This window comes from Notoacmeibacter sp. MSK16QG-6 (assembly GCF_024158145.1).
Classification (GTDB): Bacteria; Pseudomonadota; Alphaproteobacteria; order Rhizobiales; family Rhizobiaceae; genus Notoacmeibacter.
The window spans coordinates 173,015-214,548 of sequence record NZ_JAMYXM010000005.1; the positions used below are offsets into that span (position 1 = coordinate 173,015).

At 60.3% G+C, this 41,534-nt stretch carries 46 protein-coding genes; 34 read left to right on the plus strand and 12 right to left on the minus strand.

Annotated elements, in window-relative coordinates; genetic code table 11:
- Nucleotides 1-496 precede the first annotated feature (496 nt).
- The 11 genes from NIM86_RS14520 to NIM86_RS14570 all read left to right on the plus strand — a co-directional run bounded on the left by NIM86_RS14520 (nucleotide 497) and on the right by NIM86_RS14570 (nucleotide 12,328).
- On the plus strand, nucleotides 497-1,495 hold the full coding sequence (locus NIM86_RS14520; protein WP_253383196.1) for a substrate-binding domain-containing protein: 999 nt from the start codon (nucleotides 497-499) through the stop codon (nucleotides 1,493-1,495).
- 367 nt (nucleotides 1,496-1,862) lie between these two features.
- Nucleotides 1,863-3,104 carry a plasmid partitioning protein RepA gene (gene repA, locus NIM86_RS14525; RefSeq protein ID WP_253383267.1) on the plus strand — a complete coding sequence of 414 codons (1,242 nt, stop codon included), beginning with the start codon at nucleotides 1,863-1,865 and terminating at the stop codon, nucleotides 3,102-3,104.
- An 81-nt stretch (nucleotides 3,105-3,185) separates the two neighbouring features.
- On the plus strand, nucleotides 3,186-4,253 hold the full coding sequence (gene repB / locus NIM86_RS14530) for a plasmid partitioning protein RepB (protein WP_253383197.1): 1,068 nt from the start codon (nucleotides 3,186-3,188) through the stop codon (nucleotides 4,251-4,253).
- A gap of 274 nt (nucleotides 4,254-4,527) precedes the next feature.
- A complete protein-coding gene (gene repC / locus NIM86_RS14535) occupies nucleotides 4,528-5,835 on the plus strand; it encodes a plasmid replication protein RepC (RefSeq protein WP_253383198.1) in 1,308 nt (435 codons plus the stop codon).
- A gap of 114 nt (nucleotides 5,836-5,949) precedes the next feature.
- Nucleotides 5,950-6,381, plus strand: a complete 432-nt coding sequence (locus NIM86_RS14540; protein ID WP_253383199.1) for an antitoxin Xre/MbcA/ParS toxin-binding domain-containing protein — start codon at nucleotides 5,950-5,952, stop codon at nucleotides 6,379-6,381.
- Between the two features lie 36 nt (nucleotides 6,382-6,417).
- Nucleotides 6,418-6,879, plus strand: a complete 462-nt coding sequence (locus NIM86_RS14545; RefSeq protein WP_253383200.1) for an RES domain-containing protein — start codon at nucleotides 6,418-6,420, stop codon at nucleotides 6,877-6,879.
- Nucleotides 6,880-7,089: 210 nt separating this feature from the next.
- The gene (locus NIM86_RS14550) at nucleotides 7,090-7,782 is read left to right on the plus strand and encodes a response regulator transcription factor (RefSeq protein WP_253383201.1); all 693 of its coding nucleotides are present in this window, start codon (nucleotides 7,090-7,092) and stop codon (nucleotides 7,780-7,782) included.
- Between the two features lie 37 nt (nucleotides 7,783-7,819).
- A complete protein-coding gene (locus NIM86_RS14555) occupies nucleotides 7,820-8,989 on the plus strand; it encodes an FIST N-terminal domain-containing protein (protein ID WP_253383203.1) in 1,170 nt (389 codons plus the stop codon).
- Nucleotides 8,986-11,223, plus strand: coding sequence for an ATP-binding protein (locus NIM86_RS14560; protein WP_253383205.1), 2,238 nt, complete (start codon nucleotides 8,986-8,988; stop codon nucleotides 11,221-11,223). Before NIM86_RS14555 ends, NIM86_RS14560 begins: the two co-directional genes overlap by 4 nt.
- A gap of 92 nt (nucleotides 11,224-11,315) precedes the next feature.
- Nucleotides 11,316-11,963, plus strand: coding sequence for a hypothetical protein (locus NIM86_RS14565; protein WP_253383207.1), 648 nt, complete (start codon nucleotides 11,316-11,318; stop codon nucleotides 11,961-11,963).
- Between the two features lie 77 nt (nucleotides 11,964-12,040).
- Nucleotides 12,041-12,328, plus strand: coding sequence for a hypothetical protein (locus tag NIM86_RS14570; RefSeq protein ID WP_371872913.1), 288 nt, complete (start codon nucleotides 12,041-12,043; stop codon nucleotides 12,326-12,328).
- Between the two features lie 19 nt (nucleotides 12,329-12,347).
- Here the strand turns inward: NIM86_RS14570 and NIM86_RS14575 are convergent, their stop codons facing one another.
- Entirely contained in the window at nucleotides 12,348-13,157 is an 810-nt protein-coding gene (locus tag NIM86_RS14575) for a quinoprotein dehydrogenase-associated SoxYZ-like carrier (RefSeq protein ID WP_253383210.1), read from the minus strand.
- Nucleotides 13,158-13,310: 153 nt separating this feature from the next.
- Between NIM86_RS14575 and NIM86_RS14580 the strand changes: the two genes are divergently transcribed.
- On the plus strand, nucleotides 13,311-14,363 hold the full coding sequence (locus NIM86_RS14580; RefSeq protein WP_253383212.1) for a quinoprotein relay system zinc metallohydrolase 2: 1,053 nt from the start codon (nucleotides 13,311-13,313) through the stop codon (nucleotides 14,361-14,363).
- Between the two features lie 10 nt (nucleotides 14,364-14,373).
- Here NIM86_RS14580 and NIM86_RS14585 read toward each other — a convergent pair whose 3' ends face one another.
- The gene (locus tag NIM86_RS14585; RefSeq protein WP_253383214.1) at nucleotides 14,374-14,967 is read right to left on the minus strand and encodes a hypothetical protein; all 594 of its coding nucleotides are present in this window, start codon (nucleotides 14,965-14,967) and stop codon (nucleotides 14,374-14,376) included.
- A gap of 158 nt (nucleotides 14,968-15,125) precedes the next feature.
- Between NIM86_RS14585 and NIM86_RS14590 the strand changes: the two genes are divergently transcribed.
- From NIM86_RS14590 to NIM86_RS14620, 7 genes are all read left to right on the plus strand, one after another.
- A complete protein-coding gene (locus tag NIM86_RS14590) occupies nucleotides 15,126-16,238 on the plus strand; it encodes an S-(hydroxymethyl)glutathione dehydrogenase/class III alcohol dehydrogenase (protein WP_253383216.1) in 1,113 nt (370 codons plus the stop codon).
- Between the two features lie 8 nt (nucleotides 16,239-16,246).
- Complete coding sequence (fghA, locus tag NIM86_RS14595) at nucleotides 16,247-17,077, plus strand: S-formylglutathione hydrolase (protein ID WP_253383218.1); 831 nt, start codon at nucleotides 16,247-16,249, stop codon at nucleotides 17,075-17,077.
- Nucleotides 17,078-17,096: 19 nt separating this feature from the next.
- Nucleotides 17,097-17,492 carry a cytochrome c family protein gene (locus NIM86_RS14600; RefSeq protein WP_253383220.1) on the plus strand — a complete coding sequence of 132 codons (396 nt, stop codon included), beginning with the start codon at nucleotides 17,097-17,099 and terminating at the stop codon, nucleotides 17,490-17,492.
- A gap of 238 nt (nucleotides 17,493-17,730) precedes the next feature.
- The gene (gene xoxF5, locus NIM86_RS14605) at nucleotides 17,731-19,488 is read left to right on the plus strand and encodes a lanthanide-dependent methanol dehydrogenase XoxF5 (RefSeq protein WP_253383268.1); all 1,758 of its coding nucleotides are present in this window, start codon (nucleotides 17,731-17,733) and stop codon (nucleotides 19,486-19,488) included.
- 80 nt (nucleotides 19,489-19,568) lie between these two features.
- Nucleotides 19,569-20,120, plus strand: coding sequence for a c-type cytochrome, methanol metabolism-related (locus NIM86_RS14610; RefSeq protein WP_253383221.1), 552 nt, complete (start codon nucleotides 19,569-19,571; stop codon nucleotides 20,118-20,120).
- Entirely contained in the window at nucleotides 20,080-20,949 is an 870-nt protein-coding gene (locus NIM86_RS14615; protein WP_253383223.1) for a substrate-binding domain-containing protein, read from the plus strand. Before NIM86_RS14610 ends, NIM86_RS14615 begins: the two co-directional genes overlap by 41 nt.
- Nucleotides 20,946-21,485: a PQQ-dependent catabolism-associated CXXCW motif protein gene (locus tag NIM86_RS14620; RefSeq protein ID WP_253383225.1), complete on the plus strand. Its 540-nt coding sequence runs from the start codon at nucleotides 20,946-20,948 to the stop codon at nucleotides 21,483-21,485. Before NIM86_RS14615 ends, NIM86_RS14620 begins: the two co-directional genes overlap by 4 nt.
- Here NIM86_RS14620 and NIM86_RS14625 read toward each other — a convergent pair whose 3' ends face one another.
- The 4 genes from NIM86_RS14625 to NIM86_RS14640 are packed head-to-tail and all read right to left on the minus strand — an operon-like array spanning nucleotide 21,486 to nucleotide 24,306.
- Entirely contained in the window at nucleotides 21,486-22,304 is an 819-nt protein-coding gene (locus tag NIM86_RS14625) for a quinoprotein dehydrogenase-associated SoxYZ-like carrier (protein WP_253383227.1), read from the minus strand.
- 3 nt (nucleotides 22,305-22,307) lie between these two features.
- Nucleotides 22,308-23,282 carry a YncE family protein gene (locus NIM86_RS14630; protein ID WP_253383229.1) on the minus strand — a complete coding sequence of 325 codons (975 nt, stop codon included), beginning with the start codon at nucleotides 23,280-23,282 and terminating at the stop codon, nucleotides 22,308-22,310.
- Nucleotides 23,254-23,787, minus strand: coding sequence for an SRPBCC family protein (locus NIM86_RS14635; protein ID WP_253383231.1), 534 nt, complete (start codon nucleotides 23,785-23,787; stop codon nucleotides 23,254-23,256). Before NIM86_RS14635 ends, NIM86_RS14630 begins: the two co-directional genes overlap by 29 nt.
- Before the next feature lie 9 nt (nucleotides 23,788-23,796).
- On the minus strand, nucleotides 23,797-24,306 hold the full coding sequence (locus NIM86_RS14640) for a DUF3280 domain-containing protein (protein WP_253383233.1): 510 nt from the start codon (nucleotides 24,304-24,306) through the stop codon (nucleotides 23,797-23,799).
- 122 nt (nucleotides 24,307-24,428) lie between these two features.
- On the opposite strand from NIM86_RS14640, the gene NIM86_RS14645 reads away from it, so the two are divergent.
- The 10 genes from NIM86_RS14645 (at nucleotide 24,429) to gfa (ending at nucleotide 32,018) form a co-directional block, all read left to right on the plus strand.
- Nucleotides 24,429-25,625, plus strand: coding sequence for an ABC transporter substrate-binding protein (locus NIM86_RS14645; RefSeq protein ID WP_253383234.1), 1,197 nt, complete (start codon nucleotides 24,429-24,431; stop codon nucleotides 25,623-25,625).
- The gene (locus NIM86_RS14650) at nucleotides 25,622-26,605 is read left to right on the plus strand and encodes a YVTN family beta-propeller repeat protein (RefSeq protein WP_253383235.1); all 984 of its coding nucleotides are present in this window, start codon (nucleotides 25,622-25,624) and stop codon (nucleotides 26,603-26,605) included. The genes NIM86_RS14645 and NIM86_RS14650 overlap by 4 nt, the downstream gene beginning before the upstream one ends.
- 29 nt (nucleotides 26,606-26,634) lie before the next feature.
- Complete coding sequence (locus tag NIM86_RS14655; RefSeq protein WP_253383236.1) at nucleotides 26,635-27,075, plus strand: hypothetical protein; 441 nt, start codon at nucleotides 26,635-26,637, stop codon at nucleotides 27,073-27,075.
- Between the two features lie 26 nt (nucleotides 27,076-27,101).
- Nucleotides 27,102-27,359, plus strand: a complete 258-nt coding sequence (locus NIM86_RS14660; RefSeq protein WP_253383237.1) for a hypothetical protein — start codon at nucleotides 27,102-27,104, stop codon at nucleotides 27,357-27,359.
- Between the two features lie 87 nt (nucleotides 27,360-27,446).
- Nucleotides 27,447-28,427 carry an ABC transporter substrate-binding protein gene (locus NIM86_RS14665; RefSeq protein ID WP_253383238.1) on the plus strand — a complete coding sequence of 327 codons (981 nt, stop codon included), beginning with the start codon at nucleotides 27,447-27,449 and terminating at the stop codon, nucleotides 28,425-28,427.
- The gene (locus NIM86_RS14670) at nucleotides 28,420-29,181 is read left to right on the plus strand and encodes an ABC transporter permease (RefSeq protein WP_253383239.1); all 762 of its coding nucleotides are present in this window, start codon (nucleotides 28,420-28,422) and stop codon (nucleotides 29,179-29,181) included. The genes NIM86_RS14665 and NIM86_RS14670 overlap by 8 nt, the downstream gene beginning before the upstream one ends.
- Nucleotides 29,178-29,792 (plus strand): ATP-binding cassette domain-containing protein, encoded by a 615-nt coding sequence (locus NIM86_RS14675; RefSeq protein ID WP_253383240.1) that lies wholly within the window; start codon nucleotides 29,178-29,180, stop codon nucleotides 29,790-29,792. Before NIM86_RS14670 ends, NIM86_RS14675 begins: the two co-directional genes overlap by 4 nt.
- Before the next feature lie 13 nt (nucleotides 29,793-29,805).
- Complete coding sequence (locus NIM86_RS14680) at nucleotides 29,806-30,540, plus strand: ABC transporter ATP-binding protein (protein ID WP_253383242.1); 735 nt, start codon at nucleotides 29,806-29,808, stop codon at nucleotides 30,538-30,540.
- Nucleotides 30,537-31,331, plus strand: a complete 795-nt coding sequence (locus NIM86_RS14685) for an ABC transporter permease (protein ID WP_253383244.1) — start codon at nucleotides 30,537-30,539, stop codon at nucleotides 31,329-31,331. Before NIM86_RS14680 ends, NIM86_RS14685 begins: the two co-directional genes overlap by 4 nt.
- Nucleotides 31,332-31,448: 117 nt before the next feature.
- The gene (gene gfa, locus NIM86_RS14690) at nucleotides 31,449-32,018 is read left to right on the plus strand and encodes an S-(hydroxymethyl)glutathione synthase (RefSeq protein WP_253383246.1); all 570 of its coding nucleotides are present in this window, start codon (nucleotides 31,449-31,451) and stop codon (nucleotides 32,016-32,018) included.
- Between the two features lie 80 nt (nucleotides 32,019-32,098).
- Here gfa and NIM86_RS14695 read toward each other — a convergent pair whose 3' ends face one another.
- Nucleotides 32,099-32,815, minus strand: a complete 717-nt coding sequence (locus NIM86_RS14695; RefSeq protein ID WP_253383248.1) for a response regulator transcription factor — start codon at nucleotides 32,813-32,815, stop codon at nucleotides 32,099-32,101.
- A gap of 13 nt (nucleotides 32,816-32,828) precedes the next feature.
- Complete coding sequence (locus NIM86_RS14700) at nucleotides 32,829-34,436, minus strand: HAMP domain-containing sensor histidine kinase (protein ID WP_253383250.1); 1,608 nt, start codon at nucleotides 34,434-34,436, stop codon at nucleotides 32,829-32,831.
- A 495-nt stretch (nucleotides 34,437-34,931) separates the two neighbouring features.
- On the opposite strand from NIM86_RS14700, the gene pqqA reads away from it, so the two are divergent.
- From pqqA to pqqE, 5 genes are read left to right on the plus strand one after another with little or no spacing between them, the layout of a single operon-like run.
- The gene (gene pqqA, locus NIM86_RS14705; protein ID WP_114391389.1) at nucleotides 34,932-35,027 is read left to right on the plus strand and encodes a pyrroloquinoline quinone precursor peptide PqqA; all 96 of its coding nucleotides are present in this window, start codon (nucleotides 34,932-34,934) and stop codon (nucleotides 35,025-35,027) included.
- Nucleotides 35,028-35,048: 21 nt separating this feature from the next.
- The gene (pqqB, locus tag NIM86_RS14710) at nucleotides 35,049-35,957 is read left to right on the plus strand and encodes a pyrroloquinoline quinone biosynthesis protein PqqB (RefSeq protein ID WP_253383252.1); all 909 of its coding nucleotides are present in this window, start codon (nucleotides 35,049-35,051) and stop codon (nucleotides 35,955-35,957) included.
- Complete coding sequence (gene pqqC, locus NIM86_RS14715; RefSeq protein WP_253383254.1) at nucleotides 35,954-36,739, plus strand: pyrroloquinoline-quinone synthase PqqC; 786 nt, start codon at nucleotides 35,954-35,956, stop codon at nucleotides 36,737-36,739. The genes pqqB and pqqC overlap by 4 nt, the downstream gene beginning before the upstream one ends.
- The gene (pqqD, locus tag NIM86_RS14720; RefSeq protein ID WP_253383255.1) at nucleotides 36,736-37,053 is read left to right on the plus strand and encodes a pyrroloquinoline quinone biosynthesis peptide chaperone PqqD; all 318 of its coding nucleotides are present in this window, start codon (nucleotides 36,736-36,738) and stop codon (nucleotides 37,051-37,053) included. The genes pqqC and pqqD overlap by 4 nt, the downstream gene beginning before the upstream one ends.
- Nucleotides 37,050-38,177, plus strand: coding sequence for a pyrroloquinoline quinone biosynthesis protein PqqE (pqqE, locus tag NIM86_RS14725; protein WP_253383256.1), 1,128 nt, complete (start codon nucleotides 37,050-37,052; stop codon nucleotides 38,175-38,177). Before pqqD ends, pqqE begins: the two co-directional genes overlap by 4 nt.
- A gap of 79 nt (nucleotides 38,178-38,256) precedes the next feature.
- Here the strand turns inward: pqqE and NIM86_RS14730 are convergent, their stop codons facing one another.
- From NIM86_RS14730 to NIM86_RS14745, 4 genes are all read right to left on the minus strand, one after another.
- Nucleotides 38,257-39,015 carry a DUF1295 domain-containing protein gene (locus tag NIM86_RS14730; RefSeq protein WP_253383257.1) on the minus strand — a complete coding sequence of 253 codons (759 nt, stop codon included), beginning with the start codon at nucleotides 39,013-39,015 and terminating at the stop codon, nucleotides 38,257-38,259.
- A gap of 53 nt (nucleotides 39,016-39,068) precedes the next feature.
- Entirely contained in the window at nucleotides 39,069-40,208 is a 1,140-nt protein-coding gene (locus NIM86_RS14735; protein WP_253383258.1) for an acyl-CoA dehydrogenase family protein, read from the minus strand.
- 9 nt (nucleotides 40,209-40,217) lie between these two features.
- A complete protein-coding gene (locus NIM86_RS14740) occupies nucleotides 40,218-41,288 on the minus strand; it encodes a hypothetical protein (RefSeq protein ID WP_253383259.1) in 1,071 nt (356 codons plus the stop codon).
- A partial coding sequence (locus NIM86_RS14745; RefSeq protein WP_253383260.1) for a 4'-phosphopantetheinyl transferase superfamily protein occupies nucleotides 41,285-41,534 on the minus strand: 250 nt, incomplete at its 5' end. The genes NIM86_RS14745 and NIM86_RS14740, both read right to left, overlap by 4 nt.

Consider the following 41,534-nt stretch of genomic DNA (forward strand, 5'->3'; position numbering starts at 1 on the left):
AATTTCATCGGGTCACCTCCCATATTGCCCGGCCCGAGCCGGAGCGATTGCGTCGAACGGTTCCGATCACGCATTGGCCGGCTGACTTGCCGACCAGATCATCGATCTTTGGAAATGGCGCCCTCGCCTCCTGCGAGTGACGTCCTCCTCCCGTTCACAATCTGTCATATTGAGGTACGCACCTCAATTCAAGCTTTTTTTGACGTGCGCACCTCAATTTCTTGCAAATCTTTTTTTCTGCAGGCAGAAGACAGGCCATCGCGAATTGAGATCGCTGCCAATTTATGCGGGTGCCTAGAATAGAAATGGCCTTCAAAAACAACGTCATGCTTCTGCTGAAGCAATACAGTTCGAATTCGCGATGCCTGTCGAGCACGACGAAATTGCCGGATGCGGATTTCTGTGTATCAGACGCCCATGCCGGGCGATTGCGCCTCCCCTCCCCCGTTTTCACGCGCTAAGAGCGGACGTGGTGGAGCGGCCGACGACAAAAGATGTGGCAAAAGCGGCGGGCGTCAGCCTGGCGACCGTCGACCGCGTGCTGAACGAGCGGCCAAATGTCAGCCGCAAGACGATCGAAAAAGTAAATGAAGCTGTCGAGAAGCTGGGCTTCGTGCGCAATCTGGCTGCTGTCAATCTAGCCAAGAACCGCATCTATCGTTTTTGCTTCGCCCTCCCCTCGTCCGATACGCAATATATTCGCGAGCTGGAAAAACAGGTTGGCGATGCCGACCGATCCTTGAAAACCGAGCTTGTGGGCGCGCATGTGGTTCGACTGCCAATGGACGATCCCCATGCCGTCGCACGGTATCTCGGCGGCCTGGCCGCGGACGAAGTTGACGGCATCGCGATCATGGCGCCGGAATCGCCGCAGGTACGCGATGCCATGGGCCGGCTATCCGAGCGCGGCATCGAGGTCGTGCAGTTCCTTGCCGGGCAGGTCGATCTGTCACTCGATTTCATCGGTGTGGACAACTATGCGGCGGGAAGTGTGGCCGGTCGTCTGATCGGCCGGTTCCTGCGCGGTGTGGAGGGCAAGGTCGTCGTCATCGCCGATACAATGCGCTCGCTGGATACGATCCAGCGCCGCCTCGGACTAGACGACACCATCCGCAGAAGCTTTCCTAACCTGCAGGTTCTGCCATCGGTGGAGACCTATAGCGATCCCAGCCGCGCCAAGCGGGTGCTGGAGCATCTGTTCGGCCACCAGGACGATATCGTCGCCGTTTATGTTGGCAGCCTCGACGCCGAACTGGCGCTGACCGCCCTGCAATCGGTCGCCCATGGGCAGGATCTCGTCACCATCGTCCACGAGCGAACGCCATTTACAGAAGCGGCGTTGTCCGATGGCCGGATCGCGGCGCTTATTGCTCAGGACCCTGGCCACGCCGTCAGGAGCGCCATTCGCATTATGCGCGCACGTATAGAGAATCGCGATCCGATCGCCTCGCAGGAGCGGATTCGCATCGAGATCATTCTGAAAGAGAATATGTGACGGCGCCAATAAATGCTGTTTTCCGCGCTCGGCGGGCTGTTTCACAGTGGTAAAATTCCGTTAACCCTATTTCGCTTGACACGACTCGGTCGCGCATCGACACTCATTAACGGTTTTTATCGTGTTGTGGTCGTGTAGGCGTTAGTATCTCGATCAGGCGGAACTGGTTGGATGAAGCGGAATTGCTGCCGTTAGCCGTCAATCGATGTTGTCGCCATGATCGTCACAAATCGAATGTTGGCAAGAGGAGTTGGCAGCTGTCAACTGCTGGCCAGAGGCGACAACAGACGAGCCGTGAAGTGGCTTGGTCGGAGGGAAGACGCAGATGGCGCATATCGCGCAACCCGCCTTGGACGGCGCCGACGAAATGAGCGATGCCTCTCCCCTCCCCCCTGCCGACGAGCAGATCGCGGCGGACGCGGCGCTGTTGTCGGAACAGCTTTCCATGATGCGCCATCGGCTGTTTCCGCCAACCAGCCGCAAAACACTGCGCGCTTTCACCAGCGGCGAAGCGGCGCGATTGATCGGCGTTTCCGATTCTTATTTGCGGCAATTGTCGATCAATGGCGAAGGTCCGCAGCCGGAAACCGGACCCGGCGGCCGCCGTCTCTATACGTTGACGGACATCAATGCGATGCGGCGTTTTCTGGCGGAAGGCGGCGGGCCGAAAGCGCGTACCTATCTGCCATGGCGTGATCCGGCGGCGGGCGAGCCGCTTCAGGTAATCGCCGTTACGAATTTCAAGGGCGGCTCCGGCAAGACCACGACCTCGACCCATCTGGCGCAATATCTCGCGCTCGCCGGTTATCGCGTTCTTGCCGTCGATCTCGATCCTCAGGCGTCGATGAGCGCGTTGTTCGGCTATCAGCCGGAAATCGATCTTTCCGGCAACGATACGCTTTATGGCGCGATACGATACGATGAGGAGCGGCGACCCCTCCGCGATATCATACAGCCGACCTATTTCGATGGCCTGGATCTGGTGCCAGGCAATCTGGAGCTTCAGGAATTCGAGCACACGACGCCCCGGCATCTGACAAGCGGGCGCGACCGCGAAGATGGCCCCCTCTTCTTCGCACGCCTGCAATCCGCGCTTGGTTCGGTTGCCGATGACTACGATGTCGTGGTGCTCGATTGTCCGCCACAACTCGGCTACCTCACACTCAGTGCGCTCTGCGCGGCGACGAGCGTTATCGTTACCGTCCATCCGCAAATGCTGGACATTGCCTCGATGAGTCAGTTCCTGCTGATGACCTCCGACCTTTTGGCGGTGGTCCGAGAGGCGGGTGCGCGATTGGACTTCTCTTTCATGCGCTATCTCGTCACGCGCTATGAACCGAATGACGGGCCGCAAACCCAAATCACGGCCTTCCTGCGCAGCCAGCTCGGCGAGCGCGTACTCACTGCGCCGATGGTCAAGTCGACGGCTATTTCCGATGCGGGCCTGACAAAGCAGACGCTTTACGAAGTCGGCCGCGAGAACTTCAACCGCGCCACTTACGACCGGGCCATGGAAGCGTTGACAGCTGTCAACAGCGAGATCGAAGGGTTGATCCGCGCTGGCTGGGGGCGCTCGGACCGTTCGCGCGAGGGAGGCGGCAGCCGATGATTTGGTCTTTCGGAACCTCTTATCCCCGCCCTTCCCGACTCACGGCAATCTTCGGGCTGATCGACCGGAGAGGCTCGTCCAATGAGTAAGCGGCGCAAAGAACTGGCGCATCTGTTCGGAACGGCGGAGCCGGCGCCCAATGAGCCGAGCAACGATGCGGCAAATACGCCTTCAGAGCCGGTTAAAACGCGGTCGCCTGAAGCGCTCGAAACAAAAAGTGGTGCGATTCGAATGCCCTCCGGTGCGGTGCGTGCGATGGGGCTTTCTCTTGGCGGTCTATCCGATGCCTCGCGCCGCGCCGATGAGCTGGAGAAGGAACTGGCGCGAGCCGAGCGTGTCCATGATATCGACCCGGCGTTGATCGATCCTTCGCCCTGGCGCGACAGGATGAGCGATGCGGAGGATGGCGATCCCGATTTCGACGCCCTCGCCGCTTCCATAGCGACGGTTGGACAGCAGGTGCCGGTTCTGCTTCGCCCCCATCCGGACAAGCCGTCACGCTATCAGGTGGCCTTCGGGCATCGCCGCGTTCATGCCGCGCAACGTCACAGCCTTTCTGTGCGCGCCGTCGTCAAACCACTCGACGACGCCGAGTTGATCCTGGCGCAGGGCAAGGAAAATGCCGAGCGGCGCGATCTTTCCTTCATCGAGCGGGCATTTTTCGCCGATGCGATTATCGCGGCCGGGTTCGACCGGGCAACCGCCATGCAGGCGCTCGGTATCGACAAGACCGAAATGAGCCGCCTTCTATCCGTCGCCAACACAGTGCCGCGTCGTTTTGCCGTCGCCATCGGTCCCGCGCCGAAAGTCGGTCGGCCGCGCTGGATGGCGCTCGGTGAGTTGCTCCAGAAAAAGGGCGCGATCGAGAAGGCCGAGGACGAGATTGGCCGGGATCGCTTTCTTGCGGCCGATAGCGACGGGCGCTTTTCGCTTCTGTCCGATCGGCTCAGCGGCAAACCGGCCAAGCGCAAAGGCGAAGCGCGTCGTATCGCCGGACCCGATGGTTTGGCGATCGGTACGCTCTCTCTGCAGGGCGATAGCGCGCGCCTGGCGTTGCCGGGCGCAGCGGCCAGCGGTTTTGCCGATTATCTGGCGGAACGCCTGCCGGAACTCGTAGCCCGGTTCCGTGAGGAAAGGGGAGGGCGGTAACGATTTTCTTCAATCCTGCCAAGTGTTTGCATCGGGCAGGAGTGTGGCGTGAACGACGATGAATGAAAACCAGACAGGGGAAAGGATGCGCGAACGCAAAAGGTAGCGTTATTGCCAGGGGCCTAAAAACAAAAGCCCCCCAGAACGGAAGCCGTTCCAGAGGACCTTCGAAGTAGCATTCAGAAAGAATCAGGTTCGGCCGTGTCTGTCAACCCATAGATGACAATCTATGGGGCAGGGTAGGTCGTGCCGTTTGCCGGGCGTATGAACGAACATGCCGAACTATGAACCTCTGACGCCCTTCGCCGCCAGTGGACCGGCGGCGCTTGCCCAGATCAATGCTGCGGCGGCCCACCGCGCAGGGCGCAGCAGCCGGTCCCAGATAGATCCCTCCGATGATCGCGGCGACGGTAACAATCCATCCCGCGCCGATAAATTCGCTCTTCTTCGCGCCCTGACAGAGGCAAGAAGCGCATTTGGCCTGTCGGATCGCACATTGACAGTACTGTCGGCGCTGCTCTCCTTCTACCCGGAACGGACGATCGACGGCGACGCGCCGACAATCGTTTTTCCTTCCAACAAGGAGCTCTCGCTACGCTGCGGCGGCATGGCGCCCGCCACATTACGGCGGCACATTGCCGGTTTGATTGGCGCAGGAATGATCCTTCGCAAGGATTCGCCGAACGGAAAGCGTTATCGGCGGCGCGACAAAGCGGGCGGATCGGACGCCTTCGGCTTCGATTTGTCGCCGTTCGCGAGCAGGGCAGGGGCCATCTACGAGGCGGCCGAAGCGGCTCAGGCGCATGATCTCGCTATCCGGGCTGCGCGTGAGGCTGTGAGCCTGATGCTTCGTGACTGCTCCAATCTGATTAGTCTGGCATTGTCCGAGGGCAGGGCAGGGCCGTGGGATCGCCTCGCGGACGCGTTCTCCACCCTGTCGCAGCCATTGCCGCGCCGCGCCGGCATTGATGAGGTAGAGACGCGCCGGCAGGCCCTCTCGCGTTTCACGGCAGAGGTGGAACAGGCTTGGCTCAACAGTCTTACTGAAAAAGAAATGAGCGCCAATGAACATGATAATGAGCGCCACTATCAAAATTCAAAATCCGATTCCCATTTTGAAAAAAGCGGCCGTGAAAAAATCAGTGCGCAAACCGCTGTTCAGGTCGGTTCAACCTATTCGCCTGGCATGGACCCAGAAAGGGTTCGAGCCGATGCGCATAGTAATAGACCAAACTTGGAAAGCCCGGAACAAAGGCAGGTGCAGTCACTTCCTCTGTCCTTTGTCTTGACGCGCTGCCGGGCCATTTCCGATTATGCCGCCAGCCCAATGGCTGATTGGACCGAATTTATACGAACTGCGGCGCTGGTGCGCGGCTTCCTCGGTATTTCGCCCGATGCCTGGCGTCAGGCTCGGTCGATCATGGGCGAGAAACAGGCCGCTATCGTATTGGCTGCCATTCTGGAACGCGCCGATGAAATTCGTAGCGCCGGCGGTTATCTGCGCGAATTGACCCGCAAGGCGGAACAGGGACAATTCTCGGTTATGCCGATGCTCGAAGCTCTCAAGAACCGGCGATGCTAGCGGAATGCCGGAACGTTCCTTGTGTTTCGGCATTTTGCCGCCTATATTATCGGCACATTGCCGCATGTCCGGTTTGTGTCGTTATGATTGGCCGGATCGACTGGAGACAAATCGATGAGTGTTCTGGAGCGTGTAACACAGACATTGGGCGGGCAAACGGTCTTGGGCCGGCCCCTTCGTTCGCAGGCCGATCTGGCGACGGCGGTGCTGGGTCGTCTTCCTCTGGAAACATTGGCGGGGATCAGCAAAGCGGGATTTTCCGAGCGTGAAATCGATATTCTGGTCATCCCGGCCCGCACACGTCGCCATCGCGCGGCCAAGGCCGAGCCGCTGACGGTGGAAGAAAGCGACCGCGCGGTGCGGCTTGCCCGTGTGCAGGCGCAGGCCATCGAGACCTTCGGCGATGAGGAGAGGGCAAGCGCCTGGCTCCGCCGACCGCTGCGTCAGTTGTCCGACAAGGCGCCGCTGACGCTGGTCCGGACGGAAACGGGTGCGAGACTGGTCGAAACGCTTCTCGCCAAGCTCGCTTTTGGCGCGGCAGCGTAACGAATAAGGCGACGAACAGCGGGTGTCGATGTTCTCGTGAAGCTCTACCGTTTGTCCATCGCGGCTCACTCCCGCGCGCTCGATGGCGGCTATGGCCTGCTGTTCGATGGGCGTTGGAACACGGTCGGCCATGCGGTGACCTATATGGCGAGCGTGCCATCGCTCTGCCTTCTGGAAAAGCTGGTCCATGTCGAAGATCCGGCGCTGCTGCCCGATCTCGACATCGTCACCTACAATGCGCCGGACGACTGGCCGGTGCAGCGGGTCGAACCGGACGATTTGCCCTCGGACTGGGAAGAGCGCGAGGCGCTGACGCAGAACTTGGGCGATGAATGGCACGAGGCGCGGCAGAGCCCGCTTCTGAGCGTGCCATCCGCCATAATCGCCGTAGCGGGGGCGCTCGACCGCAATTTCGTGGTCAATCATAACCATCGAAGGGCAGGGGAGCTGACGATCGAAAGCGTCACGCCTTTCCGCTTCGACCCCCGCCTTCTGTGACGGCAGAAGTGAAGCCGGTCGGCCTGTGACACGAACATCTCTCAGACTGCCGTTGACAGTTGGAGGCAGAGTTGGGACATTGGATGTCTGTGTGCCCCTTTAGAGAGAAGTGCGCCGCGTTTTGCTCGCGTCCTATGATTTAGGGCGCAATCCACACGGCCACGTTTTCTTAGGTACTCACTCATGATGACCTTTGGGAGGAGGGTAATCATGTCGCAGGCGGAAACGTCCGGCCATCAACTATCGATCAAATCCGCGCTCGTCGTCGATGATCATCCGCTATATTGCGATGCGTTGGCGACGACGATCGAAAGTATTTTCAGCACCAAGAAGATCCGGATGGCGACCTGTCTGGGCGATGCGCTGCAACAGTTGCGGGCGCGCTATACGCCCGATCTGGTCATGCTCGATCTGAACCTTCCCGACGTGTCGGGCCTGAGCGGGTTCATCAAGATCAAAGAGAAGATACCCGATGTGCCGGTGATCGTGACCTCGGCCATTGCCTCCGAAAGTGTCGTGCAGATGGTGATGGAAGCGGGCGCGGCGGGCTTTATCCCGAAGGATGTCGACCGCCGGACGTTCCAGGACGCGATGATGGACATCTGGGAAGGCAAGATATACCTGCCGCCTGGCTACAGCAGCCCTTCGGCGCCGAACCAGCCGGAAGATCGCTCGATGGAGGACATCTCCCGCAAGATCGCTCATCTTTCCCAGCAGCAGACCCGGATTCTCGGCCTGATCTGCGAGGGCAAGCCGAATAAGCTGATCGCCTATGAAATGCAATTGGCCGAGGCGACGGTGAAGGCGCATATCACGGCGCTGTTGCGAAGGCTCGGCGTGCGAAACCGGACCCAGGCCGCCCTTCTTGTCCGTGAAGTGACGATTCGGCACAGCCTGCAATGAGGTGATCCGGCGCGTGATGGGTTCAGGGGGCGACGAAATGATTTCCGGACGGGACCTGGATTGCAAACCGCCGGAGACGATAGCAATCGGAACATCACGCCTGACCGATGCGCATGGCGCGCTGAAGGACATCGTTGAGCAGATCGGCGGCGCAAAACCGAGTTTCGTTCTTCTCTTCGTGCCAAGCACACTGGCGCTGGACGAGCTTTCGAAAACGCTCCCGCAAATGCTTCCGGGCACAACGGTGTTCGGCTGCACGACCGCCGGTCAGATCACGTCGCATGGCTATGAAGGCGAAGCGCTGGTCGCGATTGCTTTTCGGCGGGATCATTTCCGCGTGGCGTCCAAGCTGTTCAAGCCGGTCTCGCCGGTGTCGATTGCCGATGTCGTTTCCCAGACCGAGCGCCTCGTCGAGCGGTTCGGAGTCACACCGGGACGCAAGCGCCTGGCGCTTGTCTTCACCGACGGATTGTCGAAACAGGAAGATCTTCTGGTGGCCGCGCTGGAGACGGGGCTGAAGGATATTCCCGTCTTCGGCGGCTCGGCGGGCGATGGGTTGGCGTTCGAGCGCACCTTCGTGCTGCATGATGGCCAGTTCCACACCAACGCGGCGCTCTTGCTGTTGATCGAGACGGACCTTTCCTATCGGGGCCTCGGCTTCGATCATTTCCAGCCGACAGACAAACGCATGGTCGTCACGCGAGCGATCCCGGAGGAGCGTCTCGTGCTGGAGATCAATGGCTCCCCCGCCGCCTCCGAATATGCCCGGCTCGTCAAAGTGCCGCTTGAAGACTTATCGCCCATCGTCTTTGCGGAAAACCCGGTCCTCGTGCGCAACCGAAATCTCTACCACGTACGCGGCATCCAGCAGATTCACGAGAATGGCGGGCTGACATTTCTTTCGGCTATCGATGACGGGCTTCTGCTTACGCTGGGCAGTGGCAAGGAGATCATCCGTACGCTCGATAGCAGCCTTGCCGCATGCGACGATCGCGGCGAAGAAGCCGATTTCGTGCTCGGATTCGATTGCTATTTGCGCAAGCTGGAGATCACCCACAAGGGACTGGACGAAGAAGCGTCGCAGCACCTGCGCAGACACCGGGTCGTCGGGTTCAATACCTATGGAGAACAGCATCTCGGCGTTCATGTGAACCAGACATTCGTCGGCGTGGCGTTTTTCAGACCGGGCGAGGAGGTGATGCCGTGATCGATGAGAACGAACCTCTCGATGTCCAGGTCGTCAAGCAGAAGAGGATCATCGATGCTCTTATCAACCGCGCGGAACGCAGCCACGATGTTGGCGGAAGCGCCTATTCCCTCTTTCAGTCCGCCATCGCCCTGCAGGCGGAGGTCTGGGAGAAAACCAAGGATCTGGAAGAGGCTCTCGACACGCTCGGCAGGGCCTCCGGCGAATTGGAGATTGCCTATCAGGCGCAGGAAAGGGTTCAGAAAAATCTCGCCGACGCCATGGTCGCGATGGATGGCGGCTTCGCGCTCTTTACGGACGAACGGCTGCAAGTCTGGAACACGCTCTTCAAGCAATTGCTGCCCGATGTCGAAAAGCTGATCCAGCCGGGACTTGGCTTCGACGAATATCTCGCGGCGGTGGATGCCAGCCGATATGTGATCGATCGGGATGGAAGCAGAAACAGAAATGCGCCAGACCAGCCGGGCGCGATGCGATTTTCCTCATTCGTCATCGCTTTGCGAGGCGATCGCTGGTTCCAGATAACCTACCGGCAGACCAGTTCCGACAATATTGCCGTGCTGCTGACCGAAGTCACCGACATCGTGCGTGAAAACCGCAGGGAGAAGAAGCGGCTGATCGAGGATCAGGCCCATTTCCTGCAGGCCGCATTCGATCACATGTCACTTGGCATATGCACCTTTTCCTCGCGTGGCGAATTGCTGGTGCGGAACGAACGTTTCGGCGAGCTTCTCGGTCTGCCGCTGCGATTGCTGAAGAAAGGCTCCGGCCTGCAACGCATCGTCGAACATATCGAACGCCACGAAACGCTCGCTCGTAAAGGCAGTCGCCCGGCCTTCGCCGGTTGGTTCAAGGCGATGTTGCGCGGGCAGACCGTGCAGGAGCGCTTTCGGCGCAGGGACGGGATAAGCCTCGATTTGCAGATCCATTCGCTGCCCGATGACGGGTTTATCGTCTCGGTCATGGACGTGACCGCGGAAACCGAAGCGGCCGAAATGCTGGAGCGCCGCGTTCGGGAACGGACCGCTGAACTGACCGAGGCGAACAGGCGTTTGCAGATTCAATCGGCCGAACAGGCCAAGACCGAAGATGCGCTGCGTCAGGCCAAGGAGGCCGCCGAGGCGGCGCATGTGTCGAAAACGCGCTTTCTGGCGGCGGCCAGCCACGATCTGCTCCAACCCATCAATGCGGCGAAGCTTTATATCTCGTCCTTAAAGGAAGCCGTGGACGGGCGGGTGAAGGATACGGTGGATCGGTTGGGACGATCCTTTACGTCCATCGAGTCGCTGCTTCATGCGCTTCTCGACATTTCGCGGCTCGATAGCGCTGGCGCGGAATTCAACGTTACCTCTTTCAGCCTCGCGGAACCGATGCGGGCGCTGGAAGAGGATCTGTCACCCGTAGCTGCCGAGAAAGGCGTCAGGCTCACATTCGTGCCGTCTAGCCGCTGGGTGCTTTCCGATCGGCGCTATCTGATGCGCTGTATCCGTAATCTGGCCGTCAACGCCATCGAATACACGGAAACCGGACGGGTACTCGTCGGCTGCCGCCTTGCGGGCGATCATCTGCGTCTGGAAGTGTGGGACACCGGCATCGGCATATCTGAGGAAAATCAGACGCGCATCTTCGACGAATTCACCCGTATTCGCGATACCGGGTCGGGAAGTGGAATGGGGCTCGGCCTGTCCATCGTCGAACGGGCATGCCGGCATCTCGGCCATAAGGTCGCGCTGTCTTCGGAACCCGGTCGCGGCTCGGTTTTTTCCATTGAAATGCCTCTGGCCTGCCCATCCGCCACGTCGAATCCGAAACCCGAGCCATCGGCGATAGACATGGCTCCGTCGCGCGGGTCGCTGGATCTTATTGTCATGGTGATCGAGAACGACGAAAACGTCCTGCATGCCACAGCGCAAAAGCTCGACAGTTGGGGAGCGAGTGTTCTGGCGTGCGCGTCCACGGAAAGCGCCCTCGAACTGATGGCGGAAATCGGCTCGCCGCCTGACATCATCCTTGCGGACTATCAACTCGATGGCGACGACACCGGGACGAAAGCGATCCGAGCGCTGCGCGGAGCCTGGGGAGGGGACATCCCGGCCATCGTCGTGACGGCGAACAGTTCCAAGGCTTTGATGCAACTGGGGCGCTCAGAATCGTTCTCTGTTCTCAAAAAGCCGGTCAACCTGTCACGTCTGCGGGCGTTGATGGACTGGAAAACTCGCCGTGCGGTGGCGTGAAGCCGATGCGGATACGATGTACCGACCAAGGTCGCAGGTGACAGCTGCGCAAGCCGCATCTTAGCCTCGACGGGGTCTGCAAGGAGGTTCTGATGCGCGTGCTTGTCATCCTGTTGGGGCTGATGTGGGTCGTTCCCGCAATGGCGGCGGCGCAGACCTATGATCTGCTGTTCCGTGAGGGTGTTTTGTCCGACATCCACTTGGGCGAGGCGCTGACATATTTTAAGGCGACTGACAGATCATCGTCACCGAAGGATGGGAGTGGCGATAAGGTCTCGCTGGCTATCACGCCAGAGAAGACAGCGACGCTGACGCTGGAGCATGGCGGCAAACATCGACAGCTCGGCAGTTTTCCGGCGTCGGTCGGCAATCCCGTTATCATGTACTTTCTGGAAACGACCGTGCGCGACATGGCCGCACAGGCTGGAGGCAGCCCCTTCTATATCCGCAACAGGATCAAGGAGGCGCTACTCGGCGAAGCCGAGATCGTCCCGGTGAAGCTAAGCTACAACGATCGGGAGGTTGACGGCCAGCGTGTCACTCTCCATCCGTTCAGCGCCGATAAGGCGCGGGACAAGATGGGCGGCTTCGCCGATCTCGCGCTGGCAGTAACCGTGTCTGACGAAATACCCGGCTGGTACTATTCGCTGGTCGCCTCGGCGCCTCTGAAAGCGGGTAGCGATCAACCCGGATATTCATCCTCGATCACGCTCATATCCGGGCAGAAGGGCCGTCAGTGATGGTTTCTCGCGGGTTTGTTTTCTTCATATTTCTTCTGGCGGGAATTGCCCCCGGATATGCGGCGGAAGAGCCGGATATGGCGGCGAAGCTGAATGATTATCCGACCGAAGCGCGGGCGGATTACGTGTTCGGCTGCATGGCGACAAACGGCCAGGATCGGATGACATTGCAGCGCTGCTCATGCTCGATCGATGTGATCGCCTCGATCCTTCCTTACGAAAAATATGAGCGGGCCGAGACTGTTCTGTCGCTGCAACTGGCCACCGGCGAGAAGATGTCAGCTTTCAAGACGATGCATATGGCCACCGAGATCGTCGCCGAAATGCGTCGCGCGCAGGCGGAAGCCGAGATGGTCTGCTTCTGAAAAGATGAGCCTTCCGCCTTCAGGCGGGAGGCGTCTTCGGCAAAGTCTGTTCGAAAACGTTTTCTTCGGTGTCGACTGCCCGAATGCGAAAGGCGGGCGCGCCATTATCGTCATATTCGAAGCGGAACACCGGATTTTCAGAAATCGATATGCCGCCTTCGAGCGCGAACAATAGCTCGTCTCCCTGATAGACCTCGATTTCGTTGATGAAATGGGCATTGATGAACAATTGCGTGATCTGGTCGCGCTGCAGTCCCGAATAGTTGGGGTGGCGGATCATGATCTGCGCTTCGCCGCGCCGGCTCGAACCGTCGAACAGGCGCAGGCGCATCTCGCCCATCCCGGCAAGCGCGGCTTCCGGGTCTTTCGTCGCCGGTGCGGAACATCCGCCCGACGCCTTCACATATCGCCCGTTCATGAAGCTTTTATTGGCCGTTTCGGCGATAACACGGACGTTCGAGTACTGGTTGACGCGGACTCTGGTCTCGAACTTCAACGGATGCATAGCCGGGCCGAAACGGATATCTGCGGCGACCGGCGCCGGATTTTCATCGATGACCAGTTTGATCGTTTCGATGCGGCCAGCATTCGCGTCAGTCTGCTCGATAACAATTGGCACCGTCGCCGCATCGTTGGCGCGATAGGGGGCCGTCACCGTAAATAGCGGTGCGCCGTCGGCCAGTGCCGCGTCGCCGGCAATGTCGCCTCGAAGGTCGTTCCATGTGGCGCTTTCCGCCAGGGGATTATCGTCTTTGGCCTGCTCGGCCCAAGCGCCGCTTGCGGCGAGGATGGAAGCGAGAAAGGCGAGGCGAGCCAGTAGCTGTTTCATGGAATTCCTCCTCCACCCGGAAACGCCGGTTAACAGCAACAGTCATCTCCAAGCATAGCACGAAACGAATATTCCGAAAAACCGAGCCTTTCGGATGTGTGGTGGTTCACCGTGTCCAGCCTAGGATCGGAAGCCATAAAAGCGGAGGTGGCGGTGTTCGAAGCGTTTTTGACGCTCTGCATGCTGGCCGGAGGCGGCGTACAAGACGATGCCGCGTGCCGGACGATGTTGTTGCCCGGATATGCGTCGGACACGCAGGCGGCATGTGAAACGGCCGTGCTCGCACACCCGACCGACTGGCAGGTGCGCCAGGGCGCGGGAAAGGCATACTGTGTGCCAAGACCCCAATCCTCTTTGCAATTCGAAGAAGCGTCGCCGGGCGTATTCGTCCATCGCGGCGCGGTCGCGGATCCGTCACGGACAAATGGCGGCGACGTCTCCAATATCGCTTTCGTCGTCGGAGACACGAGCATTGCCGTCATCGACGCCGGCGGATCTCGGCTGGTCGGCGAGCAGCTCTATCTGGCCATTCGCGAACGCAGCGCCCTGCCGATATCGCATCTGGTACTCACACATATGCATCCCGACCATGTCTTCGGCGCGGGTGTGCTGGGCGAGGCCGGAGCTGAAATTCTGGGCCATGAAAATCTGCCGCGCGCCCTTTCCGACCGGGCCGAAGACTATGAGCGCAACTTCGCAACGCTGATCGGCGCGCCGGGATTTATCGGCAGCCGTGTCGTGCTCCCCGACCGGGCGATTGTTGCGCCGGAGACCATCGATCTCGGCGGAAGAGTTCTCGATCTTGAACCGAGGCCGACCGCTCATACCGCCACCGATCTGACAGTATATGATTCCACAGCCGGCATCCTCTTCGCCGGCGATCTGGTGTTCGACGAACACACGCCGGCGCTGGACGGCTCCCTGCTGGGATGGATCAGTCTGATGGAGACGTTAAAGGCGTTTCCGGCCAAGCAAGTCGTTCCCGGCCATGGCGGCCCGGTCCTAACCTGGCCCGATGGCGCGGAGCCGCAGAGGGAGTATCTGGAGGTTATCGCCGCCGATACGCGCGCTGCTTTGGAGGCTGGCCTCGGTCTAGGCGAAGCGGTTTCGGCGGTCGGCCAATCGGAAGCCGGCAAATGGCGCCTCTTCGATCTCTTCAATCCGCGAAACGCAACAGCCGCCTATACCGAACTGGAATGGGAGTAGGGACGCAGGACTACTGCGGCATGAACTTCATCAGGATCTGGGCGACGGCATAAAGGCGCTTTTCCAGAAGCACCGGCGTCTCGCACACATAGGTCAGCGATCGCTGGCGATCCTTGTAGATGCGCTCGTTCCAGTCGATGGTCTCTTCCAGCCTGTCCATGCGATCGTAGTCCGGCTGCTCGGCGGAAAGCTGGGTTTCCATCTCGCCCCGCGCCTCATCGATCTTCACTGACAGCGATGCCTGGCTTTGAGCGTAATTGGCAATGCCGTCGATCAGGCGGTTGCGCAGTCCCGACAGATTGTCGAAAACGCCGATAAAGATGCGGCCGAGCAATCGAGCGTCGGTTTCCGGACGCGCCTGGACGAAGGCTTCGACGCGTTTCTCGGCCTCCTCCAGATCGACACGGCGCAGCGACAGAATGGCGACGAGGTCTCGCGCGTCCTGGTCCAATTCTCCATCTTCTACCGGGTGGGGCCACATGATACCGGCGGACAAATTCGCCGCTTTTCGCTGAATGCAGGGCCAGTCGGGATCGGAGAAATCATTCGCCATCGCCGGGGTCGACAGAAGCATCAGGCAGAACGTCAAGCGCGTAGCTTTCATGCCGTTTCCTCCGATATCAGTACCGCCCCAGTATAAGCGCGTGGCGGCAATCGGCCACAGTCGGATATACACACTAAGGTCGCAATTGTCCGATTTTGGGGCCCTCATATAATCGCTCCCGCCTGCTGAAATGCAGGGGAATTCGGGAGGAAATCATTATGCGCACACGCGCTGCTCTGGCTGTCGAAGCCGGAAAACCGCTTGTCATCACAGAGGTCAATCTCGAAGGCCCGAAGGCCGGCGAGGTTCTCGTGGAGATCAAGGCGACAGGCCTGTGCCATACCGATGAATTCACCCGGTCCGGCGCCGATCCGGAAGGGATATTCCCAGCCATTCTTGGCCATGAAGGCGCGGGCGTGGTGGTCGAGGTCGGCCCCGGCGTCACCTCGGTGAAGCCGGGCGATCACGTCATACCGCTATATACGCCCGAATGCCGCCAGTGCGAATATTGCCTCAATCCCAAGACCAATCTGTGTCAGGCGATCCGCTCCACGCAGGGGCAGGGATTGATGCCGGATGGCACGTCGCGTTTCACGACGCTCGATGGCGATCCGATCTACCATTACATGGGATGTTCGACCTTCTCGAATTTCACCGTGATGCCGGAAATCGCGCTGGCGAAAATCCGCGATGACGCGCCGTTCGATATCGTCTGCTACATCGGCTGCGGCGTGACCACCGGTATCGGCGCGGTCATCAATACGGCCAAAGTCGAGATTGGCAGCAAGGCCATCGTGTTCGGTCTCGGCGGCATCGGTCTCAATGTGATCCAGGGCCTTCGGCTTGCCGGCGCCGACCAGATCGTCGGTGTCGACCTCAACGCTGACAAGGCGGAAATGGCCAAGCGCTTCGGCATGACGGATTTCGTCAACCCATCCGAGGTCGATGGGGATCTTGTCGCCCATCTCGTCGACCTGACCAAAGGCGGCGCCGACTATACCTTCGATGCGACGGGCAATACCGGCGTCATGCGTACCGCGCTGGAAGCGGCTCACAAAGGATGGGGCGAAAGCATCATCATTGGCGTGGCGGCCGCCGGCGCTGAGATATCCACACGCCCGTTTCAACTCGTCACAGGCCGTAGCTGGCGCGGCACAGCCTTTGGCGGAGCGCGGGGCCGGACGGACGTGCCCAAGATCGTCGATTGGTACATGGAGGGCAAGATCGAGATCGACCCCATGATCACGCACAAGCTGACGCTCGATGAAATCAATGAGGGTTTCGATCTGATGCATGAGGGCAAATCGATCCGCGCCGTGGTCGTCTATTGAGCAAGGCCATGGAACTCGTTTCGCAGAGCAACTGTTTTGGCGGAGTGCAGTCGGTCTACCGGCACAGGTCGGAGGCATGCGACGGCGAGATGACCTTTGGTGTGTTCCTGCCGCCGCAGGCGAAGGAACGGCCCGTTCCGATGCTCTGGTATCTGTCCGGTCTGACATGCACGCATGAAAACGCCATGACCAAGTCGGGAATGCAGAGCCATGCCGCCGAGCATGGTCTTGCTCTGGTCTTCCCGGACACGTCGCCCCGCGGCGAAGGCGTGGCGGACGACGATGCTTACGATCTCGGCCAGGGCGCCGGTTTTTACGTCAACGCCACCCGTGAACCATGGCGCAGGCATTTCAGGATGTATGACTACATCATCGGCGAACTGCCCGATCTCCTGAAAAACGAACTGCCGGTCAGCGGCGTCTGGGGCATAACCGGGCACTCTATGGGCGGGCACGGCGCGCTGACGATTGCATTTCGCAATCCTCAGCTCTTTCGTTCGGTCTCAGCCTTCGCGCCGATCGTCAATCCGACGCGCTCGGACTGGGGACGCAAGCAGTTCTCGGCCTATCTCGGCGATGACGAGGCGGACTGGGCCAATCACGATGCCTGCCTTCTGCTCGCCGAGCACGGCTGGGACGGAGATATTCTGATCGACCAGGGATCGGCCGATCAGTTTCTCGATCTGCTCCGTCCGGAAGCCATGGCCTCTCTGATCGTCGAACGCCGCCAGCCTGGCATTCTGCGCATGCAGGCCGGTTACGACCACAGCTATTTTTTCGTCGCCAGTTTTGGCGCGGACCACGTGCGCTGGCACGCGGAACGTTTGAAGGCCGCATAGAGGAGGAAAGGTCATTTTAATGAAATCAGCCACAATTGCGTTTGCAATCGCTCTGGGCGTGTTGGCCGGCGGAAATCCGGCTGCATACGCGGAAGAAGGCGGCGATGCGGCCGCCGGGGAGAAGGTCTTTCGCAAATGCAAAGCCTGCCACGCCGTCGGCGACGGCGCAGCGAACAAGGTCGGGCCGCAACTCAACGGGGTGGTCGGCAGGACCGCCGGCTCGGCCGCCGACTATTCCTACTCGCCGGCGATGACGAGCGCGGGCGCGGAGGGACTGGTGTGGAGCCCGGACGAGATGGACGAATTTCTGACCAAACCCAAGGACTTCATTTCCGGCACGAAAATGGCGTTTGCCGGACTTCGTAAGGAAAAGGAACGGGCCGATGTGATCGCGTACCTGGCCACGTTCGAATAGCGAAAAGGAGGACCGAATAGACGACATGACCCGAAACCGCAGTGCCAATTGCGGACACGAACGGTCGAAGCAGTGGAGACAGCGCAGAACCGATCGCGGGGAAGAGGAGACTTTGGATTTCCCGTGGCGCAGAGGGGGCAGCCCTTGATCGGAAACACCCTGACGGGAGGAAACGATGAAACGACTTCATTCAATCAAAGGGATTCTTATCCTTTCGACCGCGCTTTCCCTGGGCGGCATGTCGGCCGCAAGCGCAAATTCGGAATTGCAGGGCATGATGGACGACGCCAATCAGTGGGTCATCCAGACCGGCGATTATACCAACCAGCGCTATTCCGAGCTTAGCGATATCAACAAGGACAATGTAGGAGACCTTCAGGTCGCCTGGACCTTCTCCACCGGCGTGCTACGCGGTCATGAAGGCTCGCCGCTCGTTATCGGCGACGTCATGTATGTGCATACTCCGTTTCCGAATGTCGTTTACGCGCTCGACCTGAACAATGATGGCAAGGTCATCTGGAAATACGAGCCCAAGCAGGATGCCGACGTCATCCCGGTCATGTGCTGCGACACCGTCAACCGCGGCGTTGCTTATGGCGACGGAAAGATCTTCCTGCATCAGGCGGATACGACCCTGGTGGCGCTCGACGCCAAGACCGGCGAAGTCGCCTGGTCGGTAAAGAATGGCGATCCTGCAATCGGCGAAACCAACACCGCCACGGTGATGCCGGTAAAGGATAAGGTGATTGTCGGCATTTCCGGCGGCGAGTTCGGCGTCCGCGGCTCTGTTACGGCCTACAACATGTCGGACGGATCGCTTGCATGGCGCGGCTACTCCATGGGTCCCGACAGCGATACGCTGATGGATCCGGAGAAGACCACTCATCTCGGCAAGCCCGTTGGCAAGGACAGCGGCACGGCGACCTGGGAAGGCGATCAGTGGAAGATCGGCGGCGGCACGACGTGGGGCTGGTACTCCTACGATCCCGACCTGAATCTGGTCTATTACGGCACCGGTAACCCGTCGACCTGGAACCCGTCGCAGCGGCCCGGCGACAACCGCTGGTCCATGACCATCTTCGCGCGTGACGTCGACACCGGCATGGCCAAATGGGTCTATCAGATGACCCCGCATGACGAGTGGGACTTCGACGGCATCAACGAGATGATCCTGACCGATCAGGAAATCGACGGACAGATGCGCAAGCTTCTGACCCATTTCGACCGCAACGGTCTGGCCTACACGATGGATCGCGAATCCGGCGAGCTTCTGGTTGCCGAGAAATACGATCCGGCGGTCAACTGGACCACCGGCGTGGATATGGACCCGAACTCAGAAACCTATGGCCGCCCGGCCGTGGTGGCGGAGTATTCGACCGAGCAGAACGGCGAGGACACCAACTCGACCGGCATCTGCCCTGCCGCGCTCGGCACCAAGGACCAGCAGCCGGCGGCTTATTCGCCGAAAACGGAAACGTTCTATGTGCCGACCAACCATGTTTGCATGGATTACGAGCCGTTCCGTGTCGCCTATAAGGCAGGCCAACCCTATGTCGGCGCGACCCTGTCGATGTATCCGGCGCCCGATAGCCACGGCGGTATGGGCAACTTCGTCGCCTGGGACAATGTGAAGGGCGAGATCAAGTGGACCGTTCCGGAGCAGTTCTCGGTGTGGTCGGGCGCGCTGGCCACGGCCGGTGACATCGTCTTCTACGGCACGCTCGAAGGCTACCTGAAGGCGATCGACGCCAATACCGGTGATGAGCTTTACAAGTTCAAAACCCCATCGGGCATTATCGGTAATGTCATGACCTACACCCATGGCGGAAAGCAGTATGTGGCGATCCTGTCGGGCGTCGGCGGATGGGCCGGTATCGGTCTGGCGGCCGGTTTGACCAACCCGAATGACGGCCTTGGCGCCGTGGGTGGCTATGCCGCTCTGAGCGACTACACCTCGCTTGGCGGTTCGCTGACCGTATTCGCCCTGCCGAACTGATCTGGAGACATCTCCGGCAAAAAAAGGCGGACCGGCGCGGACTTTCCGCGCCGGTCCGATCTCCGGCACAAGGATCAAAAATGACCAAGAAACACACACCGATTTCCCGGACGATTGCCGCGGCAGGCGCGCTGGCCTTGTTGCTTGAAGGCGGAACGCTCGCCCTTGCGCAAAGTGATGCCGACGCCCCGGACAATATCACCGCCGCCTATGACGAAGACGGACGCTATTACACGGACGACGACATACCGACCTACAACATCCAAGAGGATGGCACGGTCGACTGGATGACCTATTCCGGTTTCCGCCGCTACCACTCCGAATGCCATGTCTGCCATGGTCCTGAAGGGGAGGGGTCCAGCTACGCGCCCGCGCTGAAGAATTCCGCCGTCGACATGGACTATTACGACTTCGTCGATGTCGTGACCAATGGACGGCAGAAGGTGAATGCGGCCGAACATTCCGTCATGCCGGCCTTCGGCACGAACCCGAATGTGATGTGCTATCTGGACGACATCTACACCTATCTGAAAGCTCGGGGCACGGATGCGTTGCCGCGTGGCCGTCCGAAAAAGAAGGAGGCGAAGTCCGATGCCATTCGTGAAGCTGAAAACGCCTGCCTCGGCGGCTAGATTCCGGCGGACAGCGGCGTTGGCCTTTGCCGCCTTGGTCATATCTGCGGCGCCGGCGGCGTCGCAGACATCGGACCTGACATCGAAGACCGCCTTCCGGGTCTGCGCCGACCCGGCCAGCATGCCACTTTCCAACGACAAGGGAGAAGGGTTCGAAAACAAGATCGCGGAACTGTTCGCCGAACAGTTAAGCCTTCCGCTTGAGTATACCTGGTTTCCGATGGCGACCGGCTTTATCCGGCGGACGCTGCAGGCCAATAAATGCGACGTTGTCATCGGCTATGGCCAGGGCGACGAGATGGTGCAGAACACCAATCATTATTACACCTCCGCCTATGTGCTGATCGTTGCCGCCGATGGATCGTTGGCCGAGGTCAGTACGTTGAGCGATCCTGCGCTGAAGGACGCAAGGATCGGCATAATCGCCGGCAGTCCTCCGGCCACGCAAATGGTCCGCAACCGGCTCATGGCCAAGGCCAGACCGTATGATCTGATGGTCGACCGACGCTATCAGAACCCGGCCGATGATATGCTGAAGGATTTGCAGTCGGGTGAAATCGATGCGGCGATTTTATGGGGGCCTATCGGTGGGCCGATGGTCAAGGAAGGCTATCCGGATTTCAAGGTCACGCCGCTGCTGTCGGAAGCCACTTTGCCGCGCATGTTTTACCGGATCACCATGGGTGTGAGGCGCGGCGAAAAGGTGTGGGAGCGAAAGCTCAATTCGCTCATTCGCCGAAATCAGGACGCCATCGACAAAATACTTTTCGACGCCGGCGTGCCGCTTCTCGATCAAATGGGTACGGTGCTGCTGGACAAGCCAAAATGATCGGGCGGTGGCTGGCGGCCGTGCTTATGTTGGCCACCCCACCAGCGATGGCCGGGAACGAGCCGTCAGACTACCGAGAAGACGAATACCGTGCGCCGGTGCCGGAAACGCTCAACGGCGCAACGGTCGTCTCCACGCAAACAGCCTTCGAATTATGGCAGGATGGCCAGGTCGCCTTTATCGATGTGATGCCTCGGCCGCCCAAGCCCGCCAATTTGCCGGAAGGGACGATCTGGCGCGAGAAACCGCGCCTATCGATTCCGGATGCGATCTGGCTTCCGAATGTCGGATATGGCCGTCTGGCGGACGTCATGCACGCCTATTTTCGCGCGGGACTGAAGAAAGCGACGGCAGGCAATAGGGACCACCCGGTCCTCTTCTTCTGCCTCGACGATTGCTGGATGTCCTGGAACGCGGCGAAGCGCGCGCTCGAATATGGCTATGAGCAGGTTTACTGGTATCCCAAGGGAACCGATGGCTGGACGTTCGACGATCACCCGACCGAACAATTGCAGCCCGAGCCGGGCGATCGTTGATCAGTACTCGGCCAGACTGCGGCTGGCTTGAGTGATAGTGCCGTCCGTGTCGGTCATCGTGACATCGACGCGGGCCGTGGCGGCTGGGATGGACAGTGTGATTTGCGGATTTTCGCTGAGCGATATCGATCCGGTGACACCGATATAGCTGCGGCCGTCCAGATCTATCCGAACGGTCTCGACGTAACGCATCGGAATGAAGAGCATCGAGATCTGGTCCATCTGCATGCCGGAATGGCTGGGGTGTCTGATATCGACCTTCATTTGCAATTGGCGGTTGGCGAGGTCGGCCAGCCACTGGCCGGACGACACTCCGTTATTGCGCCCGACAATTCCGATGGTCATGTCGCCAAGCGTGGCGAGCGCCAATTCGGGGTCGGTGCCGGGCGGCGCGGAGCATGCCCCCTGACCGGAGGTTTTGACGAACTGTTCGGTGACGAGGGTCTCTCCGGCGACCGTTTCCGCGATAACATGGATATTCGAGGGGCCGTTCAGTCGCATCGTTGTCTCGAACCGGAAATTATCCTGCGGCTCACTAAGCTCGAACACCGCCGAGACGGGCATCGGATTTTCGTCGATGACAAGAATGACTTTGGTGAGGGCATCGCCTTGCGGCGCTTGCAGTCTGGCCCCAACCACCGTGCGGGCATCTTCGGCCGAGCGGTAGGGCGCGTCGAGCACGATCAAATCGGCGGCAGGCTGAAGAATGCGGTCGCCATAGAGGCTCGTGCGAATATCGTCCCAGCTCGTTGTTTCAGCAGAAGATGCCAGGGCTGCCATTCCTGCAGAAAGGGCAATAAGAGCCATTATGATACGCATCGTTCACGAGCCTCCCTGCCGTGAAGAAATGAAGCGGCCGAAGGCGCGTGGACCGTCGCCGGTTTCGATTTCGCCGATCACCTCAAGCGCTGCTGCATCGATCACCGTGAGGCTATTGGAGAACCAGTTCGCAACCATGACACGGCGGCCATCCGACGAGACGTCGATCCCTTCCGGATATTCGCCGACATCGATAAGCGCGACGGGTTGAAGGGTCTTAAGATCAAAGACGGTGACACTGTCGGCATACTGATTGGTGACGAAGCCGCGTCCGGCGGCGAAAGCGACCCCATAGGGCCGTTCCCCGGTGGCGACTTCTCCACGACTATCGCCGTTCGCGGGATCGAAAAGCGTAATCGAGTTCGATCCGACATTCGCGGAGACGGCCGATCCGTCTGGCGCAAAGCCGACACCGAAGGGACGTTCGCCTACAGGTACGCGCAGATGAAGATGCAGTGTTTCCGCGGAGAAGATGGAGATCTGGTCGGCATCGCGATCGGCGGCCGCCAGCCAAATCCCGTCCGGCGAGAGCGCCAGTCCGGCTGGCGCGCTACCGGTGGCGAGCGTCGTCTCGACCTTGAGGCCCTCTACGGAAATCACCCAAATGCGTGCATTGTACCAGTCGGATACGAAGACGCGTTCGCGCGCGGCATCGACGGCGACACCGATCGGCCCGCCATCCAATTCAAGCTCGGCCTGCAGATCGCCGCTATCGAGAGCAAAGCGGCGCAGGGTCTTGGTCTCCGGACTGACGACAAAGACCGCGTTGAGGGGTTCGGCCACCGCCACGCCGGCAGGTTTGCCGGGCACAGGGAGCCGCGCGATCTCGGTCATCGCCGTCAGGTCGATCACACTTAAATCGCTGCTCGACTGATTGGTGACGTAGGCGAAATCGCCTGCGGATGCAGCCGAACCTGCCAGCAGCGCCAAGAGCGCCAGAAGCGGTCCCTTACTGACCAAATCTCTCGGCCAGCGCATCGAGACCGGCCTGATATACGGCGCTCACCGCAGCGAGAGCTGCTTCATCGTTCAGATTCTCGGGCGGGTCGTTATTGGGATAGCCGCGATAGAAAGCGCCGCGCCACTCGATGTGGGAGCCACCCCCCTCATTGGGCTTGACGGTCAGGTGCGACGAGTAATTCGTCACCGGGAGCACTTCCACATCCACATCGGTGATGCGGTAGGAATAAGTCATCTTGTCCGGATCGTATTTGTAGAGGACTTCCGAGATAACCGGACCGCCTTCCTCGTTGAGGGTCAGCTTTCGGGTGGCGTCGATGGTGTTGCCGCCTTCGCCGGTCGTCGAAAAGACGGCAGGATGCCAACTCATGTCCTGAAAATCGCCGATCACCGCCCAGACATCCGAGGGCGAAGCGGAAACATCGACCGAGAGCGTGACCTTCTGCCGCGTCGGTCCATGCGCATATCCTATTGCGGGGAATGTGAGCGAGATTGCCAGCAGGAAAAAGCGGAACAGGCGCATGATGCTCCTCTACGATGGGAAAAATTGATTTTTCAGGATGTAGTTCATGCCGCGCAGCCAGGTGGCGTCGGTGTTGGAGCGGATATCGACGGCAAGCCAGCGCACCGTTTCGGCGGTGTGCACATCACGCATTGTCAGGCTCATCGACAAAATGAGATTGGATATTTTTCTCACCTCGCCGACCACTACATAATCGGCGTCGAGTTTAGCCGCTATGCGTTGCTCGCAACCGTAGCAATTGGCCGGATTGGCGATCCGGTCGAGATCGGTGGCGACGGGATCGTTCGACAGCAGGACGAAACCTTCCTCGGCGAAGCGCTCGCGTACCGATTGTGCCAGTAGCGCCGTTCGAGCCGTTTCGTCTTCGCGTGCGCCATTATAGGCGCCCTCCGTTGAAAGATCGACGAAGGTGATGCCGAGAAACGCGACCTTTGCGCCCGGCATCAAAGGGGCAGCCGGCGCGGCGTAGGCAGTGGCCGCCCAGAGGGACAGCAAAAGAACCAGAACGATCTGTCGCATCGTGCAAACATAGCCCAAGCAAAGGGCGGCACAATTAATCCGTAAGTATCGGTTCCGGACCATAAACTGTACTGTCATGGTGTAGATTAAAGACGCTGGGAGATTGGGAGGTCACCCTGGCAATGAAGTTGACGCGGTCTTTGCTCGTCGCGATCCTGGTCACTTTTTTCGGCGCGCCGGCGGCGCTGGCGCTGGACGTCGGAACGGCTATCCTTCGGATTGAGCGCACATTGCCGCTGCCCATATCGCGACTGGATCTGCCGCCCGCCGATCTGGGCTTCGCCGGGGGCAGGCTTGGCATCGAGGACAACCAGACGACAGGCCGGTTTATCGGTGTCGATTTCACAATGGAAACGCGATCGGTTCCCCCGGAAGAAGCGGCGGCGGCGCTGGATGAACTCAGGGCCAATCAGAACCGGTTGATTATCGTCATGGCCGATGACGAGACGCTTGCCGCGCTCGCCGATCATGCTGGCGAGGACGTTCTGCTGTTCAACGCCACGGCGCGCGACGAGGCGTTGCGCAACGATGAGTGCCGGGCAAACGTGCTTCATGTGGTGCCGAGCCGGGCCATGCTTGCCGATGCGGTGATGCAGTTCCTGGTCTGGAAGAAATGGGCGCGGATGTTCCTGATCTTCGGATCGCATCCCGAGGATCATCTGCTGGCCGACGCCTATCGGTCTTCGGCGGAAAAATTCGGCATCAATGTCGTCGAGGAGCGGGAGTTCGTCGATACAGGCGGCGCACGCCGGACCGACAGCGGCCATGTGCAGGTGCAGCGCCAGATTCCCGTATTCACTCAGCGGGCGAAGGAGCACGACATCGTCCTCGCCGCCGACGAAGCCGACGTCTTTGCCGCATACCTACCGTACCATGTGTGGGATGCCAGACCCGTCGCAGGATCGGCCGGTCTGCGTGCCGTCACATGGCATTCGGCGCATGAGGCGTGGGGCGCGACCCAGTTCCAGCGCCGTTTCGAAAGGCTGGCCGGGCGTCCAATGCGCGAGGAGGATTACCAGGTTTGGTTGGCGACGCGCGTGATCGGCGAAGCCGTTACACGCACTGGCAAGAGCGATCCATCTGCCATCCGCGCCTACGCTTTATCGGAAAAATTCGAACTGGCGGCGTTCAAAGGACAGAAGCTGACCTTTCGTGACTGGAACGGTCAGCTTCGGCAGCCAATCCTTCTGACCAACCGCCACACAACGGTTTCGGTCTCTCCACAGGATGGTTTTCTGCATCAGAATTCACCGCTCGACACATTGGGGGCCGATCGTCCGGAATCGACCTGCCGCGCTTTTGAAGGAGCCACCCGATGATCCCACTCAGAACTCTTGTTCCAATGATCGTGACGGTGGTGCTCCTGTCTGCAACGCCGGCATTGGCCAACAAGGTTTTCGTGACCAATGAGCGCGGCAACACGGTTACGGTTCTGGACAGCGAAACATGGGAAAGGATCGACGAATTTCCGGCCGGTAACAGACCGCGCGGCATCACGATCAGCCCGGACGGCAAGGAGCTTTATGTATGCGCCTCCGACGACGACGCGGTGCGTGTTTTCGATCCGGAGACTTATGAGGAATTGCATACATTACCGTCCGGTCCCGATCCGGAACTGTTCGTCCTGCATCCATCGGGCAACCCACTCTACATCGCCAACGAGGACGACAATCTCGTCACCGTGGTCGATGTAAAGACGCGCCAGGTGCTGGCGGAAGTCCCGGTGGGCGTCGAGCCGGAAGGCATGGCCATTCATCCGGATGGCGGCTACTTCATCAACACGTCCGAGACGACCAATATGGCGCATTTCATTGACGCCGAAAGCTATGAAATCACTCACAACATCCTGGTCGACCAGCGGCCGCGCTACGCCGAGTTCACGACGGACGGCAAGAAACTTTACGTCAGCGCCGAAATCGGCGGCACGGTCTCGGTGATCGACACGTCCGGGGAAGAGCCGGAGATCATTCGGAAGATCGGTTTCGAGGTGCCGAACGTGCTTCCGGAATGGCTGCAGCCGGTCGGTGTGAAGGCGTCGAAAGACGGCTCGCGTATCTTTGTAGCGCTCGGTCCGGCAAACCGTGTGGCGGTGATCGACGGCGCGACCGATGAGGTTATGGACTATTTGCTAGTTGGCCAGCGCGTCTGGCAGATGGCATTTACGCCGGGAGAGGAGTTTTTGATCACGACCAACGGCAATTCCAACGATGTGAGCATCATCGATGTGAAGGCCGAAAAGGTCGTCCGCTCTGTGCAGGTTGGCGAACAGCCATGGGGAGTCGTGGTCGCGCCGAACTGAGGAGATCTGGATTTCAATGGGAGGAACGAATGCGGAAACGACTGATAGCAATCGCAGCATCGGTGCTTTTGGCCGGCCCCGCGAGTGCTGCGCCGCTCTGCGATGAGCTCGGCTTTGCGGGCCTGCTGGCGAAATGCAATCGCGGCGAGGTGATCGAAATAACCTTGGCCTCGGGTAAGCCGCTCGGCGAGGACGTCGCGCTGCAGTCCGGCGCATACTACGTGATGAAGATCACGGCGGACGGTTCGGCGGAACTGGCGCTGTCCGGCCCGGAATTTTTCCGTGCGATCTGGATGAACGAGATCGTCATCAACAAGATCGAGGTGCGCCCAATGGCCATCGACAGCCTTGAATTCGACGATGCGGGCGAGGCGACGCTGTCCTTTATCGCGATCAAGCCAGGCCGGTACGAAGTCGCTATCCCGAACACCACTGGCGACAGCCAGAAAATAGCGATCTCGATCCAGTAAACCGTTATCCATCCAGGGAGAGACCGATGAAGATTCTGATACTGAAAGCTGCTGTCCTCGCGCTGTTACTGGGCTCAGGCCCGGTCGTCGCCGCTGAAGAAATCACGCCCGAAAAGGAAGCGGAGATCATGGCGCTTCTGGCGTCGATGCAATGCGAGATGGACCCCGCCGATATCGAAATCGAGGACGATGGTTACGAACTTGATGACGTGTTTTGCTCCGACGGCCAGTACGACATTGAGCTCGATGCCGAATTGAACATCGTGGAAAAGCGCGCGGAATAGAAAGCGCTGTTACCGCGATCGCGCGGGGTAAATCGCAAGGCTCCGGACCCTTGAGGGTCCGGTAAGCCGCACAGGGAGGAACACGAAATGAATGTTCTGAAACGACTCGCGGCTGCGATGGCGGCCGGCATTTTGACGATAGGCGCGGGGGCGGCACAGGCCGAGGATTTGCCGAAGCTTCGCGCCGCCATGCTGGCAACCGGCACGGTCAATTGGGAAATCACCACGATAAAGGAAAACGGTCTCGATACGGCCAATGGCTTCGAACTGGTCGTGCAGGACTATGCCGATAATGGCGCGACCCGGATCGCGCTTGCAGGCGGTGAAGCCGATGTGGTGGTTGCCGACTGGATATGGGCTGCCAGCCAGCGCGCCGATGGCAAGGACTATGTGTTCATTCCCTATTCGCGGGCTGTCGGCGGTTTGGTGGTGAAGGACGATAGCGGCATCGAGACCCTGCAGGATCTCGCTGGCAAAAAGATCGGCATTGCCGGCGGTCCGGTGGACAAGAGCTGGCTGATCCTGCGCGCCTATGCGGAAAAGAAATACGGAATGGATCTGAAAGGCGAGACCGAACAGGTGTTCGGTGCGCCGCCGCTGATTTTCAAGTCCGCTCTGCAGGGTGAAACGGCGGGCGCGATCAATTTCTGGCATTTCCTGGCCAAGATGAAAGCGAAAGGCATGCACGAACTCGTTTCGACGCTGGACGCCGCCGCCGAACTCGGTCTCGATCCCGATACGCCGCTCCTCGGATACGTCTTGAAGGAGGACTATGTGGACGCGCACCCGGACGTGGCGAAGGGATTGTTTGCGGCATCGCGCGCGGCAAAGGAGCTTCTAGAAACCGACGATGCGGCCTGGGAGGCGCTGCGTCCAAAAATGAATGCGGGCGACGACGCTGAGTTTACCGCGCTTCGAGATGGTTTTCGTGAAGGCATTCCGAGCGGCAATCCTGTCGATGAAGCGGCTGCCGACCGGTTCCTTAAAATCATGGCCGACCTCGGTGGAGAGAAACTTGTAGGCAAGGCGACCACATTGCCGGAAGGACTATTCCTTACCTTTGAATGACATGCTGCAGAAACCGGCGACGGCGCGAATACTGTCGCTGGTGGCTCTCCTGGTTTGCTGGATCGTTGCTGCGGCGCTGACGGCCGATCCCTCGGTGCTGCCAGCGCCGTGGGCGCTCATCGATCCGTTCAGGCAGGCCGTTGCCTCGGGTGAATTGCCTTATCATCTCGGTATGACGATCTGGCGCGTTATCTGGGCCTTCCTGCTGGCGATGTTCGTGGGCGTATCGCTCGGCTTTGTCATGGGCCGTTTCCCTGCCGTCGACCGCTGGCTCGACCCCTGGCTGGTGGTCTTTCTCAATCTGCCGGCGCTGGTCCTGATCGTGCTCTGCTATTTATGGATCGGCCTGAACGAGACGGCAGCGATTACGGCTGTCGTCCTCAACAAAATTCCCAATGTCACGACCGTGGTGCGCGAAGGCGCGCGCGCGCTCGATCCGGACCTGTCCGCCATGGCGCGTGTGTTTCGCATGAAGCCATGGGCGCGCGCGCGCCATATCGTTCTGCCGCAACTTGCACCGTTTATCGCAGCCGCGGCGCGGTCGGGGATCGCGGTTATCTGGAAAATCGTGCTCGTGGTCGAATTTCTCGGCCGGTCCAATGGGGTCGGCTTCCAGATCCACCTCTATTTCCAGCAGTTCGATGTCACGATGGTGCTCGTTTACTCGTTGTCCTTCATCATGGTGATGCTCGGTGTCGAATGGCTGCTGCTTCAGCCGGTCGAGCGCCGGGTGTGGCAGTGGAGGACGGCGTGATCCGGGTTGATGTGCGGCGCAAGGCATTCGGCGCGACTGAGATTCTGTCCAATATCGATTTTACGATGGAGGCCGGCGAAACGCTCGCGATACTCGGCCCGTCCGGGATCGGCAAGTCGACACTGCTGAGGCTGATCACGGGCACCGATACGGCCTTTGCCGGCGCGATCGATCGACCGAAAAACATGGCGATGGTTTTTCAGGAGCCGGTGCTGATGCCATGGCGGAGCGCGCTTCAAAATATCATGCTGGTGCATCCGGAGATTTCGTCCGAGACGGCGCGGGCGGTTCTACAACGGGTCGGCATCGCGGAAAAAGCGGGCCTGTTCCCGCGTCAATTGTCACTCGGTCAGCAACGACGCCTGGCGCTGGCGCGCGCCTTCGCCGGGCGGCCGGAACTGCTGGTGATGGACGAGCCCTTCGTTTCGCTCGATGCTGCGACAGCCGAGGAAATGCTGACGCTGACGGAGGAATTGATCGCAGAGACACGACCTGCGACGATTCTTGTCACGCATTCGCAAGCAGAGGCGGATCGGCTGGCGAGCCGGGTTTTGCGATTGGCGGGCAAACCGGCGACAATCGCGGGGGAAGGCGGGCAGGCTGGGCAATGATAAGAGTGGCCGGATGAGCGGACTGGACGTCTCCCATATTCACTACCGCTACAGCCGGAAGGGCCGTCCGGCGCTGGACGATGTCGGCTTTTCGGTCGAGCCGGGACGGTTCTGTGCACTGCTCGGTCCGAATGGCGCCGGCAAATCGACCCTTTTCGCGCTGCTGACGCGCCTGATCGTGGCTCCACAGGGGAGCATTCAGGTTGCCGGTTTCGATCTTGCCAGCGCGCCGCGCGCCGCGCTGGCGCGGATCGGCGTCGTATTTCAGCAGCCGACTCTCGATCTCGATATGACGGTGCGGCGCAATCTCACCTATTTCGCTGGCCTGCACGGGCTCTCGGGAGGCAGCGCGGCCACAGCCATCGACGAGGTTCTCGACCGGCTCGCCATGCGCGAACGTGCTGGCGAACAGGTGCGCGCATTGAATGGCGGGCATCGGCGTCGCATGGAAATCGCGCGCGCACTGATTCATCGTCCTGAAGTTCTGCTGCTGGACGAGCCGACGGTCGGCCTCGACGCAGCGTCGCGCCAATCCATCACCACGCATGTCCATAGCCTGGCCGAAACCGGTTTGGCGGTATTGTGGGCCACGCACCTCGTCGACGAGATTCGGCCCGACGATCAGGTCGTTGTGCTGCATCGCGGCCGTGTTCTGACGCAAGGCGATGCTGACGACGTCGCCGGCGAACTCACGCTGGCCGAGCGGTTCATGGAGATGACTGCCGAGCAGGACGAGGCTGCGGCATGATGGGCTGGATGACCGCGCTTTGGGCGATTATCGTTCGAGAAGCACTGCGCTTCGCCTCTCAGCGTGGCCGGTTTCTGGCCGCGCTGGTGCGGCCGCTGGTCTGGCTGGTCGTCTTCGCTGCCGGCTTTCGCGCCGCACTCGGACTGTCGATCACGCCGCCCTACCAGACCTACATCACTTACGAAGTCTATATCGTGCCGGGCCTGTGCGGCATGATCCAGCTCTTCAACGGGATGCAGTCTTCGCTTTCGCTGGTGTACGATCAGGAGATGGGGTCGATGCGGCTTCTGCTGACGTCGCCATTTCCGCGCTGGTGGCTGCTTTTCTCGAAGCTTCTGGCAGGTGTCGCCGTCTCGATCCTGCAGATCGCGGTGTTTCTGGCCATCACTGCGGCTCTGGGCACCACGATGCCATTGGTAGGATATATTGCTATTTTGCCGGCGCTTATCGTGACTGGGCTGATGCTCGGCGCTCTCGGCCTGCTGATCTCGTCGACCATTCGTCAGCTCGAAAATTTCGCCGGCGTGATGAACTTCGTCATCTTCCCGATGTTCTTCCTTTCATCGGCGCTCTATCCGCTTTGGAAGATGCAGGAGAGCTCGGCCTTGCTACGCGACATCTGTGCGATCAATCCATTTACCCACGCCGTCGAACTGATCCGCTTCGCTCTCTATGGACAGTTCAATGGCATGGCGCTTTTCTGGGTCTGCGTCACATTCGTGATATGCATGCTCGGTGCGCTCTGGGGATACGATCCGGCGCGCACGATGCTGCGTCGCAAAGTGCGCTGAGCAGCTCCGAGAGCCGCGCAAACCGCGACTTTCCGCTGTATTGCTTGAACGCCGGTTTCTTCCAATGCTGACCGGGCAAGGGTGACGCTGACACGTCACCGATAAGCGGAGGAACCCATGATTCACATTCATCCAGCCATAGACGGCGGCTTTGCCCCTGCCCAGTCCGGCTTTTCCGGCGGCACCCTGAAGTGCCATTGCGCCAGCAATCCTGTCACCGTCGAAGTCGGCGCGCAAACCGCGCACAACCATGCCTGTGGCTGCACCAAATGCTGGAAGCCGGATGGCGCGACATTCGCTCAAATCGCGGTTGTCGACCGCAACAAGGTGCGGGTCGTATCGGGAGAAGAGAAGCTGCATGTCGTGGATTCCAGCGCCACGATCCAACGTCATGCGTGCAGGGAGTGCGGCGTTCACATGTATGGCCGTATCGAAAATAGCGGCCATCCGTTTTACGGGCTGGATTTCGTTCACACCGAACTGAGCGACGAGGATGGCTGGTCGCCGCCAGAATTCGCCGCGTTCGTGTCGTCCGTCATCGAGAGCGGAGTCGATCCCGATAAAATGCCGGAGATCCGGTCACGGCTGAGCGAACTTGGCCTACCGCCCTACGACGCCCTTTCTCCGGCTTTGATGGATGCGATCGCCACGCATGTCGCAAAGCAGAGCGGCGCGCTTCCAAACTGACCTTTGCCTCCCAGGCATGGTTGGCGGGCGGTTCTTTTTGCGGACTGCCCGCCGCATTGTTCGAGATGCAGGGTCGAGTTCTACGTCACCGGCTTCTCACCATCGGCATTGACCGGGCACAGCACGAATCCCTTTCCGCGCACCGTGCGCATGGCCTCACGGACATCTGGACCGAGAAGCGCCATTTTACGGCGAAGATACCCGATATAAACATCGACGACATTGATCGCCGCGCCGCCCTGATCGTGCCAAAGGGCTTCGAAAATCTTCTCGCGGCTGACGGTCCTTTCAGCGTTACGCATCATGAACACCAGAAGATCCGCTTCGCGTTCGGTCAGCTCGGTCGACTTCTCCCCATAGGATAGCTGATTCGTCTGCTGATCGAAGGCGAGATCGCCGCACGCGATCAAGCCGTTGGATCGATCGGGATGTTCGGCCAGCCTGCGTCGTCCCTGAGCCTGAATGCGCGCCAGAATTTCAGCGAAGGCAAACGGTTTGACCACATAATCGTCCGCGCCGGCTTCCAGTCCCTCGACCTTGTCTTCCAGACTGTCGCGCGCGGACAGCATGATGATCGTAGCATCATGGCTTTGCTTGCGCAGAATACGGCAGACATCCAGTCCGGATTGTTCTGGCAGCATGACATCGAGCACAATGGCGTCGTAATTGGCGTTGCGCACCATCTCCAGGGCAAGGCGGCCATTCGGAGCAAGGTCGCATCCCATATCGGCGGCGTGAAAGTTTCGCCGCAAGAGCGATGCGATATCGGCGTCGTCTTCCACGACCAGAACTCTCATGACGTCCCATTCCTCATTGTCCGGTCCGCTCGATGAGGGGCAAAACGATTTCGACCGTCAAGCCGTTGCCGTCCCGATTGTTCGACAGAGCGATACGGCCGCCATGTTCTTCGACGACCCAACGCGCCAGCGCCAGACCGACGCCGAAACCTTCCTCGCGCCGTTCGTCTGCGCCGCCTCGGTGAAACCGTTTGAAAACATGCGGCATATCGGTCTCGGAGATGCCGCTACCTTCGTCGCGGACCGTCAGTCGCGCCTCGCCCTCCGCTGCCCGGATTCCGATTGTGATCGCAGAACGGGAGGGAGCATGCTTCAAAGCGTTTTCGATCAGGCCAGCGACCACCTGCCGCAGCCATTCCCGGTCTCCTTTCACCATCGCTGCTTCACCGACGGTATCGATCACTAGCGTCACGCCCTTCCGCGTGACGGCGGCAGTCTCCTCATCCCCGATCGTCCGCACCAGCGCGACAAGATCGATCGGCTCGGTGTGTAGATCCAGGCGTCCGCTTTCCGAGCGTGCGACCCGCAGCATGTCGTCGACGCGGCGGCGAAGGCCTTGGACACGATCGAGGATTGTCCCGAACGACATTTTCATCGTATCTTTGTCGGGGGCCGCGCGTTCGTTGAGATTGAACTCCGCTTCACCTTGTATCACCGTCAGCGGCGTACGGAGTTCGTGACTGATATCGGCAAAGAACCGTCGCCGGCTGGCGTCGATTTCCGCCAATCGCGTATTGGCGTCGCGCAACGACGCCGTTCGCTGTCGAATGGTCTCCTGCATCTGTTGCCGGGCGAGGATCACATCCCCTTCACGGGCGTCCAGCCGGGCCGCCATGTCGTTGAAGCCCGCCATCAGACCGGTCAGTTCGTCGTCGCCTGAAAGATCGAGCCGGGTTTCGAACCGTCCCGCTGCAATCTCACGCGCTCCCGCTAGCGTTCTGTCGATGCGGGAAAGAAGCGGCCGCCCGATAGTCAGGTAAAGCAGTAACGCAACGGCGAGCGCGACGATGGCGAGAACCCATGCGAAGATAACAAGCTGTTTGCGCAAATCTGCCAGCGCCAGATGCATGGCATCCGATTGTTGCCGTTCGGTTTCGACAGCGCTCGCCAGCATGGGCGCGAATGTGACACCAAAAGCATTGAGCCGTTGTGCAATAAGACCGGAACGAGGCGATGTGGCCACATCTCCGGCAATAAATCGGTGCAGGACTTCGAACTGCGCCCGCATGCGCGCCAGTTGAAGCCCCTTGGTCGCAGCGGCCGATTTGCCGTCGCCTCGCGCGGCTTCGACCTCTTCCCCATTCATCCGGCGAAGGCGATCGAAGACTTGGATTGTCACCTCATGGGCCTGTTCCAGCCGATCGACATTGTCGTTCTTTTCAGTGACCAGCGATGCGATGCCACTGTAATCGCTGACCCGACCTGCCAGCAGAAGGAATTGTTCGATCCTGGTCTGGGCGGCCTGGGACCGGTCCACGAGATCACGGGACCGATCGAGGCTCCAGACGATAATGACCGCGGCGCCCACCGTCATCGCTGCCGTGGCGGCGAGGAGGATAACGATTTTGAGGCGCAGAGATCGCCATGATCTGAAGGCGGCCGATGGAGTGCCCGTGGTCATTGCCGTCCACAAACGGCCGACGGCCGGCGCGAAGTCTGACACGTGCGCCGGGATCGAACCGTCGGCTGGCTGCGGAGAAAGTCGAGGCGCTCGGCAATGATGGTGGTCACGATTTTCTCTCCTCCAAACCGTCCCGCGCCAAAACCGATAGATCACAGATTGGCGCATGCCTGCAGGAAAAAGCAAACCACGACACGCTGCCAGGTGCGGCCTTCAAGAGGAATAAATGCTTCATTGCTGCGGTCACTCTGTACCAAAGTAGTAATTCTCGTGCAATTTTGGTTCTTATAAATTTCTTATTTTTATATAGACTGATTTTTATGCCGTTTATAGGGCGGTTGGGAGGTTTAGACTTGTAAGAGCCGATGCTTTTGCTAGTCTGGTTGCATCGAGACCAATCTCCGGTCGCGATGCGGTTGCCGCCGCGCACCGGCCTGATTTGGTGCAAAGCCGTCTGAATAGCGGCAGGTATCAAGGCACATGAAGGAGGAACATATGGCCTGGAAGACCCCGAAGATCGTTGAAATCAGCTGTGCAATGGAAGTGACCCGTTACGCTCCGGCGGACGGCGACGACCCCATCCAGTTCTAATGATGCTGAGTGCGTGAAGCGATGACCAAATCTCTTCACGCGCTCATTCTAGGCGCCGCTGCTGGCGGTGGCTTGCCGCAATGGAATTGCGGTTGCGACAATTGCCGGGCTGCACGCGATCCCGTCAGCGCAGTCAGCCCGCAGACCCAATCGTCCCTGGCAGTCTCCGCCGATGGCGAACGATGGGCGATACTTAATGCCTCACCGGATATTCGCACGCAGATGGCTGCCAACCCGCAGCTTCATCCGCGTGCGGCCCGTGACAATCGCGCGCCAGTGGTGATGTGCACCAATGGTGACATCGATCACATTGCCGGCTTGCTGACCTTGCGTGAAAAGCAGTCTTTCACGCTGCACGCCACCCGTGAAATTCTCGATGTCATCGAGGCGAACAGCCTCTTCGATGCGCTCGACCGCGAGTTCGTCACCGTGCGGCAGATCGATTCCGGCGATACGGTTGAACTGCTGCCGGGGCTCCAAGCCGACATCTTCTCCGTTCCGGGCAAAGTACCTCTCTATCTGGAAGGCGAGGACGTCGATATCGGAGAGGAGGGCGGCAATACCATCGGAGTGACGATCCGCGCCCATGGCAAAGTTCTTCATTACGTTCCCGGTTGCGCCCATGTCACCGAAGCCCTGGCGTCACGCCTTCAGGGCGCTGACGCCGTGCTCTTCGACGGCACGGTCTATACCGACGATGAAATGATCGCGGCCGGTGTCGGCAGCAAGACCGGTCAGCGTATGGGTCATATCGCCATGAGCGGCGAGAACGGCGCGATTGCGGCCTTTCGGTCGATCGAGTGCGGTCGCAAGATCTTCGTTCATATCAACAACACCAATCCGGTTTGGCGGGCGGATTCCGATGAACGCGCAGCGGTCGAGGCGGCCGGTTGGCGGATCGGTGAGGACAGCATGGAGATCCGCCTATGACCAAGACATCCGATAGCGTGGACAGGCCGCTCGGGCGCGAAGCGTTCGAAGCCCGGCTCAGAGCAATCGGCGATGAGCGCTACCACGACAAGCATCCCTTTCACGCCATGCTTCATAACGGCGGGTGCACGCCGATGCAGGTTCGTGCCTGGGTCATCAACCGATACTATTATCAAAGCCGTATTCCGATGAAGGACGCTGCCTTCATGTCGCGATGTGCCGACCCCGATCTGCGGCGCATGTGGCGGTCTCGCATCGAGGACCATGACGGCGGCGTCGAGGAGGGCGGCGGTATCCGGCGATGGTTGAAGCTGGCTGAGGCGGTCGGACTCGATCCGCACTATGTCGCCAGCGAACGCGGTATTCTGCCGGCGACGACCTTCGCCGTCGATGCCTATGTGCGGTTTGTCCGTGACATGCCTCTGCTCGATGCCGTGGCCTCTTCTCTGACCGAGCTTTTCGCTCCGAAAATTCATTCCGAGCGGATCGAGGGATTGTTGAAGCATTACGACTTCGCAAACGACGCTTCGCTCTCCTATTTCCGCAAACGTTTGACCGAAGCGCCGAAGGATGTCGCATTCGGTCTGCGCTATGTGCTCGACACGGCGACGACAGCCGAACGGCAGGCCGCCGCTGCTGCCGCGCTCACCTTCAAGACGAACGTCTTGTGGGCGCAACTCGACGCTCTTCACTCCGCTTATGTCGAGCCGGGCCGTATCCCGCCCGGCGCCTGGAACGGAACGGAGGGGCTGTTGGATGTCCAGGCCCGCGACGTTGCATGAACGACCGACCGGACATAGGCGTCGAGCCGTTGGCCCAGACGATAACCGGCCACACCGTCCCGGCGCTGCCGCGCGGAGTACGGGTGCATGACGACAAGGTGCGTGCGCGCACGGTTCTGCTTGCGCCGGAGAGAACATTGGCGCTCGATGAGACCAGTATTGCCATTTTGAATGTGACGGACGGTGCGCGCAGCGTCCGGCAGATCAGCGAGGCGCTGGCTGAGGCATATGCGGCTCCGGTCGATGTGATCGAGGCGGATGTCATCGGCTTTTTCGAGGCTCTTCGCGACAAACGCATGGTGGAACTGACATGACCGAGGCGCTCGAAGCCGAAAGAGTGAAGCCTTCGTCGGCTGCTACCCCCGCGCCGCCGATCGCGCTTCTCGCCGAACTGACCCATCGCTGCCCGTTGGCCTGTCCCTATTGCTCCAACCCGGTTGCGCTGAAGCCCTCGAGCGAGGAGCTGACGACCGAGCAGTGGGTGCGGGTGCTGCGCGAGGCGGCGGCCCTGGGCGTCCTTCATGTGCATTTTTCCGGCGGTGAGCCTCTGGCGCGCAGCGATCTTGCGGAGCTGACGGCGGCGGCGCGCAATGCCGGCCTCTACACCAATCTCATCACCTCGGGCATCGGTTTGACGCAAAAGAGGCTCAAGGCGTTGGCAGAGGCAGGCATGGATCACGTTCAGCTATCGCTACAGGGAACCGATGCAGCGATGGCCGATCTCGTTGCCGGATACAAGGGCGGCTATGAGCGAAAGCTTGCGGTTGCGGACTGGGTGCGCGCGGAGGGGCTGCCGCTGACCGTCAACGCCGTATGCCATCGCCACAATATGGACCGGCTGGAGGAGATGATCGATCTTTCGGTCAGGCTCGGTGCGCGCCGTCTCGAAGTCGCGACGGTACAGTTTCATGGCTGGGCCGAACGCAACCGGACGCAGCTCATGCCGACGCCGGAACAGGCGCAGACGGCGACCCGGATCGTCGGCGAGGCGCGTGAACGGCTGCGCGGCATACTCGTGATCGACTATGTGCCCGCCGATTATCATGCGCGCTATCCCAAACCCTGCATGGAGGGCTGGGGCCGGGTCGGCCTCAATATCGACCCGACCGGCAAGGTTCTGCCATGCCACGCGGCGGAAACGATCGGCTGGCTCGAATTCGACAATGTCCGGAGCCGCCTGCTGGACGAAATCTGGTACGATGGCGCGGCTTTCAACGCGTTCCGCGGCACCGATTGGATGCAGGAGCCCTGCCAGTCCTGCGAGCGGCGCGACATCGATTTCGGCGGTTGCCGTTGCCAAGCCATGGCGCTGGCCGGCGATGCGGCGGCAACCGATCCGGTCTGCGTCAAATCACCGCTTCACGGCGAATTGCAGACCCTGGCGGCTTCAGCCGCGCATGAACCCGACACCGAGTTCGTTTATCGCGGAAGAGCGTGATTGCCTTCCGCTATTGTCGCCCGTCGACACCTCTTCGGTTTATCTGACTAACCGCTTGCGGGCGCGATCCAAATAGGTGTCAGCCGGCCTTCGCAGTTGGGCGGCCGAGCGGCAGAAAGATCGGCGTTTCGCGCACATAGGCGTCCCACGCGCCATTGTGGCGCGCCTTCGACTGCTTCTCGTTTTTCGGAATCGCATCGGCGAAATACTGCGCCAGATTGACCAATGGCGATATCAGGCCCCAGGGCCAAACCGAAACGATCGCGAACGAGCAGTAGATCAGAAAATCGCCGAAATAGTTGGGATGGCGCGACATCCCCCAAAAGCCGCGCCGTAGCAATTTGCCTCGGTTCGCCTCTTCCTGCTTGAAGCGCCATTTCTGCAGATCGGCGCCCATATGGAAGACGGTTCCGAGCCCATAGCAGAGGAGCGCCGCGCCATCGAACCAGCCAAACCCCTCGGTTCTGTCCATCGCGGCGAAGAAGGGCAGGGGATAGAGCCAGCAGAAGACGGGGACCAACACGAAGGGCAGACCGATCAGCGCACCGCGCGGGCTTTGATCCTTCAGTTTCGCCGCGCCGGTGGCGTTGAACCAGACCAGCAGCGTGTAGAGCATTCGTGCGACATAGATGGCGACGAGCAGGCAGATACCGATCCGCCGCCACTCCGCTCCCGCTCCGTACCAAGCGAGGATCAGCGTGGCGGGTAAAAGCGAAAAGAAACCGAAGGCGAACGGCCATTTCGTATTGCCCGTCCGCATGGCGGCGATAACGCCCAGCACGATGAAGAGGACGGTATTGGCGATGAGAAGCCAGATGGGCTCCGATAGGGCAGGCATGGTGTCATCTCCTGAAATTGATTTGGGCCGGCTTCAGCCTCCAGCCTCGGGCGTCAGCGTAGTTTCATGCCCTGGGCGACGATTTCGCGCTGGATTTCCGAACTGCCGGAGAAGATCCGCGAAGGCATCGCGTCGTTGAGAAAGCGGTTGACGGGGTGGCTGGCGGTCATCGCTTCGCCGCCGAAGATCTGCATGGCGTCCTTGCCGATCTGCACCGCCGATTCCGAAATCCAGATCTTGCCGAGGGCGACGGTTTGTTCGCAGGGTTTTCCCTGATCGTGGAGCCAGACCGCCTTGTAGAGCAGCAGCCGCGCGGTCTCCACCCGCAGCCGCATGTCGACGAGGCGGTCGGAGATCGCCTGATTGGCGCCGATGGCGCGGCCGAATTGCGAGCGGTTGCGCGCGTGATCCAGACACAGGGCGTAAATGCGGTCCATCGCACCGAGATAGATGGAGAACAGGCAACTGCGCTCCCACACCATGCTGTCGTGAAAAAGGGACGCTCCGGCACCTTCCGGCCCGACGCGCATATCCCCACCGATGCGACAGTCATCAAAGTGCACGCTACCCCATGGGCTTGAGGAGAGGCCGGATTTGGTCTCCTCCGGCGTGATCGTCACGCCGGGGGTGTCGGTCGGGATGACGAAACAGCTGATGCCGAAAAAGGAGGACGCTGGATCGGTCCGGGCATAGGCGACGAGAACGTCCGCGACCGGCGCATTGGTGATGAACCGCTTCGTGCCATTGAGGATGTAGCCGTCTCCATCGCGTTCGGCCCGCGTCGCCATGGCGAAGACATCCGATCCCGAGCCTTCCTCGGAGATCGCGTTGGCCGCGATCAACCGGCCCGTTGCGAGCGGTTCGAGCCAGCGCGCCTTCTGGTCAGCCGATCCTCCGCGCCAGAGCGGCACGACGCAGGCGAAGAGGTGCGCGCAGAGCGAAAACAGTAGGCCGAGATCGGGGATATGCCGTGCCACCGTCTCAAAGCTCTGCACAGTGTCGAGGGCGCTGAGGTCGGAGCCGCCGAATTCGTTTGGCAGCGGCAGTCCGGCAAGACCCATCGCTGCCAGCCTGTCCCAGAGCGCGCGGTCGAAATCAGGCGCCCGCTGATGCGTCGTTCGGGCGAAATCCTGTGCGAAGCGCTCCAGATGGGCGTTGCGCTGCATCTGATCGGGTTGAAGGGCGAAATCCATGGTCTCTCTCTAGCTGGCCGCCGATGCGGCGGGCGGACGGTAGGTGACGAGCGCATCGGTCGGGATGCGAGGCGATGGCGGAGCTGGCTGAATCGCTTCGCCGACCCGCGCGATGAAGACGGGTTGGCCGGACAGTCCGAGCGCTTCTCGCAACGCTTGCCGGGCGTCTGGATGCTGCAGCAGGACGCTGAGCGGATGCAGGCACAATCCCTGCCGCTCGGCGGCGAGCCATATCTCGGCCAGTCTGTTTCCGGTTTCGACCAGATCGGAAAATCCGGGCCGCGCTTCCTCAGCAACGAGCACGACGAGCGCCGGTGCGCTGAATGCGAGCTTCGACAGGTTGCGGGCCATGGCGCGGGGAAGGCCGAACGGGCGCAAGAGCTGCATCGTGACAGGGTGCAGCACGATTTTCATCAGTGAGCGGCGCATGGGAGAGAGCGGGCCAAGGATCGACTCGATGGAAAAGCCGCGCCCTTCGCGCAGGGCCGACGCCGGTACGAATTTGATATGAGCGTATGTTTCCGACCAGGCGGCGAAATGGGAAAAATCATGTTCGCCATACCGTTCGAGCAACCGGGCGACGCTCTGACGCAGGACGGCATCCTCGAGCAATTGGACCGAGGCCGCCGTGCCAATGCCCAAACCGGTCCATTGACGGGACTGCAAAGCCTTGCGATCCGACGCGGTCAGCAGACGCGGGGAGAAAACGCCGCGGCTTGTGCGGCGCGCCCTGATCTCGTCTGTTCGCTCCCGGGCCTTGTCCGGCTTTCGCGATGTAGCCGGACCAACCCCGATCGTCAGCGCGGTGGGGGGATCGGCGCTGAGGCGATACGGCACGCTCGCAGCCCCCAGCTCTCGACAGAAAATTCCGGCGAAGAGGCCGAGACTGATCGCCATTTCGTCATCCAGCGCCTCGAGCGCGCGCAGTCGCGCCGTCTCGTCGAGACGGATATGGACATGCCGCATTTCCCTGCTGTCCAGCGGCTCGATTTCGACCTGCCAGGGCTGGGAATTGTGAGAGGAGGGCGCCCAACGCGCGGTCGCAGCAGCGTTCTTGATGGCGGCTATCGGATCGCTCATGCCGCCCTCGCTTCGGGCAATCGACGAGCGGAGGCGACCGCGATGGCATGGCCGCGCCAGAAGGCGGCGAAGACGCCGGGAACCGGCAGGCCGCGATCGCGCATTTCCATCGCGCCACTGCCGTTCCATCCCCGCCATTCGATCTGGCGGATTTCGGTCAGGTTTCGCGCCCGCCGCGCTTTCAGCACCGCCTCCTTGGCGCTCCAGAGCAGCGTCAGTCGGGGATCGTCGGCAGGGCAGGGACCA

What these genes read in the sequence shown, in the direction of transcription:
- repA (WP_253383267.1), top strand. Translation starts at nt 1,863, where the DNA reads ATGAGCGATGCCTCTCCCCTCCCCCCTGCCGACGAGCAGATCGCGGCG.
- repB (WP_253383197.1), top strand. Translation starts at nt 3,186, where the DNA reads ATGAGTAAGCGGCGCAAAGAACTGGCGCATCTGTTCGGAACGGCGGAG.
- repC (WP_253383198.1), top strand. Translation starts at nt 4,528, where the DNA reads ATGCCGAACTATGAACCTCTGACGCCCTTCGCCGCCAGTGGACCGGCG.
- NIM86_RS14540 (WP_253383199.1), top strand. Translation starts at nt 5,950, where the DNA reads ATGAGTGTTCTGGAGCGTGTAACACAGACATTGGGCGGGCAAACGGTC.
- NIM86_RS14550 (WP_253383201.1), top strand. Translation starts at nt 7,090, where the DNA reads ATGTCGCAGGCGGAAACGTCCGGCCATCAACTATCGATCAAATCCGCG.
- NIM86_RS14555 (WP_253383203.1), top strand. Translation starts at nt 7,820, where the DNA reads ATGATTTCCGGACGGGACCTGGATTGCAAACCGCCGGAGACGATAGCA.
- NIM86_RS14565 (WP_253383207.1), top strand. Translation starts at nt 11,316, where the DNA reads ATGCGCGTGCTTGTCATCCTGTTGGGGCTGATGTGGGTCGTTCCCGCA.
- NIM86_RS14570 (WP_371872913.1), top strand. Translation starts at nt 12,041, where the DNA reads ATGGCGGCGAAGCTGAATGATTATCCGACCGAAGCGCGGGCGGATTAC.
- NIM86_RS14575 (WP_253383210.1), bottom strand. Translation starts at nt 13,157, where the DNA reads ATGAAACAGCTACTGGCTCGCCTCGCCTTTCTCGCTTCCATCCTCGCC.
- NIM86_RS14585 (WP_253383214.1), bottom strand. Translation starts at nt 14,967, where the DNA reads ATGAAAGCTACGCGCTTGACGTTCTGCCTGATGCTTCTGTCGACCCCG.
- NIM86_RS14590 (WP_253383216.1), top strand. Translation starts at nt 15,126, where the DNA reads ATGCGCACACGCGCTGCTCTGGCTGTCGAAGCCGGAAAACCGCTTGTC.
- fghA (WP_253383218.1), top strand. Translation starts at nt 16,247, where the DNA reads ATGGAACTCGTTTCGCAGAGCAACTGTTTTGGCGGAGTGCAGTCGGTC.
- NIM86_RS14600 (WP_253383220.1), top strand. Translation starts at nt 17,097, where the DNA reads ATGAAATCAGCCACAATTGCGTTTGCAATCGCTCTGGGCGTGTTGGCC.
- xoxF5 (WP_253383268.1), top strand. Translation starts at nt 17,731, where the DNA reads ATGTCGGCCGCAAGCGCAAATTCGGAATTGCAGGGCATGATGGACGAC.
- NIM86_RS14610 (WP_253383221.1), top strand. Translation starts at nt 19,569, where the DNA reads ATGACCAAGAAACACACACCGATTTCCCGGACGATTGCCGCGGCAGGC.
- NIM86_RS14615 (WP_253383223.1), top strand. Translation starts at nt 20,080, where the DNA reads ATGCCATTCGTGAAGCTGAAAACGCCTGCCTCGGCGGCTAGATTCCGG.
- NIM86_RS14620 (WP_253383225.1), top strand. Translation starts at nt 20,946, where the DNA reads ATGATCGGGCGGTGGCTGGCGGCCGTGCTTATGTTGGCCACCCCACCA.
- NIM86_RS14625 (WP_253383227.1), bottom strand. Translation starts at nt 22,304, where the DNA reads ATGCGTATCATAATGGCTCTTATTGCCCTTTCTGCAGGAATGGCAGCC.
- NIM86_RS14630 (WP_253383229.1), bottom strand. Translation starts at nt 23,282, where the DNA reads ATGCGCTGGCCGAGAGATTTGGTCAGTAAGGGACCGCTTCTGGCGCTC.
- NIM86_RS14635 (WP_253383231.1), bottom strand. Translation starts at nt 23,787, where the DNA reads ATGCGCCTGTTCCGCTTTTTCCTGCTGGCAATCTCGCTCACATTCCCC.
- NIM86_RS14640 (WP_253383233.1), bottom strand. Translation starts at nt 24,306, where the DNA reads ATGCGACAGATCGTTCTGGTTCTTTTGCTGTCCCTCTGGGCGGCCACT.
- NIM86_RS14645 (WP_253383234.1), top strand. Translation starts at nt 24,429, where the DNA reads ATGAAGTTGACGCGGTCTTTGCTCGTCGCGATCCTGGTCACTTTTTTC.
- NIM86_RS14650 (WP_253383235.1), top strand. Translation starts at nt 25,622, where the DNA reads ATGATCCCACTCAGAACTCTTGTTCCAATGATCGTGACGGTGGTGCTC.
- NIM86_RS14655 (WP_253383236.1), top strand. Translation starts at nt 26,635, where the DNA reads ATGCGGAAACGACTGATAGCAATCGCAGCATCGGTGCTTTTGGCCGGC.
- NIM86_RS14660 (WP_253383237.1), top strand. Translation starts at nt 27,102, where the DNA reads ATGAAGATTCTGATACTGAAAGCTGCTGTCCTCGCGCTGTTACTGGGC.
- NIM86_RS14665 (WP_253383238.1), top strand. Translation starts at nt 27,447, where the DNA reads ATGAATGTTCTGAAACGACTCGCGGCTGCGATGGCGGCCGGCATTTTG.
- NIM86_RS14680 (WP_253383242.1), top strand. Translation starts at nt 29,806, where the DNA reads ATGAGCGGACTGGACGTCTCCCATATTCACTACCGCTACAGCCGGAAG.
- NIM86_RS14685 (WP_253383244.1), top strand. Translation starts at nt 30,537, where the DNA reads ATGATGGGCTGGATGACCGCGCTTTGGGCGATTATCGTTCGAGAAGCA.
- gfa (WP_253383246.1), top strand. Translation starts at nt 31,449, where the DNA reads ATGATTCACATTCATCCAGCCATAGACGGCGGCTTTGCCCCTGCCCAG.
- NIM86_RS14695 (WP_253383248.1), bottom strand. Translation starts at nt 32,815, where the DNA reads ATGAGAGTTCTGGTCGTGGAAGACGACGCCGATATCGCATCGCTCTTG.
- NIM86_RS14700 (WP_253383250.1), bottom strand. Translation starts at nt 34,436, where the DNA reads ATGACCACGGGCACTCCATCGGCCGCCTTCAGATCATGGCGATCTCTG.
- pqqA (WP_114391389.1), top strand. Translation starts at nt 34,932, where the DNA reads ATGGCCTGGAAGACCCCGAAGATCGTTGAAATCAGCTGTGCAATGGAA.
- pqqB (WP_253383252.1), top strand. Translation starts at nt 35,049, where the DNA reads ATGACCAAATCTCTTCACGCGCTCATTCTAGGCGCCGCTGCTGGCGGT.
- pqqC (WP_253383254.1), top strand. Translation starts at nt 35,954, where the DNA reads ATGACCAAGACATCCGATAGCGTGGACAGGCCGCTCGGGCGCGAAGCG.
- pqqD (WP_253383255.1), top strand. Translation starts at nt 36,736, where the DNA reads ATGAACGACCGACCGGACATAGGCGTCGAGCCGTTGGCCCAGACGATA.
- pqqE (WP_253383256.1), top strand. Translation starts at nt 37,050, where the DNA reads ATGACCGAGGCGCTCGAAGCCGAAAGAGTGAAGCCTTCGTCGGCTGCT.
- NIM86_RS14730 (WP_253383257.1), bottom strand. Translation starts at nt 39,015, where the DNA reads ATGCCTGCCCTATCGGAGCCCATCTGGCTTCTCATCGCCAATACCGTC.
- NIM86_RS14735 (WP_253383258.1), bottom strand. Translation starts at nt 40,208, where the DNA reads ATGGATTTCGCCCTTCAACCCGATCAGATGCAGCGCAACGCCCATCTG.
- NIM86_RS14740 (WP_253383259.1), bottom strand. Translation starts at nt 41,288, where the DNA reads ATGAGCGATCCGATAGCCGCCATCAAGAACGCTGCTGCGACCGCGCGT.